The sequence below is a fragment of the Streptomyces californicus genome, from assembly GCF_000717645.1.
GTDB lineage: Bacteria > Actinomycetota > Actinomycetes > Streptomycetales > Streptomycetaceae > Streptomyces > Streptomyces californicus.
The window spans coordinates 1-57,671 of sequence record NZ_JNZZ01000032.1; the positions used below are offsets into that span (position 1 = coordinate 1).

41 protein-coding genes and 2 pseudogenes are annotated in these 57,671 nt (G+C 72.8%); 18 read left to right on the top strand and 25 right to left on the bottom strand.

All coding sequences use genetic code 11. The annotated features are described in order from the left end of the window. The 3 genes from IF19_RS0130270 to IF19_RS0130280 form a co-directional block, all read left to right on the top strand. Window positions 1-604: prepilin peptidase (locus IF19_RS0130270; protein WP_030290199.1), on the top strand; the 604-nt coding region annotated here is incomplete at its 5' end. Between the two features lie 123 nt (window positions 605-727). Further along, window positions 728-1,558, top strand: a complete 831-nt coding sequence (locus IF19_RS0130275) for a class I SAM-dependent methyltransferase (protein WP_030115292.1) — start codon at window positions 728-730, stop codon at window positions 1,556-1,558. Window positions 1,559-1,699: 141 nt separating this feature from the next. Then, window positions 1,700-2,161 carry a hypothetical protein gene (locus IF19_RS0130280; RefSeq protein ID WP_030115293.1) on the top strand — a complete coding sequence of 154 codons (462 nt, stop codon included), beginning with the start codon at window positions 1,700-1,702 and terminating at the stop codon, window positions 2,159-2,161. Window positions 2,162-2,951: 790 nt separating this feature from the next. Here IF19_RS0130280 and mgrA read toward each other — a convergent pair. After that, complete coding sequence (gene mgrA, locus IF19_RS0130285) at window positions 2,952-4,001, bottom strand: L-glyceraldehyde 3-phosphate reductase (RefSeq protein WP_030115294.1); 1,050 nt, start codon at window positions 3,999-4,001, stop codon at window positions 2,952-2,954. Window positions 4,002-4,265: 264 nt separating this feature from the next. On the opposite strand from mgrA, the gene IF19_RS0130290 reads away from it, so the two are divergent. From IF19_RS0130290 to IF19_RS0130305, 4 genes are all read left to right on the top strand, one after another. Continuing rightward, window positions 4,266-5,027, top strand: a complete 762-nt coding sequence (locus IF19_RS0130290) for an isoprenyl transferase (RefSeq protein WP_030115295.1) — start codon at window positions 4,266-4,268, stop codon at window positions 5,025-5,027. Between the two features lie 583 nt (window positions 5,028-5,610). Then, on the top strand, window positions 5,611-6,933 hold the full coding sequence (gene phoH2 / locus IF19_RS0130295) for an RNA 5'-3' helicase PhoH2 (RefSeq protein WP_030115296.1): 1,323 nt from the start codon (window positions 5,611-5,613) through the stop codon (window positions 6,931-6,933). A gap of 389 nt (window positions 6,934-7,322) precedes the next feature. Next, on the top strand, window positions 7,323-8,042 hold the full coding sequence (locus IF19_RS0130300) for an aggregation-promoting factor C-terminal-like domain-containing protein (protein ID WP_030115297.1): 720 nt from the start codon (window positions 7,323-7,325) through the stop codon (window positions 8,040-8,042). A gap of 178 nt (window positions 8,043-8,220) precedes the next feature. Next, complete coding sequence (locus IF19_RS0130305; protein WP_030115298.1) at window positions 8,221-9,639, top strand: AI-2E family transporter; 1,419 nt, start codon at window positions 8,221-8,223, stop codon at window positions 9,637-9,639. A gap of 104 nt (window positions 9,640-9,743) precedes the next feature. Here IF19_RS0130305 and IF19_RS0130310 read toward each other — a convergent pair whose 3' ends face one another. Both IF19_RS0130310 and IF19_RS0130315 read right to left on the bottom strand, forming a co-directional pair. After that, window positions 9,744-10,277 carry an alkyl hydroperoxide reductase gene (locus tag IF19_RS0130310; RefSeq protein ID WP_030115299.1) on the bottom strand — a complete coding sequence of 178 codons (534 nt, stop codon included), beginning with the start codon at window positions 10,275-10,277 and terminating at the stop codon, window positions 9,744-9,746. A gap of 12 nt (window positions 10,278-10,289) precedes the next feature. Continuing rightward, window positions 10,290-10,844: a peroxiredoxin gene (locus tag IF19_RS0130315; protein ID WP_003966619.1), complete on the bottom strand. Its 555-nt coding sequence runs from the start codon at window positions 10,842-10,844 to the stop codon at window positions 10,290-10,292. Between the two features lie 133 nt (window positions 10,845-10,977). On the opposite strand from IF19_RS0130315, the gene IF19_RS0130320 reads away from it, so the two are divergent. Continuing rightward, a complete protein-coding gene (locus IF19_RS0130320) occupies window positions 10,978-11,961 on the top strand; it encodes a hydrogen peroxide-inducible genes activator (protein WP_078580434.1) in 984 nt (327 codons plus the stop codon). A gap of 122 nt (window positions 11,962-12,083) precedes the next feature. Here IF19_RS0130320 and IF19_RS0130325 read toward each other — a convergent pair whose 3' ends face one another. The 5 genes and pseudogenes from IF19_RS0130325 to IF19_RS0130345 form a co-directional block, all read right to left on the bottom strand. Continuing rightward, on the bottom strand, window positions 12,084-14,480 hold the full coding sequence (locus IF19_RS0130325; protein WP_030277621.1) for an ABC transporter permease: 2,397 nt from the start codon (window positions 14,478-14,480) through the stop codon (window positions 12,084-12,086). Next, window positions 14,477-15,163 carry an ABC transporter ATP-binding protein gene (locus IF19_RS0130330; protein WP_030115304.1) on the bottom strand — a complete coding sequence of 229 codons (687 nt, stop codon included), beginning with the start codon at window positions 15,161-15,163 and terminating at the stop codon, window positions 14,477-14,479. The genes IF19_RS0130325 and IF19_RS0130330 overlap by 4 nt, the downstream gene beginning before the upstream one ends. Further along, window positions 15,160-15,684 carry a PadR family transcriptional regulator gene (locus tag IF19_RS0130335; protein ID WP_030115305.1) on the bottom strand — a complete coding sequence of 175 codons (525 nt, stop codon included), beginning with the start codon at window positions 15,682-15,684 and terminating at the stop codon, window positions 15,160-15,162. Before IF19_RS0130335 ends, IF19_RS0130330 begins: the two co-directional genes overlap by 4 nt. Before the next feature lie 371 nt (window positions 15,685-16,055). Further along, window positions 16,056-16,310, bottom strand: a pseudogene (locus IF19_RS1000000138970) (type II toxin-antitoxin system antitoxin); the annotation flags it as partial. Beyond that, window positions 16,307-17,278 carry an SPFH domain-containing protein gene (locus IF19_RS0130345; RefSeq protein ID WP_030115307.1) on the bottom strand — a complete coding sequence of 324 codons (972 nt, stop codon included), beginning with the start codon at window positions 17,276-17,278 and terminating at the stop codon, window positions 16,307-16,309. The gene IF19_RS0130345 and the pseudogene IF19_RS1000000138970, both read right to left, overlap by 4 nt. A gap of 240 nt (window positions 17,279-17,518) precedes the next feature. On the opposite strand from IF19_RS0130345, the gene IF19_RS0130350 reads away from it, so the two are divergent. Next, a complete protein-coding gene (locus IF19_RS0130350) occupies window positions 17,519-19,750 on the top strand; it encodes a transglycosylase domain-containing protein (RefSeq protein WP_030115308.1) in 2,232 nt (743 codons plus the stop codon). 96 nt (window positions 19,751-19,846) lie between these two features. Here IF19_RS0130350 and IF19_RS0130355 read toward each other — a convergent pair whose 3' ends face one another. The 3 genes from IF19_RS0130355 to IF19_RS0130365 form a co-directional block, all read right to left on the bottom strand. Beyond that, window positions 19,847-21,763, bottom strand: a complete 1,917-nt coding sequence (locus IF19_RS0130355; protein ID WP_030195231.1) for an ATP-binding SpoIIE family protein phosphatase — start codon at window positions 21,761-21,763, stop codon at window positions 19,847-19,849. Window positions 21,764-22,145: 382 nt separating this feature from the next. Continuing rightward, window positions 22,146-22,832 (bottom strand): cytidylyl-2-hydroxypropylphosphonate hydrolase, encoded by a 687-nt coding sequence (gene fomD / locus IF19_RS0130360; protein WP_030115311.1) that lies wholly within the window; start codon window positions 22,830-22,832, stop codon window positions 22,146-22,148. Window positions 22,833-23,026: 194 nt separating this feature from the next. After that, window positions 23,027-24,433, bottom strand: coding sequence for a class II fumarate hydratase (locus IF19_RS0130365; RefSeq protein WP_030115312.1), 1,407 nt, complete (start codon window positions 24,431-24,433; stop codon window positions 23,027-23,029). 139 nt (window positions 24,434-24,572) lie between these two features. Here IF19_RS0130365 and IF19_RS0130370 point away from each other — a divergent pair, with 139 nt between their 5' ends. After that, the gene (locus IF19_RS0130370) at window positions 24,573-26,126 is read left to right on the top strand and encodes a ricin-type beta-trefoil lectin domain protein (RefSeq protein WP_030277625.1); all 1,554 of its coding nucleotides are present in this window, start codon (window positions 24,573-24,575) and stop codon (window positions 26,124-26,126) included. A 165-nt stretch (window positions 26,127-26,291) separates the two neighbouring features. Here the strand turns inward: IF19_RS0130370 and IF19_RS0130375 are convergent, their stop codons facing one another. Genes IF19_RS0130375 through IF19_RS0130390 form a run of 4 tightly spaced genes read right to left on the bottom strand, consistent with a single transcriptional unit; the run spans window position 26,292 to window position 38,839 of the window. Beyond that, window positions 26,292-27,593: a M18 family aminopeptidase gene (locus IF19_RS0130375; RefSeq protein ID WP_030115314.1), complete on the bottom strand. Its 1,302-nt coding sequence runs from the start codon at window positions 27,591-27,593 to the stop codon at window positions 26,292-26,294. After that, a complete protein-coding gene (locus IF19_RS1000000138505; protein WP_234313258.1) occupies window positions 27,590-33,961 on the bottom strand; it encodes a MupA/Atu3671 family FMN-dependent luciferase-like monooxygenase in 6,372 nt (2,123 codons plus the stop codon). Before IF19_RS1000000138505 ends, IF19_RS0130375 begins: the two co-directional genes overlap by 4 nt. Further along, complete coding sequence (locus IF19_RS0130385; protein ID WP_030277628.1) at window positions 33,958-37,452, bottom strand: type I polyketide synthase; 3,495 nt, start codon at window positions 37,450-37,452, stop codon at window positions 33,958-33,960. Before IF19_RS0130385 ends, IF19_RS1000000138505 begins: the two co-directional genes overlap by 4 nt. Then, window positions 37,397-38,839: an MFS transporter gene (locus IF19_RS0130390; protein ID WP_030115320.1), complete on the bottom strand. Its 1,443-nt coding sequence runs from the start codon at window positions 38,837-38,839 to the stop codon at window positions 37,397-37,399. The genes IF19_RS0130385 and IF19_RS0130390 overlap by 56 nt, the downstream gene beginning before the upstream one ends. Before the next feature lie 82 nt (window positions 38,840-38,921). On the opposite strand from IF19_RS0130390, the gene IF19_RS1000000138750 reads away from it, so the two are divergent. Beyond that, a complete protein-coding gene (locus IF19_RS1000000138750; RefSeq protein ID WP_030195246.1) occupies window positions 38,922-39,923 on the top strand; it encodes a LuxR C-terminal-related transcriptional regulator in 1,002 nt (333 codons plus the stop codon). Between the two features lie 272 nt (window positions 39,924-40,195). On the opposite strand, the gene IF19_RS0130400 is transcribed toward IF19_RS1000000138750, so the two are convergent. Then, window positions 40,196-41,863: a fumarate hydratase gene (locus IF19_RS0130400; protein WP_030115323.1), complete on the bottom strand. Its 1,668-nt coding sequence runs from the start codon at window positions 41,861-41,863 to the stop codon at window positions 40,196-40,198. A gap of 231 nt (window positions 41,864-42,094) precedes the next feature. Between IF19_RS0130400 and IF19_RS0130405 the strand changes: the two genes are divergently transcribed. Further along, window positions 42,095-42,790, top strand: a complete 696-nt coding sequence (locus tag IF19_RS0130405; protein ID WP_030115324.1) for a DUF1707 SHOCT-like domain-containing protein — start codon at window positions 42,095-42,097, stop codon at window positions 42,788-42,790. Between the two features lie 165 nt (window positions 42,791-42,955). After that, complete coding sequence (locus IF19_RS0130410; RefSeq protein WP_030115325.1) at window positions 42,956-43,327, top strand: WhiB family transcriptional regulator; 372 nt, start codon at window positions 42,956-42,958, stop codon at window positions 43,325-43,327. 105 nt (window positions 43,328-43,432) lie between these two features. Here IF19_RS0130410 and glpX read toward each other — a convergent pair whose 3' ends face one another. After that, window positions 43,433-44,464 (bottom strand): class II fructose-bisphosphatase, encoded by a 1,032-nt coding sequence (gene glpX / locus IF19_RS0130415; RefSeq protein WP_030115326.1) that lies wholly within the window; start codon window positions 44,462-44,464, stop codon window positions 43,433-43,435. A gap of 248 nt (window positions 44,465-44,712) precedes the next feature. Between glpX and IF19_RS0130420 the strand changes: the two genes are divergently transcribed. Next, the gene (locus tag IF19_RS0130420; RefSeq protein ID WP_030115327.1) at window positions 44,713-45,216 is read left to right on the top strand and encodes a DUF4245 domain-containing protein; all 504 of its coding nucleotides are present in this window, start codon (window positions 44,713-44,715) and stop codon (window positions 45,214-45,216) included. Window positions 45,217-45,393: 177 nt separating this feature from the next. Here IF19_RS0130420 and IF19_RS0130425 read toward each other — a convergent pair whose 3' ends face one another. From IF19_RS0130425 to IF19_RS0130440, 4 genes are all read right to left on the bottom strand, one after another. Then, window positions 45,394-45,984 carry a malonic semialdehyde reductase gene (locus IF19_RS0130425; RefSeq protein WP_030115328.1) on the bottom strand — a complete coding sequence of 197 codons (591 nt, stop codon included), beginning with the start codon at window positions 45,982-45,984 and terminating at the stop codon, window positions 45,394-45,396. A 242-nt stretch (window positions 45,985-46,226) separates the two neighbouring features. Further along, complete coding sequence (locus IF19_RS0130430; RefSeq protein ID WP_030115329.1) at window positions 46,227-46,475, bottom strand: exodeoxyribonuclease VII small subunit; 249 nt, start codon at window positions 46,473-46,475, stop codon at window positions 46,227-46,229. An 81-nt stretch (window positions 46,476-46,556) separates the two neighbouring features. Beyond that, complete coding sequence (gene xseA, locus IF19_RS0130435; RefSeq protein WP_030115330.1) at window positions 46,557-47,768, bottom strand: exodeoxyribonuclease VII large subunit; 1,212 nt, start codon at window positions 47,766-47,768, stop codon at window positions 46,557-46,559. Window positions 47,769-47,933: 165 nt separating this feature from the next. Then, window positions 47,934-49,451, bottom strand: coding sequence for an APC family permease (locus IF19_RS0130440; RefSeq protein ID WP_234313259.1), 1,518 nt, complete (start codon window positions 49,449-49,451; stop codon window positions 47,934-47,936). A gap of 93 nt (window positions 49,452-49,544) precedes the next feature. On the opposite strand from IF19_RS0130440, the gene IF19_RS0130445 reads away from it, so the two are divergent. Further along, window positions 49,545-50,537, top strand: coding sequence for a 4-hydroxy-3-methylbut-2-enyl diphosphate reductase (locus IF19_RS0130445; RefSeq protein ID WP_170757409.1), 993 nt, complete (start codon window positions 49,545-49,547; stop codon window positions 50,535-50,537). Window positions 50,538-50,645: 108 nt separating this feature from the next. Further along, a complete protein-coding gene (gene ppgK, locus IF19_RS0130450; RefSeq protein ID WP_030115333.1) occupies window positions 50,646-51,395 on the top strand; it encodes a polyphosphate--glucose phosphotransferase in 750 nt (249 codons plus the stop codon). Between the two features lie 160 nt (window positions 51,396-51,555). On the opposite strand, the gene IF19_RS0130455 is transcribed toward ppgK, so the two are convergent. Then, window positions 51,556-52,188, bottom strand: coding sequence for a DUF6542 domain-containing protein (locus tag IF19_RS0130455; RefSeq protein ID WP_030277629.1), 633 nt, complete (start codon window positions 52,186-52,188; stop codon window positions 51,556-51,558). A 643-nt stretch (window positions 52,189-52,831) separates the two neighbouring features. Between IF19_RS0130455 and ychF the strand changes: the two genes are divergently transcribed. Further along, window positions 52,832-53,920, top strand: a complete 1,089-nt coding sequence (gene ychF, locus IF19_RS0130460; RefSeq protein WP_030115335.1) for a redox-regulated ATPase YchF — start codon at window positions 52,832-52,834, stop codon at window positions 53,918-53,920. Between the two features lie 122 nt (window positions 53,921-54,042). Here ychF and IF19_RS1000000138975 read toward each other — a convergent pair. Both IF19_RS1000000138975 and IF19_RS0130465 read right to left on the bottom strand, forming a co-directional pair. After that, window positions 54,043-54,162, bottom strand: a pseudogene (locus tag IF19_RS1000000138975) (type II toxin-antitoxin system RelE family toxin); the annotation flags it as partial. Between the two features lie 24 nt (window positions 54,163-54,186). Then, entirely contained in the window at window positions 54,187-54,675 is a 489-nt protein-coding gene (locus IF19_RS0130465; RefSeq protein ID WP_030115336.1) for a MarR family winged helix-turn-helix transcriptional regulator, read from the bottom strand. A gap of 122 nt (window positions 54,676-54,797) precedes the next feature. On the opposite strand from IF19_RS0130465, the gene IF19_RS0130470 reads away from it, so the two are divergent. Next, on the top strand, window positions 54,798-56,429 hold the full coding sequence (locus IF19_RS0130470) for a DHA2 family efflux MFS transporter permease subunit (protein ID WP_030115337.1): 1,632 nt from the start codon (window positions 54,798-54,800) through the stop codon (window positions 56,427-56,429). 46 nt (window positions 56,430-56,475) lie between these two features. On the opposite strand, the gene IF19_RS0130475 is transcribed toward IF19_RS0130470, so the two are convergent. Then, window positions 56,476-57,666 (bottom strand): MFS transporter, encoded by a 1,191-nt coding sequence (locus tag IF19_RS0130475; RefSeq protein WP_030115338.1) that lies wholly within the window; start codon window positions 57,664-57,666, stop codon window positions 56,476-56,478. Between the last annotated feature and the right edge of the window lie 5 nt (window positions 57,667-57,671).

Genomic DNA, 57,671 nt, shown 5'->3' on the forward strand with positions numbered 1-57,671 from the left:
CCCGGCCCCCCACCCCATCACCCCCACGCCTGCCGCGATCCCCACGCCTGCCACCGCCCCCGTCTACGCGCCCCGCCTGCTCGCCCCCGTCGTCACCGCGGTCGTCTGCGTCGCCCTCGCCGCCGCCACCGGGGCGCGGCCGGAGCTGGCCGCGTGGCTGGCGCTGACGCCTGTCGCGGTGCTCCTCGCCGTGGTCGACCGGCGGGTCCACCGGCTGCCCGACCCGCTGACGCTGCCCCTGGCGGCCGCGGCGGTCCTGCTGCTGGGCGGGGCGGCCCTGCTCCCCGGGGCCGCCGGGTCCTGGACCTCCGGCCTGCTGGGCGGTCTGGCACTCGGCGGCTTCTACTTCCTGCTCTTCCTGATCAACCCGAACGGCATGGGCTTCGGCGACGTCAAGCTCGCCCTCGCCCTGGGCGTGGCCCTCGGCTGGTACGGCTGGGCGGTGCTGTTCGTCGGCGGGTTCGCCGGGTTCCTGTTCGGTGCGGCGTACGGACTCGGCCTGGTGCTCCTGCGCGGGGCGGGGCGGAAGACGGGCATCCCCTTCGGCCCGTTCATGATCACCGGAGCGCTGGCCGGCCTGCTGCTGGGCGCCCTGGCCGCGTAAGCCCCGTACGACACTCAGCACAGCCCCGCACGTCACCCAGTACAGCCCTGTACGGCAGTCGATACAGCCCGTACGGCACGCAATCCATTCGCGCCCCCGTTCCCCGCCTGACACGATTCCCCCATGTCCGAACGACCCACCCCCACCCCCGACCCCGCCCCCGAAGAGCCCCCGGCCTTCGCCTCCGCGGCCTCCCGCGACCGGTTCGAAGCCCTCGTCGCCGAGGCCGACGCCGTGTCCGTGGACGGCTGGGACTTCTCCTGGCTCGACGGCCGGGCCACCGAGCAGCGCCCCTCCTGGGGGTACGCCCGCGCGATGGCCGACCGGCTCGGCCGGGCCCGCGCCGCGCTCGACCTCCAGACCGGGGGCGGCGAGGTGCTCGCCTCCGCGCCGAAGCTCCCGCCGGTCACCGTGGCCACCGAGGCGTGGCCGCCCAACGTCGCCCGAGCCACCGCCCTGCTGCACCCGCTCGGCGCGGCCGTCGTCGCCGACGAGGACGAGCCGCCGCTGCCCTTTGCCGACGCCGCCTTCGACCTCGTGGTCAGCCGCCATCCGGTTACCACGTGGTGGGAGGAGATCGCCCGCGTCCTCACCCCCGGCGGGACGTACTTCTCCCAGCAGGTCGGTCCGGCCAGCGTCTTCGAACTCGTCGAGTACTTCCTCGGCCCGCAGCCGGCCGAGATCCGCCGCGCCCGTCACCCCGACGACGCGCGGGCCGCCGCGACGGCGGCCGGGCTCGACGTGGTGGACCTGCGCTTCGAGGAGCTGCGCACCGAGTTCCACGACATCGGCGCGGTGGTCTACTTCCTCCGCAAGGTGATCTGGATGGTGCCCGGCTTCACCGTCGAGCAGTACCGGCCCCGACTGGCCGCACTGCACCGGCGGATCGAGGAGGAGGGGCCCTTCCTCGCGCACACCACCCGCTTCCTGATCGAGGCCCGCAAACCCGGGTGACCGGGGCCAGGCCGCGCCGATCCGCTCAACCCGCCCTCCCCGTACGCCAGTTCATCGGCGCCCACACGCAACGGGATCGACCGGAGAGCCGTCCTACCCATCGGAGCGACGCACACACGCAGAGCGAAGGAGAGGGCGGTCATGACCGTGGAGCCAGAGGAGTGCGCGGTGCCCGCCGGGCGGGCCCGGCGCGGCAAGGCCGACTGGCTCACGGGGGCCGGGATCACCGCCGTCCTCGGCGTGTACTACCGGCCCGAGGGGCCGGCGGGTGAGCCGGAGGCCGTCGAGTTCGTCCTCGCGGACGGCCAGTCCGTCCTGCTGACCTGCACCTCCGAGCGCACGCTGCGCGTCACCCCGGGCGCCTGGCCGCGGCTGCCCGACTGGTGCTTACCGGCGAGCCGTTGGCGGCACGCCCCGCCGGTCCAGCTCCCGCCGGTCCCGTACGGGGGAGTGTGGACGGTCGTCGGCACCCAGGAGCTGAGGGACGCCGACGGCGAGGTGCTCCAGGCCGTGATCCGCTGCGAGGAGGGGGACTTCGTGGTCGTCGCCGGCGACACGATGGCGATCCGCTTCGCCCCCGGGCCCCCGCCGAACGCTCCCTGACCCGCCCACGCCTCCCGGGCCCCCGCCGAACGCCCCCTGACCCGCCCCACGCATCCCGGGCCTCTTCGCGCGGCTCCCGAGCAGCGCCGCCGTACGGACGTCCGTGCGCGGCAGCCCGTGTCCGCGGCGGCCACCGGCGGCCGGGGCCCTGCAGCACCCGGGTGTGCGCGCCGGGCACCGCCGCCGCCTCCCGGGGCGCGAGCGGGGGCGTCAAGGCGGGGACGTCAGGCGGGGGCGTCAAGGCGGTGGCGTCCGGCGACCCCTCGATACGGAGGCCGATAACGCGGGCCGCCGACGAGGTCAGGGCTGGGTGCCGCCTGCTCGGAGCGCGGTCCGCCGATTCCGGAGAGTGAGGGCGGAGTGGCGTGGCACGCGGCAGGACTTACGAAGGGTTATGGTGGAAACCCCCCCTCGGGCCGGTCCGTATCCCCCCCACGGACCGGCCCGTTTTTTCATGGGCCGACCCGTGGCGCGCGTGAGCCCACCGCAACGGTCGCCGGCAGCGGGCCGCATGGGCTCCCGCAGCGGTCACCCACAGGGGGCCGCGAGGGCCCCGCAACGGTCCGCCCGCACACCTGCGAGCCCACCCCGACAGCCCTCCGCAGACCCGGAGCGTGCCCCCGCCGGGACGGTTCCACGCAGGCGGCACCTCAGCAGCCCCCGGTCGGCCCTCCGCAGGCCCGGAGCAGGCCCCGACGGCCCTCCGCAAGCCCGGAGCAGGCCCCCGCCGGGACGGTTCCACGCAGGCACCGCCTGGGCGGCCCCCCCCAGGCCGGCCCTCCTCAGCGCCTCAGCCGCGCCCCGCCCAGATGTTGGTGCCCGCCGTGTCCACCGCGAACGCGTCGATCTCCCGCAGCTCGTCGGCGGTCAGCGCCGGGGCCGCGAGGGCCGCCACGTTCTCCTCCAACTGCTTCACGCTCGACGCGCCGATCAGGGCCGACGTCATACGGCTGTCCCGCAGCACCCACGCGATCGCGAGCTGGGCGAGCGACTGGCCCCGGCCGCGCGCGATCCCGTCGAGCCCGTTGAGCCGGCGGACCACCTCGTCCGAGAGCAGCCCCGGGTCGAGCGACTTGCCCTGGGTGGCGCGCGAGCCCTCCGGGATGCCGTTCAGGTACTTGTTCGTGAGCAGGCCCTGGGCGAGCGGCACGAAGGAGATGCAGCCCATCCCGGCCGCCTCCAGCGTGTCCAGCAGTCCGTCGTCCTCGATCCAGCGGTTGATCATGGAGTAGGACGGCTGGTGGATCAGCGCCGGCACCCCCATCTCCCTGAGCAGCCGGGCGGCCTCGGCGGTCTGCTCCGCGGTGTACGAGGAGACGCCCGCGTACAGCGCCTTGCCCTGCCGGACGGCGGACGCCAGCGCGCCCATCGTCTCCTCCAGCGGGGTGTCCGGGTCGAAGCGGTGCGAGTAGAAGATGTCGACGTAGTCCACGCCCATCCGCTTCAGGGAGGCGTCGAGCGAGGACAGCAGGTACTTCCGCGAGCCCCACTCGCCGTACGGGCCGGGATGCATCAGATACCCGGCCTTGGTGGAGATGACCAGTTCATCCCGGTAGCGGGCGAAATCCTGGGCGAAGAGCTTGCCGAAGTTCAGCTCGGCCGAACCGGGCGGCGGGCCGTAGTTGTTGGCCAGGTCCAAATGGGTGACTCCGAGGTCGAAGGCGCGGCGCAGGATCGCCCGCTGGGATTCCAGGGTGCGGTCGTCGCCGAAGTTGTGCCACAGGCCCAGCGAGAGGGCGGGGAGCTTGAGGCCGCTGCGCCCGGTGCGGCGGTACTCCATGGCGTCGTAGCGCGTGTCGGCGGCGCGGTAGTACAGATCGGGGGAGAGGTAATCAGTCACGTTTCACTCCTTATCACGGAGTTGTGACACACCGGGTTGGGCCCCCGTGACCCGCTCGCAGTAATGTGGCGGCTTCGGGGAATGCCGATGTGCGGCGCGGCGCAGGCCCGCGCGGCCGTGTCCAGTGGTAAGGGGTGCGGACCGCTCAGGGCGCGTCCGTGCGGCGCAGGCCGTGCAGCGATCCCCCGCGGGGGACGGCCCCCGGACCCCCGGCGACGGGGAGGGCGGGCCACGGGCCCGTACGGAACCGAGAGGGTGAAAGCAGTGAACTTCCGCGACCTGGTGTACAGGCTCTACGCGCGCCGGGTGGAAGGCCGCCTGGACCACGATCAGGTGCCCAAGCACATCGGGGTCATCCTCGACGGCAACCGGCGGTGGGCCAAGGCGTCCGGAGGATCGGCCGTGCAGGGCCACCAGGCCGGCGCGGACAAGATCTCCGAGCTGCTCGGCTGGTGCGACGAGACCGATGTCGAGGTCGTCACCCTCTGGATGCTCTCCACGGACAACTTCGACCGCCCCGAGCACGAGCTGAAGCCGCTCCTCGGGATCATCGAGAACACCGTGCGCAACCTCGCGGCGGACGGCCGCTGGCGCGTCCACCACGTCGGCACGCTCGACCTGCTCCCGGCCGAGACGCAGACGGTTCTCAAGGAGGCCGAGGAGGCGACGTCGGGCATCGACGGGATAATCGTCAACGTCGCGGTCGGCTACGGCGGCCGCCAGGAGATCGCGGACGCGGTGCGTTCGCTGCTCCAGGAGCACTCGGCGAAGGGCACCACCTTCGAGGAGCTGGCCGAGATCGTCTCCACCGACCTGATCTCCGAGCACCTCTACACCCGGGGCCAGCCCGACCCCGACCTGGTGATCCGGACCAGCGGCGAGCAGCGCCTATCGGGCTTCATGCTCTGGCAGAGCGCCCATTCGGAGTACTACTTCTGCGAGGTCTTCTGGCCGGCCTTCCGCAAGGTCGACTTCCTGCGGGCGCTGCGCGACTACTCCGCCCGCCACCGCCGCTACGGAGCCTGACCGCCTCCGTACGTACGCCCGTCAGCCGCCGCCGCGGAGCCGGACGCCTCCGTACGCACACCCGCCACCGCCGCTACGGAGCCTGAGCGCTTCCGTACGCACGCCCGTCAGCCGCCGCCGCTACGGAGCCTGAGCGCCTTTGTACGCCCGCCCGCACTCCACCGCCGTAACGACGCCCGAGCGCCTCTGGCGCGACCGCCCGTCCGCCCGATCCCTTCGGCTCCCCCGGTACCCGCGCCGGGGGAGCCGAAGGGCGTCTGCCGACGGGTCATCGCGCGTCCACCGGGACTTCTCCACACCGTGTCATATGCGGCGGCATGGCTTCGGACCGAACAGGGAATACCCCTGTCAGGTCGACGTCCGGTCATCAACCAGGCGGATGTCGCGTCCAAGTGAGCGGCACCCAGCCCGCTCGCCCGGGAGGCCCTTTGCGCACGAAGGACCGTAGAGAGTCCGCGGCCGATGCGGTGGCCGTGGTCCGGTCCGCGCCCAGGCGCCCGATCCCGGTCCGTCCTCTCCTTTCGGGGAGTTCCGCGACCGTTCGTCGCACTCCCCGACCTCGTCCGAGGGGGTACGTCCTTCCGTGGTGACCAGCAGCAAGCGCCGCATGTCCGACCGGCGCACCTATGTTCTCGACACCAGCGTCCTGCTCGCCGATCCCGGGGCCATGTCCCGCTTCGACGAGCACGAAGTCGTGCTGCCGATCGTGGTGGTCACGGAACTGGAGGCCAAACGGCACCATCCCGAGCTCGGCTACTTCGCCCGGCAGGCCCTGCGCCTGCTGGACGACTTCCGGGTCCGGTACGGCCGCCTCGACGCCCCGATCCCGCTCGGCGAGCTGGGCGGCACGCTCCGCGTCGAACTGAACCACTCCGACCCGGGGGTCCTGCCCGCCGGCTACCGCCTGGGGGACAACGACTCACGCATCCTCGCGGTCGCGCGCAACCTCCAGGCCGAGGGGTACGACGTCACGGTCGTCTCCAAGGACCTGCCGCTCCGTATCAAGGCGTCCTCCGTCGGCCTCCTCGCCGAGGAGTACCGCGCGGAACTCGCCATCACGGACTCCGGCTGGACCGGCATGAGCGAACTGTCCCTCGCCGGGGAACAGATCGACCTGCTGTTCGCCGAGGAGACGCTGTACGTTCCCGAGGCCGCCGAGCTGCCCGTGCACACCGGTCTGGTCCTCCAGTCCGAACGGGGCAAGGCGCTCGGCCGGGTCACCGCCGAGGGCAACGTACGGCTGGTGCGCGGCGACCGGGAGGCGTTCGGCATCCACGGGCGCAGCGCGGAGCAGCGGATCGCGCTCGACCTCCTCCTCGACAGCGACGTCGGCATCGTGTCGCTGGGCGGCCGCGCGGGCACCGGCAAGTCTGCGCTGGCCCTCTGCGCCGGTCTGGAGGCCGTGCTGGAGCGCCGCCAGCACAAGAAGGTGATGGTCTTCCGCCCACTGTACGCGGTGGGCGGCCAGGAGCTCGGCTACCTCCCCGGCAGCGAGGCCGAGAAGATGAGCCCCTGGGCGCAGGCGGTCTTCGACACGCTCTCGGCGGTCGCCGGGCGCGAGGTCATCGAGGAGGTGCTGGGGCGCGGGATGCTGGAGGTCCTGCCGCTCACCCACATCCGGGGCCGCTCGCTGCACGACGCCTTCGTGATCGTCGACGAGGCCCAGTCGCTCGAACGGAACGTCCTGCTGACCGTGTTGTCCCGGATCGGGGCGAATTCGCGTGTCGTGCTCACCCACGACGTGGCCCAGCGGGACAACCTCCGGGTCGGCCGGTACGACGGAGTCGTCGCCGTCGTCGAGAAACTGAAGGGCCATCCGCTGTTCGCGCACGTCACGCTCACGCGGTCGGAGCGTTCGCAGATCGCCGCGCTGGTGACCGAAATGCTGGAGGAAGGCCAGATCTGACCCGCATGTCCCGTTGATGCCGCCCGGCGAGCCAAAGAGCTTAGCCGGGCGGCATGCTGCTGCGCCGTCATTTCCGTAAAACCGGGGGGCCAAACGGGATGTGACGTTTCCCACGCAACATGGAATTGCCTCCCTGCGTCCCCGTCCGGCAGAGTCTTGCTTCCGTCAGGCCCCGCATACGGCACTTGGGCACCTCCAGAGGCGCCACGCACCACACAACTCAAGACGAGACGCCCGTATGCCGCCCGCGAGCACCACGCGGCAACCTTCTCACCGAGGTTGCGCACCGGGCCCGTGCCTCCCGTGACCCATGCAGTAGGGAGGCCAGTGCCAGGGGCACGAACGCGCCCGCGAGGTCACCTAAGCGGGCGACGCTGGAAGGACACCATGTGAGCCGGATCTCGGTCCGGGGGTTCGCCGTGGCATCTGCCACCGCGGTCACCACCGTAGGCGCCGTCGTAGGCGTTGCTGCGGGCGGCGCTCCTGCCGCCGACGACAACAACTTCGAGGCAGCCGCAGCCGATACCACGCTGCTCGCAGACATCCCCGCGGGCCAGCAGGCCCAGGTCCAGACCGCTTCGCTGATGCAGCAGGCCGATGCCCAGGCATCCGCCGCCGACGCCGCAGCGAAGAAGTCGGCCGAGGAGTCCGCCCGTCTCCAGGCCGCCAAGGACGCCAAGTCCAAGAAGAAGGCGGCCGAGGACCGGCTGGAGGCCGAGCGCAAGGCGGAGAAGGAGGCGAAGGAGAAGAAGGCTGCCGAGCGCGCCAGCCGTTCCTCCGTCCGCGACGCGTCCTCGTTCGCCGCCCAGGGCTCGTACACCGTGGCCCAGGTCCAGGCGATGGCCCGTCAGATGGTCCCCGCCGACCAGTTCCAGTGCTTCAGCAACATCGTGAACCACGAGTCGACCTGGAACTACCGCGCCAGCAACCCGTCCTCCGGTGCGTACGGACTGGTGCAGGCGCTCCCCGGCTCCAAGATGTCGTCCGCCGGCGCCGACTGGCAGACCAACCCGGCCACCCAGATCAAGTGGGGCCTCAGCTACATGGACAGCCGCTACGGCTCCCCGTGCGGCGCCTGGTCCTTCTGGCAGGCCAACAACTGGTACTAGGGCGCGTCCCCGCACCCGCCTGCTCGACCTCCGAGGCCCCTCACCGTCCGTACGGTGAGGGGCCTCGCGCGTGTACCGTCGCATCCTGGCGCATCCGGGGTACGCGGAAGGCGCCGCGAGAAGCGCCGAGTCGTATCCCGGAGCGCTGAGCAGCGGAGATGGGGGAAGGAAAGCAGGCATGTCGAAACTACCGGGCTGGCTGGGCCGCTTCGGGGCCGAACTCACGGAGCTGGGCGAGCGGCTGGACGAACGCCGCGCGCGGGCCGCCGCCGATGACGAGCCCTTCACCGCGAAGGGGGCCGTCCCGGACGACGAGCTCGCCCAGGTGCCCGCGCCCCCCTCGTACGCCCCGTCGGTCGCCGCCAAGCCCGATCCGGTGGCCGCGCTCCCGTGGGGGATGCGGGTCGCCGCCGAGGCCGGCTGGCGCCTCCTCGTCCTCGCCGGGACGCTCTGGGTGCTGATGCGGGTGATCAGCGCGGTCCAGCTCGTCGTGCTGGCCTTCGCCGCCGCCCTGCTCGTCACCGCGATGCTCCAGCCGACCGTGGTGCGGCTCAAGCGGTTCGGGCTGCCGCACGGGCTCGCCACCGCCGTGACCGCCGTCCTCGGCTTCGTCATCATCGGGCTGGTCGGCTGGTTCGTGGTGTGGCAGGTGATGGACAACCTGGACACGCTCTCCGACCGGGTCCGCGACGGTATCGACGAGCTGAAGCGCTGGGCGCTCGACAGCCCGTTCCACGTCACCGAGTCGCAGATCAACGACATCGCCAAGAACCTCAGCGACACCATCGGCACCAACACCGAGGAGATCACCTCCGCCGGCCTCCAGGGCGTCACCGTGATGGTGGAGTTCCTGACCGGGCTGCTGCTGGCGATGTTCTCCACGCTGTTCCTGCTCTACGACGGCCGGCGCATCTGGGAGTGGTCGCTCAAGCTGGTGCCCGCCGCCGCCCGCCCCGGGGTCGCCGGAGCCGGTCCGCGCGCCTGGCGCACCCTGACCGCGTACGTGCGCGGCACCGTGCTCGTCGCCCTGATCGACGCCATCTTCATCGGCCTCGGCCTCTACGTCCTCAACGTGCCGCTCGCGGTGCCGCTGGCCGTCTTCATCTTCCTGTTCGCCTTCATCCCGCTGGTCGGCGCCGTGGTCTCCGGGGCGCTCGCCGTGGTGGTCGCGCTGGTCACCGAGGGCGTGTGGACCGCGCTGTGGGCGCTGGTGGTGGTCCTGGCGGTGCAGCAGATCGAGGGCCACATCCTCCAGCCGTTCATCCTCGGCCGGGCGGTGCGGGTCCACCCGCTCGCGGTGGTCCTGGCGGTCGCGACCGGCGGCCTGGTCGCGGGCATCGGCGGCGCGGTGGTCGCCGTCCCGCTGGTCGCCGTCACCAACACGGTGGTCGGCTATCTGCGCTCGTACGGGCAACCGGGCGAACGCGGCGGGCAGCACGGGGCCACCGCCCTGTCGATGAGCCCGGCGCACACCGGTCCCGCGCCCGGCTCACCGGGCGCTCCACCCGCTCCGCCCGCCCCGTCCGCTTCGGACGTGGGAGCCGAGGACGCCCCGGCGGACGGACGCCCGCCGGAGAACCGGCCGCCGCAGGAGTAGGGCGCGGCCGGTCGCACCGCGCGGAGGAGCCGGACAGCGAAGAGCCCCGGGGACGGTCGGTCGTCCCCGGGGCTCTTCCCCGTGTCAGGGGTGGTGCGGTGTCACTACTCGGCGAGTACGGCCTCGGCGTCGAGGGTCACACCGACCGCCTGGATCACCGAGGCGATCTTGACGGCTTCCTGGATGGTCTCGCGGTCCACGCCGGCCTTGCGGAGCACCTGCTCGTGGGAGTCCAGGCACTGGCCGCAGCCGTTGATCGCGGAGACGGCGAGCGACCACAGCTCGAAGTCGACCTTCTCCACGCCCGGGTTGCCGATGACGTTCATCCGCAGGCCCGCGCGGAGCGTGCCGTACTCCGGGTCCGACAGCAGGTGCCGGGTCCGGTAGAAGACGTTGTTCATCGCCATGATCGCGGCCGCCGACTTCGCCGCGGTGTACGCCTCGGCGGAGAGGTTGGCCTTGGCCTCGGGCTCCAGCTCGCGCAGCACCTTCGGCGAACGCGAGGCGATCGCGCAGGCCAGCACGGTGCCCCACAGCTGCTGCTGCGGAAGCTCGCTGTTGCCGATGACCGAACCGAGGTTCAGCTTCAGGTCCTTGGCGAAGTCCGGTATGGCGGACTTCAGTTCGTCGAGTGCCATGTCGGTATCAGCTCACTCGCCCGAGAGGAGCGCGACCGGGTCCAGGGTGTTCTCGCCCTTGGTCCAGTTGCACGGGCACAGCTCGTCGGTCTGCAGGGCGTCGAGGACCCGCAGGACCTCCTTGGGGTTACGGCCCACGGAACCGGCGGTCACCATCGTGAACTGGATCTCGTTGTTCTGGTCGACGATGAAGACGGCGCGCTGGGCGAAGCCGTCCTCGCCCTCGATGCCGAGGTCACGCATGAGCTCGTGCTTCGAGTCGGCCAGCATCGGGAAGGGCAGGTCGGTCAGGTCCGGGTGGTCCTTGCGCCAGGCGTGGTGCACGAACTCGGAGTCACCGGAGAAGCCGAGGATCTGCGCGTCGCGGTCGGCGAACTCCTCGTTCAGCTTGCCGAAGGCGGCGATCTCGGTGGGGCACACGAAGGTGAAGTCCTTCGGCCACGCGAAGACGATCTTCCACTTGCCCTCGTAGGTCTTGTGGTTGATCTGCTCGAACTCCTTGCCGCTCTCCAGCGAGACACAAGCAGTCAGGTCGAACTCGGGGAACTTGTCACCGACAGTGAGCACGCGCTCTCCTTGCAACGTCTGGAATTCCCTTTTTGAGGGCCTTCCTGAGGGTTGGACGCCTCCCACCTTGGCACAGAGTGCATTGATCACGGAAATAGCTACACTCGGTCGAGATGATCGGAGGTGCCTATCAGTGAGCCAGGCCAACCAGGGCATACGCCCCAAGCAGCACGGCAAGCAGCCCAGCCTGTCGCAGCTGCGCGCCTTCACCGCGGTGGCGGAACATCTGCACTTCCGGGACGCGGCGGCAGCAATCGGGATGAGTCAGCCCGCGCTCTCCGGGGCGGTGTCCACCCTGGAGGAGGCACTGGGTGTCCAGCTCATCGAGCGTACGACGCGCAAGGTGCTGCTCTCGCCCGCGGGGGAGCGGCTCGCGGTGCGGGCGGGGGCGGTGCTGGACGCCGTCGCCGCGCTGATGGAGGAGGCGGAGGCGGTCCGGGCCCCGTTCACCGGGGTCCTGCGGCTCGGCGTGATCCCGACCGTCGCCCCGTACCTGCTGCCCACCGTGCTGCGGCTCGTCCACGAGCGCTACCCGGACCTCGACCTCCAGGTCCACGAGGAGCAGACCTCCTCGCTGCTGGAGGGGCTCGCCGCCGGACGGCTCGACCTGCTGCTGCTCGCCGTCCCGCTCGGGGTGCCGGGCGTCACCGAGATCCCGCTGTTCGACGAGGACTTCGTGCTGGTCATGGAGCAGGAGCACTGGCTCGGCGGCCGGTCCGACATCCCGCGCGACGCCCTGCGCGAGCTGCCGCTGCTGCTCCTGGACGAAGGGCACTGCCTGCGTGACCAGGCACTCGACATCTGCCGGGAGGCCGGCCGCACCCAGGGCGCACCGGTCACCACGACGGCCGCCGGGCTCTCCACCCTGGTCCAGCTCGTCGCCGGCGGCCTCGGGGTGACGCTGCTGCCGCGCACTGCCGTGACCGTGGAGACCGGCCGCAACGAGGCCCTGGCCACCGGCTACTTCGCGGACCCGGCCCCCACCCGGCGGGTCGCCCTGGCGATGCGGACGGGGTCGGCGCGGGGCGGCGAGTTCGAGGAGCTGGCGGCCGCCCTGCGCGAGGCGATGAAGCCCCTGCCGGTGCGCCCGGTCGGCGCCCGGGACGCGGCTTCCTAGAAGGCGGTCCCGGTTACCGGGGCCGCGTACGCGTACGGCCGGGGTCCCGGCCACCGGGGCACGCACGCGTACGGCCGGGGTCCCGTTCCCGGGGCCCCGGCCGCATCCGGATCGGGCGGGTGCTACTCGGTGCGCAGGCCCTCCGGGCGCATCAGGCGCCACAGCGGGGGCAGCGACGCCAGGGTCACCACGGCGATCAGCCCGGCCCCGGCGCCGACCATCGGCCAGAACAGCCACCAGTCGACCACCGTCTTGTGGATCATCCAGGCCAGCGTCGCGCCGAGACCCAGACCGCCCGCGACCGCCACCGCGAGGCCGAGCGCCACCGGTACGGCGGTCTGCCACAGCACCGACCAGCCGAGTGTGGAGCGCCGAGTGCCGAAGGCCACCAGCACCGACAGCAGCCGCCTGCGCTCGCGCAACTGCTCCAGCTGGGAGACCAGCATCGAGGCGGCGATCAGCAGCAGCACCACGGTCGCCCCGACCTGGAGGCCGGTCCGCACGCTGTCGTACATGCGGTCGCGCGCCACGGGGTTCAGCTCGACGAAGCGCATCCCCGGGTCGATCCGGTACGCCGTGTTGCGTACATACTCCGCGATGTCCGGCACCCGATCGTCCACCCGGATCTGCGCGACGATCGTGGCGCCGGGCAGCTTGCTCGCGTCCAGCGCCCCGGTGGTCGCCATGATTCCGTGGTGGATCTCGCCCATCGGGTCCTTGCGCGCCGTGACGGTCGGCGTGTCGGCGGGCAGCGTCCACCGGAACGGCTCCCGGCCCATGCCCTCACCGATCAGGACGGTCTTCCCCTTGCGGGCGGTCCGGTCCACCCACTCCGCCTGCTCCTCGTCGCCCGGGGGGTGCACGACGAAGGCGTCGCCGTCCTCGCAGCGGTCGATCCGGGCCAGCTCGCGCAGGGTCGCGCAGGTGCCGATGGTCAGCGAGGTGGTGGGGGTGACGTCGTCCTCCGCGTACGTCCCGGGCTTGGTCGCGTACGCCTCCACCGAGCCGATCACCGTGTCGACGCCCTCGGTGGCGCGGAACCGCTCGATGGCCGAGGTCGCGGCGTCGCCGGTGACGTCCTCGGAGTAGGCGGCGAACTGGGCTCGCGAGGGGTCCTCGCCGGTGGCCCGGTGGAAGTCGGCGCTCATCGCGGCGAAGAGCATCTGGAGCGCGATCGCCCCCGCCACCGCGACCGTCACCCCGCTGACCGCGCGGGACGCGGCCCCGCTGCTCAACTGGAGCCGCCGGGTGGCGAGCTGCCAGGGCACCGGACCGCCGCGGAGCCGGTTCACGCACGCCTCGACCAGCCACGGCAGCAGCAGGGCGAGACCGACCAGCACCAGGACGGCCCCGGTCGCTATGGGGACCGGATCGACCGGATCGAACTCGCCGACCCGGCCCTTCATGACGAGTACCGACAGACCGGCCGCCGGCACCAGCAGCCGCCACCAGAGCCTGCGCCCGCGCTCGCGCCCCCGGCGGACGACGCCGAGCGGCTCGATCACCACGGACCGCATCGCCAGCAGGGTGACGAGGACGGCGGTCAGCGGCACCGCCACCACGATGAGCAGGCCCAGCCGGAGATCGGGGACGACGTCGGCGGGGAACGCGCTGACGTCCCACAGCTCCACCGAGCCGACGAACAACCGGCCCACCAGGAAGAACGCCAGCCCAAGCAGCAGCCCGAGCAGCGCACCGAACATCGCCTCCCCGGCGGCGATCCGCCGGGTCGTCCGGATGTCCGCGCCGACCAGGCGCAGCGCCGCGAGCCGGCGGTCGCGGCGGTCGCCGCCGAACCGGACGGCGGTGGCGATGAAGATCGCGACCGGCACCAGCAGCACCACGCAGACCATCACGATGAGCACGACGAGCAGCGGCGGCACCGGGTCGGTCTCGCCGGCGCCGCCGTACTCGGTGATCCGGTGGGCGCCCCGGGCGGTCGTCAGGGTGTCGCTGCCCGCGTAGTAGCGGAGTTCGCCCGGCGACCGCAGACCGTCGTCCCCGATCGTGCCGGTGATCCGGTACGCCAGCCGCTCGCGCAGCAGCCCGCTGCCCGGCGAGGCCAGCAGCTCCTTCAGGGCGGGAGAGACCACCATCGTGCCCGGTGCGGGGAAGCGGTCGATGCCCGGCGGTAGCACGGGGTCCGCGCCCTCCGCGCGCATCAGGAAGCCGCTGATCGTCTCGTCGCCGAAATCGGAGCCGGCGTCGACCCGCAGCACGGAGCGGTCCGTCCTCCCCGACTGCGACGCCGTGGAGGCCGGGGACTCCTTGCGCGCCTGGTCGCGGGCGCTCCGCGCGTCCAGCAGATGCGGTACGGAGGAGGCGAGCAGCAGCAGGGCGACGCCGAGGCCGACGCCGACGGCGGTCAGCAGCGTACGGATCCAGCCCTCGCGGCCGCCGCCGGCCGCGAACCGGATGCCGAGCCCGAGGTCGCGCAGGACCGCGGCCCCGCGCGAGGGCGGCGCCGGGCGCGGGGGCGCCGGGGCGCCGGTCGTGCCGGGCTTGTCGAGCAGGATCATGCGGAGTACTCCAGATTGTGGGCCCGGCCGTCGCGCACGGTGACATCACGGTCGGAGAAGGCCGCGACCCGGGCCTCGTGGGTCACCAGGACCACGGCGACGTGGGAGGAGCGGGCGGCCTCGGTGAGCAGCTCCATCACTCGTTCTCCGTTGAGGGAGTCCAGGGCGCCGGTCGGCTCGTCCGCGAAGATCACCTTCGGCGATCCGGCCAGGGCGCGGGCCACGGCGACCCGCTGCCCCTGTCCACCGGAGACCTCGCCGGGGCGCTTGCCTCCGAGGCCGTCGACCTCCAGGCGCTCCATCCACTCCAGCGCGGTGCGCTCGGCGGCCTTGCGCTTGACCCCGTTGAGCCGCAGCGGCAGGGCGACGTTCTCCACACAGGTCAGCTCCGGGACGAGCTGGCCGAACTGGAAGACGAAGCCGAAGTCGCTGCGCCGCAGGGCGCTGCGCTCGGCGTCGGACATCGCGGACAGCTCGCGGCCCGCGTAGGTGATGGTGCCGGAGTCGGGGTTGACGATCCCGGCCAGGCAGTGCAGCAGGGTCGACTTGCCGGAGCCGGAGGGGCCCATCACGGCGACGACCTCTCCGGGGTGCACGGAGAACGACGCGCCGTCCAGGGCGGGCGTCGAACCGTAGGTCTTGCGCAGGTCGTGCGCGGAGAGCAGGGAGCCTTCGGGGATCACGGGGTCACCACCTTGGCCAGCTGGTCGAGACGGGCGGCGGTCAGTTCCAGCCAGCGCAGATCGGCTTCGAGGTGGAACAGCGCGTGGTCGCAGATGAGCTGGTCGGCGAGGTCGCCCTTGCGCTTGCGGTCGGTGAGGATCCGCATCAGCCGAAGGTGCTCCGAGCGCTGGGTGTCCAGCAGGCCGGAGGCGCTGCGCCCGGTGAGGAGCGCGAGGACGACCTTGGTGTACAGGGTCGACTGGAGGTAGGGCTCCGGCTTCTCGGGCTGGTCCAGCCACTGCGAGACATCGGTGATCCCGGCGTCGGTGATGGCGTACCGCTTGCGCTCGGGGCCTCCCTCGCTCTCGACGCCGTCGACCTCGACGAGCCCGTTCTTCAGGAGCCGGGACATCGTCGAGTAGACCTGGCCGTAGTGCAGCGGGCGGTCCTGGCCGAACTTCTCGTCGAAGGTCCGCTTCAGGTCGTAGCCGTGTCGGGGGCCGGACTCCAGGAGCCCGAGGAGGGTGTGACCGATAGACATGCGGAGAACTGTACATGGGGTGTATACCTGCGATGTATACGCGTCCGAAAAGCGACCCCGGCCCATAAAACGGACCGGGGTCGGGGGGTGTTGTCCCGCGAGGGGGCGGTGAGCGCTGGGTTCACGGGCTGCGCCGGTCACCCGGAGACGGGCGGGCCTCCGGGGTGCATCGGTCACCCGGACCCGGGCGGGCCTCCGGGCGGCTCCGGGCTCCCCGGGGCCTCCGGGCTCTCCAGGGCCTCCGAAGCCTCGTGCGGCGGGATGGCCTCACCGGCCTCGGGGGGTACGTGAGGCGGGGCGCTCTCCCCGGGCTCCGGGCTCCCCGGGGCCTCCAAGGGCTCGTGCGGCCGGACGCTCCCCCCGGCCTCCGGGGTCTCCGGTCCCTCCGGCGCCTGCTTGGGCGGCCGCCCCCGCCGGGCGATCGGCCGTACGGACCCCGGCAGCCGGCCCGCCTCCGCGAGCGCCCGCCGCAGCAGGAACTCGATCTGCGCGTTGGTGCTGCGCAGTTCGTCGGAGGCCCACCGGGCGAGCGCGTCGTGCACCGCGGGGTCCAGCCGCAGCAGCGTCTGCTTGCGCTGCCGCGGCTGGGCCGCCGGCGCCCGCCGGGGAGGCGTCTGCTCGGTCACTGGTAGAGCGTGCCCGTGTTGAGGACCGGCTGGGCCGCGCGGTCACCGCACAGCACCACCATCAGGTTGCTGACCATGGCGGCCTTCCGCTCGGAGTCCAGCTCCACGATGTCCCGCTCGGCGATCCGGTCCAGGGCCATCTCGACCATGCCCACCGCGCCCTCGACGATCTGCTGGCGGGCCGCGACGACCGCGCCGGCCTGCTGGCGCTGGAGCATCGCGGAGGCGATCTCCGGGGCGTACGCGAGGTGGCTGAAGCGCGACTCGATGATCCGGACGCCCGCGGCCTTCACCCGGGCGGTCAGTTCGACGGCCAGCTTCTCGGTGATCTCCTCGGCGTTCCCGCGCAGCGAGAGGCCGTCCTCCTCGTGGGCGTCGTACGGGTACTCGATGGCGATGTGCCGGACGGCCGCCTCGGTCTGGGTGGCGACGAACTCCAGGAAGTCGTCCACCTCGAAGAGCGCCTGGGCGGTGTCCTCGACCTTCCACACGACGATCGCGGCCAGCTCGATCGGGTTGCCGTAGGCGTCGTTGACCTTGAGGACGGCGGTCTCGTGGTTGCGGACCCGGGTGGAGATCTTGCGGCTGGAGGTCAGCGGGTTGATCCAGCGCAGCCCGTCGGCGCGGATCGTTCCGACGTACCGGCCGAAGAGCTGGATCACCCGGGCCTCGCCCGGAGCGACCATCTTCACACCGCTCATGCAGAAGAACGAGGCGATCACCAGGAGGATGCCGAGGATGAGGAGCGGGACGCCGACCGCGTTGTTCCCGTCGGCCCCGACCACCCCGCCGACGACGGCGAGGCCGACCCCGGCGAAGACCCCGAGCACGGTCAGGAGCAGTCCGAGGCCGCCCGGGATGGAGTGCGCGGTGACCTCCCTGACCTGCGGCTCGGGCATGTCGGGGGCGTCGATCGAGAGGTCCGTCGCCGGGGCGTCCGGGCGGTGGTCGTCGTGCTGGGCGGTCATGGGGTCCCCCGTTCCGTGCGGTATCGCACCGCGTTAGCAATGTGATTACACATTATCTGATCTCGCAACCTTGTCCACCCCTGAGGAGTCGGTTCCAGGGAGAGCGGGTGCTGATTCTCACGTCCGCAAAAGGCGGGATCGCCCGTCGTTCGTCCCTTCCGTCGGTGTTAGCTGGCAGGTCGGAGCGGACCGACGAGGCCGAGCGAGCCGGTCGAGCAGAGAAGCGGGAGCCACACAGCAATGGGTCGAGCGGATGCGCGACGAGCCCAGGCGCAGGAGTCGCGCCGGGCCGGGAAGAGCGGCGGCATACGCAGACTCTTCACGTGGAAGAAACTGCTGGGCGCGTTCTTCGGGATCGTCCTGCTGGGCATGGGCGCCTTCGGCGCGCTCTACCTGTACGTCGACGTCCCCGCCGCCAACGCCATGGCGGAGCGGCAGAGCAACGTCTACAAGTACAGCGACGGCACCGTCCTCGCCCGGACCGGCAAGGTGAACCGCCAGATCATCGATCTGGCGGAGGTGCCGAAGGAGGTCCAGCACGCGTTCGTCGCCGCCGAGAACAAGTCCTTCTACAAGGACCAGGGCGTCGACCTGAAGGGCACCACCCGCGCCCTCTTCAACACCGTGAGCGGCAAGGGCAAGCAGGGTGGCTCGACCATCACCCAGCAGTACGTGAAGAACTACTACCTGACGCAGGACCCCACCGTGAGCCGCAAGCTCCAGGAGCTGGTGATCTCGCTCAAGGTGGACCAGAAGCAGTCCAAGGACGAGATCCTCGCCGGGTACATCAACACCGCCTACTACGGACGCGGCGCCAGCGGCATCCAGGCCGCCGCGCAGGCGTACTACGGCGTGGACGCCAAGGACCTGAACGTCTCCCAGGGCGCCTACCTCGCCTCCGTCCTCCAGGCCCCCAGCCAGTACGACTGGAACTCCGCGACCCCCACCGGCAAGAAGCTGGTCAAGGAGCGCTGGGCCTACACCCTGCGCAACATGGTCGAGATGAAGTGGCTGAGCCCGTCCGAGAAGGCCGGTCTGGAGTTCCCCGCCCCGCAGAAGCCCAAGCCCGCCCAGGGCCTGGAGGGCCAGCGGGGCTACCTCGTCGAGGCCGCCAACCGGGAGCTGGAGAAGCAGGGCGTCACCGAGCAGGACCGCGAGGCCGGCGGCTGGACCTTCACGCTCACCGTCGACAAGAAGCGCCAGAAGGCGCTGGAGAAGTCGGTGGACGAGCAGCTGGAGTCCAAGCTCGACCGCGAGGGCAGCAAGATCGACGCGGGCGTCCAGGCGGGGGCCACCTCCGTCGACCCGAAGACCGGCAAGGTCGTCGCGCTGTACGGCGGCGAGGACTACATCAAGCACTACATCAGCAACGCGACCCGCCAGGACTACCAGCCGGCCTCCACCTTCAAGCCGCTGGTGCTCGCCTCCGCCCTGGAGAACGAGTCCACCACCCAGAGCGGCAACCTCATCGGGCTCAACACCGTCTACGACGGGACCAGCAAGCGGCCCGTCGTCGGCAGCGACACCCCGTTCAACCCGCAGAACGAGGACGGCCGCAGCTACGGTCCGATCTCCGTCCAGAAGGCCATGAACAGCTCGGTCAACTCCGTCTTCGCCCAGATGATCGTGGACGTGACGCCGGCCAAGGCCAAGGAGACCGCGCTCGCCCTCGGCGTACCGGACAAGAACTTCCCCGAGCGCCCCGCCGTCAGCCTCGGCACCATGAACGCCTCGACCTGGGACATGGCCGGCGCGTACGCCACGCTCGACAACCACGGCCGCAAGGTCACCCCGCACATCGTCCAGTCCGCCGAGCACCGCGACCGCACGGTGACCCCGGAGAAGCCCAAGCGCGAGCAGGCCATCAGCCGCGCCTCCGCCGACACCGTGACCAAGGCGCTCACCGGAGTCGTCGACGCCGGCTCCGGCAGCGCGGCCAACACCTCCGCCTACGACGCGGCGGGCAAGACCGGCACCTCCGAGGACAACAAGTCCGCCTGGTTCGCCGGGTACACCCCGGAGCTGACCACGGTCGTCGCCCTCTTCGGCGAGGGCGACGGCGGCCGCAAGCAGGTCTCCCTGACCGGTACTGCCAACTCCGGCCGCGCCAACGGCGGCGGCTTCCCGGCCCGGATCTGGGCCGACTACACCCTCGGCGCCCTCGGCGGCGGCTCGGACAAGACGTTCGACCTCCAGGACGTGGAGCGCGGCGAGGTGCCGCCCCCGCCGACGCCGTCGGACACCCCGTCCGAGGAGCCCACCGAGTCCGAGGAGCCGACCCCGTCGGACACGCCGTCCGAGTCGCCGAGCGAGACGACGCCCAGCGAGACCCCGACCACGCCGGCCCCGCCGGCCACCACACCGCCGCCGACCACCACACCGCCCACCACGCCGGAGATCCCGCCCCTGCCCGGGGACGGCGACGGCCGGCCGGGCGAGCGGCCCGGCGGCAACGGAGCGCCCCCGCAGTGAGGCCGCGACGGCCGTGACGCGGCAACGGCAGGAGACGTGACAACGGCAGGAGGGGCGGACCCGACCGGGTCCGCCCCTCCTGCCGTACCGACGCCTCTACAGCGCGGCCGTTGGGCGCGCTCCCATCTCGAACCAGACGACCTTGCCCGTCGACAGCCGGGTCGCACCCCACCGCCGGGCCAGCCGGTTGACCAGGAACAGGCCGCGTCCGCCCTCGTCCGTCTCCCGGGCCTTGCGCTGGCGCGGCAGCTGCGGGGAGTCGTCGCCGACCTCGCAGCGCAGCACGTCCGTCCGCAGCAGCCGCAGCGTCACCGGCCGCTCCGCGTACCGCACGGCGTTGGTGACCACCTCGCTGACCAGCAGCTCCACCTCGTCGGCCAGATCGTCCAGGCCCCACCGGCTCAGCGCCCGGCGGGCCAGTCTGCGGGCCCGGCCCGGGGCGGCGTCCTCGGGCTCCAAGTACCAGTACGCCACATCGCTCGGCGCGATCCCGTCGAAGCGGGCGGCGAGCAGCGCGATGTCGTCGTCCCGGTCGCCGGGCCCGAGCATGTCCAGCACGTCGTCGCAGAGCGCTTCCAGCGGCGGCGAGTGGTCCGGCCCGGTGAGCTGCGCGGTCGCCGCGAGGCGCTCCCGCAACTGCTCGATGCCCGTCCACACGTCCCGCAGCCGCGACTCCACCAGCCCGTCCGTGTAGAGCAGCAGCGTCGCCCCGGCGGGCGCGTCCAGCTCGACCGCCTCGAAGTCGACGCCGCCCACCCCGATCGGGGCGCCCGCCGGCACCCGCAGCACCTCGGCCCGCCCGCCCAGGTGCAGCAGCACGGGCGGCGGATGCCCGGCGTTGGCGACGGTGATCCGGTGCGCGACCGGGTCGTACACCGCGTACAGGCAGGTCGCCATGCGGTCGCTGCCGAGCCGCTGCGCCTGCTCGTCCAGGTGGTGCAGCACCTCCTGCGGCGGCAGGTCGAGCTGCGCCAGCGTCTGCGCCGTCGTCCGCAGCTGGCCCATGATCGCCGCCGAGGTCATCGAATGGCCCATCACGTCGCCGACGACCAGCGCGACCCGGCTGCCGGGCAGCGGGATCGCGTCGTACCAGTCGCCGCCGACCCGGGCCGTCTCGGCCGCCGGGAGGTAGCGCGAGGCGAGCCGGACGCCGGTGGGCTGGGGGAGGGAGTCGGGCAGCATCGTGCGCTGCAGCTCGTCGGCGATGTACGCCTCGCGCCCGTACAGCACGGCCTTGTCGATGCCGAGCGCGGTGTGCGTCGCCAACTGGGCGGCGACCAGCAGATCACTGGCCTCGAACGCGGTCCGCTCGATGCCGCGTACGAAGACCGCCGCCCCGATGACCCGGCGCCGGCCGCGCAGCGGGGCGAGGATCGCCCGGTGCCCGGTGGGGACGGACCGGCCGGGGCCCAGCAGCTCGGGCAGGGCGGCCCGCGCGGCCGCCGAGTCGCCGAAGACCGGCCGCACGCCGCGCAGCACCTCGGCCAGCGCCCCGTCCGGCCGCACCTCGCACAGCTCGGCGGCAGGCATCAGATCGGCCTGCGGGTCGAGGATCAGCGGACGCAGCCGCTCCGTCTCGGAGCCGACCGCCTCCGCGCCCTCCTCGTCGCTGACGCGCAGCCGGTCGCTGCGGCGCAGCCGCAGCACGAACGGGCTCACCGGGCGCTCGTCGCCCACCGGGAGCGGATCGCGCAGGTAGACGAGGATCGCGTCCGAGAACGTCGGCACGCTGGCCCGGCACAGCCCGAGGACGATCTCGTCGAGATCGATGCCCCGGGCGATCCGTCTGGTCGCCGCGCCGACGAAGCGCAGCCGGTCGCCCTCGCGGCGGGTGGCCGCCTGCGCGTCGTTGACGGCGGCCGTCGCGGGGGCCGGGCCCGGCGCGGGGGCCGGAGCGGGCACCGCGGCGGCCGAGGCGGCGGCCGCGGCGTCCTGCTGCCGGGGCCGGGTGCGCTCCTGCGGCCGGGCAGCGAGCGGCTGCCGGCCTTCGTGGGAGGTGGGGTGCTCCGTCACGCGTGGGATTCCGTCCGTCCGGGCCGGTTGTATGAGGCAGTCACCTCGTGGGGCGCTACTGTGCCCCGGCAAGCGCGGGAAGAACAACGGCTGTCACCGGATGCCCCGGCGGAAGGGGCCGAAACCGAACGGTGCGGAGATGGCCGAGACGCAGCCCCTCCGGCGGAGGGCGCGGTGAGCGGGCAGCGGACAGCGTGCATGTCTCCACCCCCTCGTGGTGGTCCCGCGTCCGCGCGGAGCGCCCGGGCCGTGGCCCGTGGCTCCGTGCGACCGGCATGGTGACGTGTGGTCAGTTCCGGTGTGGCGGCCGCTGGTTGCGACTGTCGGCCCTCCGTGCGTCCGGGCCTGCCGACCGGACCGCCCGAAGGGTTCCTCCAGGGTCTCACGACGGCATGCGGGCAGGGGTCCGGTCCCAGTCATCCGGCAACGGCGGCACCCGCCACTCCGGGTCCGGCCGCCAGTGCTCCCAGCCGTCCCGGAACGGCGACCCCCAGCCGGTGATGACCTCGACCGCCGCCAGGCCGGCCTGCCGTACCCGCCGGGCGGTGCGGCGGTCCATCAGGCCGACCCGCTGCGCCTGGGCGAACTCGTCCTCGTCCAGCCATCTCCAGCTCCGGTCGGGGTTCACGGAGATGTCGAGAAAGTGATCCTCGGAATCCACCCCTCCGGACCACCGGCTGCGGGGCTCCTCCAGGTTCACGTACCAGTTGCGGAACAGCCAGCCGCGGTCCCAGAACAGCCACACCGACCACGGCTCACCGGGCCGGGCCAGCTTCAGCACCCCGGAGCCGAACCAGGTCGAACGGGCCGTCGTGCGCGGCGCGGTGTAGCGGGTGGCCAGCGGCTCGGCGTGCACCTGGGTGCCGTCCGCCAGCACCGGCCGTACGCACTCGGTGCCGGGCGCCATCCAGACGGCGAGCAGGTCGTCGGTGTCCTGGACGACGGTCACGGGACGGCAGATGTGCACGGGCCGGCCCCCGGCCGCCCCCTCGGCCCGGCCGTTGTCGCGGTAGCGCCAGAGGATCTGGTCCCCCGGCGCCCAGCGTGGGTGCTCTCCCGTACCTGTCATAAAGAGATCTTACGGAGCGCTCCCGCCGTCCCGCTGCGACTCAGGTCACCCGGGGGCACCGTCCGGCCGCTCCGGCGCGCGGCGGAGCGCACCCGGGCCCCGCCGCGCGCCCCGGCCGTGGGCACCCGGGCCCCCGCCTGCGCCCCGGCCGGCCGGGGCGGGGCGTGCGGGGCCCGGTCCGGCCGGGGCGGGGGTCACGGCCGCGTCATCCGCAACACGTCCAGCGCCTCGTCGAGCTGCTCCGTCGTCAGGTCGCCGCGCTCCACGTAACCCATGGCCAGGACCGTCTCGCGGATCGTCGTCCCGTCCTTCAGTGACGTCTTGGCGACCTTCGCCGCCTCCTCGTAGCCGATGTACTTGTTGAGCGGGGTCACCACGGACGGCGAGGACTCGGCGTAGGCGCGGGCCCGTTCCGCGTCGGCCGTGATGCCGTCGACCGTACGGTCCGCCAGCAGGCGGGAGGCGTTGGCGAGCAGCCGTACGGACTCCAGCAGGTTCTTCGCCATGACCGGGAGCATCACGTTCAGCTCGAAGTTCCCCGCCGCGCCCGCCGCGGCCACCGTCGCGTCGTTGCCGGTGACCTGGGCCGCGACCATCAGGACCGCTTCGGGGATCACCGGGTTGACCTTGCCCGGCATGATCGACGAACCGGGCTGGAGGTCGGGCAGCGCGATCTCCGCGAGGCCCGTGCGCGGCCCCGAGGCCATCCACCGCAGGTCGTTGCAGATCTTCGTCAGCGAGACGGCGATGGCCCTGAGCTGGCCGGACGTCTCCACCAGCCCGTCCCGCGCGCCCTGCGCCTCGAAGTGGTCGCGGGCCTCGGTGAGCGGCAGCCCGGTGACCTCCGCGACCCGTGCGATCACGGCGGCGGAGAAGCCGGGCGGGGTGTTGATGCCGGTGCCCACCGCCGTCCCGCCCAGCGGCAGTTCGGCCAGCCGGGGCAGGGAGGCGCGCAGCCGCTCCACCCCGTACGCGACCTGCGCCGCGTACCCGCCGAACTCCTGGCCGAGGGTGACCGGGGTGGCGTCCATCAGGTGCGTACGGCCGGACTTCACGACCTCCGCGAATTCGGCCGATTTCCGCCCCAGGGAATCGGCCAGATGATCGAGCGCCGGGATCAGGTCGGCGGTGACGGCGGCGGTGGCCGCGATGTGGATGGAGGACGGGAAGACGTCGTTGGACGACTGGGAGGCGTTCACGTGGTCGTTGGGATGGACCGGGCGCCCCAGGCGTTCGGTGGCGAGGGTGGCGATCACCTCGTTGGCGTTCATGTTCGAGGAGGTGCCCGAGCCGGTCTGGAACACGTCCACCGGGAAGTGGTCGTCCCAGCGGCCCGCCGCGACCTCCTCCGCCGCCTCCTGGATCGCGGTCGCGATGTCCGGATCCAGCACCTTCAGCTCGGCGTTCACCCGGGCCGCCGCGCCCTTGATCCGGGCCAGCGCCTCGATGTGCGCGCGTTCCAGGCGCTGTCCGGAGACCGGGAAGTTCTCCACGGCCCGCTGCGTCTGCGCCCGCCACTTGGCGTGCGCGGGGACCCGCACCTCACCCATCGAATCGTGCTCGATCCGGAATCCGTCGCCCTCGGACGCGGTACCCGGCATATCGGTTGAAGTGGGGACCGACCTGTCGACCATGGTGTTCAAACCTCCTGAAAAAGATGAGCACGTGTCTTGTTCTATGTATTCCCAAGCGGCCTACCGCCCAGTAAATACCGGGGGTAACCACTCACCGGGAGGCGCAATGAGGCGCACCAGCACCAGAGTTCGAGGGAAGCGAAGCCTGCGACGGCTCCGCTGTACGATCGCCGCCGCCGTCGCACTCGCGGCCGCCGTCGGCGGTATGGCCGCCGCCGGATCCGCGGGCGCGACGGAGTCGGGTACCAGCTCTATCGCATCCACCCCTCTCCCGCCCGCACTGGAAGCCGTCCGGGCGGCCGAGGCCACCCAGCTGTACGGGAGCCCCGCCGAGCGGCCGCTCGGCGACCGCAAGACCGGGCTGATCTCGCTCGGCGACAGCGAGATCTCCGGCGAGGGCGTCGGCACCTACGACCCCGGCACCAACGGGCCGGACAACTGGTGCCACCGCTCACCGGAGGCCGCCGTCCACCGCACGGGCATCGCGGCGGACGTCACGTACAACGTCTCCTGCTCCGGCGCCTATACCGGGAACATCAAAATCGGCGGAAACAAGCAGTACGCCGACGAGCTGGTGCAGAGCGACAGCCTCGCCATCAAGGCCCGCAACACCCGGATCAAGATGATCGTCCTGGTCGCCGGGGCCAACGACGACCTCCAGTTCGGCCCCGTCATGACCGACTGCGTGGTGCGCTACATCAGCCTCCAGGGCCCGTGCGAGCCCAAGTATGCGGGCGGCTGGCAGGCCCGCGTGGACGCGCTCGTCCCCAAGGTCGAGCAGACCGTCCGCGACCTGCGCACCGTCATGACGGACGCCGGGTACGCGAACAACGACTACAAGCTCGTCCTGATGGGCTACCCCAGCCCCATCGGCCCGGACTTCCGCGACAACCCCGACTTCCCCGGCAAGCTGATCTGCGGCGGACTCGGCTACGACTCCGACACCGTCTGGGGCCGCAACACCGCCGTACCCGCCTTCCAGGTCGGCATGCGCAAGGCCGCCGCCAGCACCGGGGCCACCTACCTCGACAACTCGCGGCTCTTCCACGGCCACGAGGTGTGCAGCGAGAGCCCGTGGGCGCGCGGCCTCTACATCGACCTGAGCAAGCCAGGACTGCCCGACGAGAACTCGGTCCGGCAGTCCTTCCACCCCAACGCGGCCGGCCACCGGGCCTTCGCCTCCTGCCTGACGCAGCTGTACGCCTCCGGGCTGCGCGAGGCGAGCTGCGCCGACCCGGCGAGCACGGGGACCCCGGTCCTGACCCGGGTGGCCTGGGACGACGTGTTCGTCCCGCTGAAGAACGAGGCGACCGGCACCTGCGTGGACGTGCCCGGCTCGGTCACCCGCAACGGCACGGCCATCGGCGGCTGGGACTGCCACGGCGGCCGCAACCAGAACTGGTGGTACGACAGCGGTACGCAGACCGCCCGCACCGCCCTCAGCCATGACCGCTGCCTCGACGTGCCCGGCGCGAAGTACACCGCCGGCGCCACGCTCGTCGTGTGGGACTGCTCGGGCGCGGCCAACCAGAAGTTCGTCCGGCAGGCGGGCACGATCCGCCCGGCCGCCGCGACGGGCCTGTGCCTGACACTGGCGGGGGCCAAGGACCCGCTCAGGCTCCAGACGTGCGACGGCACCGCGAAGCAGCGCTTCGCGTAACCGGGAGGGGCGCGGGGGCGGTCGCGACGCGCGGCCGCCCCCGCACCGCGTCCGCGGGTGCCTCCGCACCGCGTCCCCGGCCGCCCCCGCCCCCGAACCGCGTCCGCGGGCGCTTCTCCTCCTACGTCGCCGACGGGGCCGGGCCGGGTCCGACCCGGCCCGGGATCACTCCCCGACCATGATCGTGGTGAGGATCGCGGCGAGATGGCCCGGGTCGCGCACCCCGCACATCTCGCGCGCCGAGTGCATCGACAGCCCCGGCACCCCGACGTCCACCGTCGTCACGCCGAGCCGGGCCGCGGTCAGCGGGCCGATCGACGTGCCGCACGGCATCGCGTTGTTGGAGACGAACGGCTGCCAGGGGGCCCCGGCCCGCTCGGCCGCCGCCGTCAGCACCGCGATGCCGGTGGAGTCGGTGGCGTACCGCTGGTTGACGTTCACCTTGACGGTCGGCCCGCCGTTGGGGAGCGGACGGTGGTCGGGGTCGTGCCGCTCGGCGTAGTTGGGGTGCACCGCGTGCGCCATGTCGGCGGAGACGCAGAACGCGCCCGCCAGCGCCCGCGACCAGTCCTCCTCGCTGCCGCCGCGCGCCGCCAGGGACCGCGACAGCACGCGCTCCAGCAACGGGCTCTGGGCGCCCGTCTCGGAACCGCTCCCGACCTCCTCGTGGTCGAAGGCCGCCAGCACCGGTACGTAGGAGGGCCGCGTCTGCCCCGTCGCCGCGTCCACCAGCGCCGTCACCCCGGCGTGCACGGAGACCTGGTTGTCCAGCCGGGACGCCACCACGAACTCCCGGTCCACGCCCAGGTATCCGGGCGGCTGCACGTCGTGCAGCATCAGGTCCCAGGCCAGCACGTCCGACGGGTCCTCCCCGGCGGCCGACGCGACCCGGCGCAGCAGTTCGCCCTCGCGCGGCTCGCCCAGCGCCCAGATCGGCGCGATGTGCCGCTGCCGGTCCAGGGCCACGCCCTCGTTCACCGTGCGGTCCAGGTGGATGGCCAACTGGGGTACGCGCAGCAGGGGTTCGTCGATCTGGACCAGCCGGTTGCGCGGGACGCCGTCCGGGCCGCGCAGGGCGAGCCGGCCGGAGATGCCGAGGTCCCGGTCGAGCCAGGTGTTCAGCGGGACCCCGCCGTAGATCTCCACGCCGATCTGCCGCCAGCCCGCGGTCCCGGTGTCCGGCGCGGGTTTGACCCGGAGGTTCGGCGAGTCGGTGTGGGTGCCGACGATCCGGAACGGGGTGTGGGCGGGCGCGTCCTCGGGGACGTACCAGGCGATCAGCGCCCCGGCGCGGGCGACGAAGCAGCCGCCCGTCGCCCCCGTCCAGTCGTCCGTGCCGCGCAGTTCGCGGAACCCGGCCTTCTCCAGGCGCTGGGCCGCGCTCGCCACCACGTGGTACGGGGACGGGCTGGCGGCGATGAAGGCGAGCAGGTCGTCGGTGTGGCTGCGGTGGGGGGCCGGAGTCATACGGCATCCGCCTTTCCGGTGTTCGGCTGTGGCTGGGAGGGTGGGTCCGGCAGGGGCCGGGTGGGGATGTCCGGCAGTGGCCTCGTGGGGGAGGCCGGGAGCAGCGGTGTGCCGGGACGGCCGGGACTGCCGGTCCCGGCGTCGCCCGGGACGTCCTCGGCGCCGGGGGCCGAGGACCCCGCCGAGGGGTGTTCCCCGAGGAGTTCCCGCACCGGCCGGTCGGGCCGGGCGCAGAACTCCGCGAGCAGTTCGGTGTACGAGGCGAGCAGGGTGTGGGCGGTCGCGTGGTCCCACAGGTCGGTGGAGAATTCCAGGAACGTTCGATAACCCTTCGCCGGGTCCCGGCGCGGCGCAAGCCCGAAGCACAGCTCGCTGCGGGAAAGCGGCGGTGCCAGATCCGCCACCTCGACCCGGAGGCCGGGGATCTCGATGTCCGTGTCGACGGAGTTCTGGAAGGCCAGGACGTGCGGCACCCGGTCGGGGACGCTGACAGCGCCCGCCTCCCGCATCGCCCGCATGATGCGCGCGGTGGGCAGCACATGGGCCATGGCGCCGAGCGCACCCACGCCCGTTCGGGCCGCGAGCTCCGCGCAGCTCTCCTCAAGATTGGCTGAATCCAGTCGTACGCGGACCATCACCGCGGTGGACGTCATCGCCACGAGCGACTCGGTCGCGGTGCCCTCGCGGTTGGCGTACGGCACGCTCAGCAAGGTGTCCGGTTCCCCCGAGAGCCGGGTGAGGAAGACCCCGAGAGCCGCCGCCGCGACGGCGAACGGCGTGGTGCCCCGGGCCGCCGCCAACTCCTCCACCGCCGCCCGCAGCGCACCCGGCGCGACCCCGCGCACGGTGTCCCCGCGCCCGCTCAGCTTCGGCGGGCGCGGCCGGTCGGTGGGTACGGGGACGGCGGACGGCACCCCGTCCAGGTAGCGCGCGCAGAACGCGGCCCGCTCCGCCTCGGTGTCCGGGTCGTCGTGCTCGCGCTGCCACCGCGCGTACCCGGGGGCCTGCATCGCCGGAGCGGGCAGCCCGTGCGGCACGCCCGCGGCGGCGGCCGTGTACAGCGCCGCGATCTCCGCGAGCAGCAGCGACAGCGACCAGCCGTCCGCGCACACGTGGTGCAGGACGAACATCAGCTCCCAGCGGTCCTCCTCGACCCGCAGCAGCCGCAGGCGGGGCAGCAGGGGCCGGCCCAGTGCGAAGGGGGCTGCCGCGTCCGCCCGGCACAGGGCGTCCGCCCGGGGGCGGCGCTCGGCGGCCGGCAGCCCGGTCAGGTCCTCCACCGGCAGCGCCACCGGTCCGGCCGCCACCACCTCCTGCCACCAGGGTGCCTCCGGGGCGCCGGAACCGGTCGGCGCGCCCTGAGCGCTCTGACCGTCCTTGAGACCCTGACCGCCCGGCCCCTCCGCTGCGTCCTGACCGTTCGCCGCGCCCGGCCTGTCCGGGGTTCCCTGGACGTACCGGGTGCGCAGCGCGTCGTGGCGGGCGATCACCTCGGAGACGGCGGACCGCAACGCGGCCGGGTCCAGCGGGCCGGTGAACGTGATCCGCGTCGGTACGTTCCACACGGCCGGGTCCGGCATGGCGTGGTGCCCGGCGATCATCCGGGCCTGCTGGTCGCTGACCGGGGCGCGGTCGACGACGACCAGCGGGTCGGGGTCCGTCGGCCGGTCGGGCTCCGCCGGCGGGTCGGAGCCCGGCAGCGGTTCAAGGCCCGCCGCCGCCCCGGAATCCACCGCCGACTCCGAACCCACCGCCGACTCCAAACTCACCGCCGTCGCCACCGCATCCGTCGCGGACGCCGCGTCGCCCGCGAGCCGCGCGGTCATCGCCCGGAGGGTCGGCTCGGCGAAGAGGTCCCTCATCGGATACGCGACGCCGAGCGTGTCGCGCACCCGGTTCACCAGGCGGATCGCGGCGATCGAATTGCCGCCCAGATCGAAGAAGTCGGCGTCGTCGGGGAGGCCCCGCAGATCGAGGACGGACTCCCAGACCTCGCGGAGCAGGGCGGCGGTGTCCTCGCCGGTCGCGGACGCCGCCTCTGCCTCCGCATGAGTCTTCGTCTCCGCTTCCGCCGGTGAAGCCGTTCCCGTCGGGGAAGCCGTTCCCGCCGGGGAGGTCGTCCTCGTCGGCGCGGTCGTCTCCTCCGGTGCGGTCGTCTCCTCCGGTGGATCGGTCATCGTGTCCAACTGCCGTGCCAGATCGGCGAGGTAGCCGTCCGCCGTCCCCTGGTCGAACAGGTCCGCGTCGTAGCGCAGCCGCAGCCGCAGGCTGCCGTCCGGCGCCTGGGTGGCCATCAGCGCCAGCTCCAGGGGAGCCGACGCCGTCCCCGCCCAAACCGCCTCGGCACGCAGCCCCGGCAGTTCGATTCCGGCCAGCGCCGTGTGGTCCAGATCGACCGAAACGGTCATCAGCGGGCGCGGATTCCCCGGATCCGGGTGGACGGAGGCCAGCAGCGCGTCCAGGTCCACCCCGCTGTGCTCGTCCGCCGCGAACAGCGCCCGGCCCGTCGCCCGTACGGCGTCCGGCAGGGGCGTGGCATCGGTGGCGGACAGCGACAGCGGCAGCAGCGCCACGTGGAAGCCCACCGCGTCCGCCGTCTCCGGCCGCCGCCGCCCGAACGTCGTGCCGAGCAGGAACGCGTCCTGCCCCGACCGCCGCCGCAGCACCCACTGCCAGGCCGTGCACAGCGTGGCGAACAGGGTCACCCCGTGGAGCCCGCTCCACTCCCGCAGCCGGTCCGTCTCCGTCCGGCCCACGGTCCGGGCCACCGCCCCGCCGCGCCCCGCCACCCGACGGCCGCGCGGCCGGTCCGTGTGCAGGACCAGCACCGGCGGCTTCTCGCCCAGCAGCTCCCGCCACCAGGCCAGGTCGGCCGGGTCGGGGGAGGGCTCGGGGGCGCCGAAGGTCGTCCCGGCGGGACGCGCGAAGTACGGCGGGCGCCCGGCGCGGGCCGCCGCGTACAGCTCCTGGAGGTCGCCGGCGAGCAGCGCGGCCGAGTGCGCGTCCGTGATGATGTGGTGCAGGCCGAGGACCAGGACGTGGTCGTCGTCGGCCAGCCGCAGCAGCCGGGGCGTGAACAGCGGCCCCTCCGCCAGGTCGTAGGCCCGGTGGCTCTCCTCGGCGAGCAGCGCGGCGATCGCCCCGTCCGCGTCCTGCCCCCGGGCGTCGGACACCGCGAGCGCGCTGCGCGGCCCCTCCCGGACGACCTGGACGACACCGGCCCGCCCGTCGCCCCGGAACACGGTCCGGAGCCCCGCGTGGCGCTCGACCAGCCCCTCCACCGCCGTCCGCAGCGCTTCCACGTCCAGCGGTCCGCGCAGCCGTACCGCCTGCGTCTCGTTGTACGCCCCCGGGTTCTCCAGCACCTGCGCCGCCAGCCAGAGCCGGCGCTGGGCGGCGGTCGCGGGCGCCACCGCCTCCCGGGGCGGTGCGTCCGCCTCCCGGGTCGGTGCGTACGCCTCCCGGGGCTGTACGTCGGCCTCCCGGGTCGGGGCACACGCTTCCCGGGGCTGTACGTCAGCCTCCCGGGTAGGGGCAACCGCCTCCCGGGGCGACGCGACGGACGGCCGCGTCGGGTCGGTGCTTCGCGGCGGGTCGGTCCGCACCCGCTCCCGGACAGCCCCGGACCGTTCCTCGGCCCCCGCCCGCGCGTGCCGCTCCCGGGTCCCGCGGCGCAGGGCGTCCAGGTGCGTCAGCCCGGACCGCAGCCGCTGCTCGTCCATCCCGAAGTCGACCAGCGCGGCGATCTCGTCCACCCCGGCTCCGTGCAGCGCGTCGACGAACGGGGCGACGGTCGCGGGCGTCCCGATCAGGGCGCGCCGGTCGCAGTACCGGTCGTACGCCCGACGGAACAGGTAGTCCAGGTCCTCCCCGCTTGCCGCCGCGACGTCCTCGCGCCGCTGCCCGGCCGCCGTCGCCGCCGCCCGCATCAGCAGCGAGGACCGCAGATACCGCACCATCGGCTCCAGCGCCTCCGCCCGCGCGGTGGCGTGGTCGTCGGCGAGGTAGGTGTGCACCAGCACCGTCACCCGCCCGGCCGCCGGGTCGAGCCCGCACCGGGCCCGCGTACGCCGGTAGTGCGCGATGTTCGCGGCGAGTTCGTCCACGCTCTGGCCCATCAGGTTGGTGACGACGCCGAGCCCGCGCCGGGCCGCCTCCTCGTACGAGCCCCGCTGCCCGGAAGTGGCCAGGAAGAACGGCGGCTCCGCCTGCACCGGGCGCGGCCGGACGCGGATCTCCGCCTCCGCGCCCTCGCCCGTGCGCCGGCGTACCCCCTCGCCCCGCCACAGCCGCCGCACCTCGTCGAGATGGTCGAAGGCGATGCAACGCCGGTCCGCGAACCGGTCCGGGTGCAGGGCGAAGTCGCGGGCGTGCCAGCCGGTGGCGCAGCCGATGCCGACCCGCCCGCCGGAGAGGTTGTCGACCACCGACCACTCCTCCGCGATCCGCAGCGGATCGTGCAGCGGCAGGACGACCGAGCCCGCGTTGATCCGGATGCGGCCGGTCTCCCTCGCCACGGCGGCGGCGAGCACCGAGGGGTTCGGGAAGAGCCCGCCGAAGGAGTCGAAATGCCGCTCGGGCAGCCAGACGGAGGAGAAACCGTGCTCGTCCGCGAAGCGCGCGGTCGCGCAGACGGTCTCGTACGCCCGGACCGTCCCGCCGTCCTCCCGGCCGCCGTCCGTTCCGGCCCCGGCCTCCTCGCTCTGCGGGTAGTCGCCGAAGAAGTAGACGCCGAAGTCCGGTGCGGGACGCCGCGTTTCGGGCTCGCGGACGACGGGGGACGGTCGCGGCGGCCGGGGGAAGAACCCGCCGTCGCGCAGCTCGCGCAGCGACCCCTCGACCGCCTCGGCGACCCGGATCACGTCCTCCTCCGTGTGCGCGGTGGAGAGGTAGAAGCTCCGCCACTCCCAGACGTACACGCCGCGCAGTTGGAGGTGGTGGTACAGCAACTCCAGGTCGGCGCGGTGCTTGAAGCGAAACATCGACCCGAAGTGGACGAGTTCCAGCGGGAATTCCTCGTCGTGGAAGAAGGCGTTGAGCCGGTCCGCGAGCGCCTGCGTGCGGGCGTTGAGACCGCTCTGGAGCCCCGGCCCCCGCTCGGTGAGATGGGTGAGGACCGCGCGGGCCGCCGCCATCGACAGCGGGTGCTGCATGTACGTCCCGCCGATGAACGTGGTCTCGCGCGAGGGCCCGCCCGGCTCCCCGTACCGCCAGAACCCGCCGTCCACCCCGTCGAGCAGGTCCGCCCGGCCCGCCACCGCGCCGATCGGGAGCCCCGCCCCGAGCGCCTTCCCGTACGTGGCGAGATCCGGCACCACGCCGAAGTGGTCCTGTGCGCCGCGCGGGTGGGGCCGCAGCCCGGTCAGCATCTCGTCGAAGAGCAGCACGATGCCGCGCCGCGCGGTGAGTTCGCGCAGCGACCGCACGAACTCCACCGGCCGCAGGCCCGGGTTGCGGCACTGCACCGGCTCGACGAGCACGGCCGCGATCGTGTCGCCGAGGGCCTCGATCGTCTCCAGGGCCTCCGGCGCCCCGTACTCCAGCACGATCAGCTCCGCCACCGCACTGGCCGGGATGCCCCGCGAGACGGGCACGGCGTGCTGCCCCGGGCCGCCGGGGCGGCCGAGGACGGAGTCGATGTGGCCGTGGTACGAGCCCCGGAACATGACGACCTTGTCGCGCCCGGTCGCGGCCCGGGCCAGCCGGATCGCCGCCGAGTTCGCCTCCGTACCAGACGAGGCGAAGGCGACCCGCTCCGTACCGGTCAGCGAGGCGAGCAGGGCGGCGGCCTCCCCGGTGTCGGGGGAGCGGGGGCCGAAGCGCAGCCCGTCGGCGAGGTGGCGGCGCACCGCCTCGGTGACCGGCGCCGCCTCGTGGCCGAGGAGCAGCGCACCGAAGCCCATGGTGATGTCGGTGTAGTCGTTGCCGTCCACGTCGGTCAGGCGGGATCCGTGCGCCGAACGGGCGGCGATCGGGTAGAGCATCTCCTTCGTCGCGTCCCGGAACCCCACGACGGCCCGGCTGTCGGCGAGCGCCGAACGGTGGTGCTGGGCCAGCTCCTTGGAGGTGCGGGTGCGCTCGGTGAACCGCCGGACGAGCGAGGCGGTGTGGGCCCGCTGCGTGGCGTCGGCCCCCGCCCCGGCCATCCCGCCCGCCGCGTCCACGACGAGGCGTGGGCCGTGGGCGCTCGCCTCGGCAGCGGGGGCGGCCGGTTCCGTCGTGCGGGCCGCCGCCCCCACAGACGACGCGCGGCCCGCCGCCTCGCGCGCCGCCGCGAGCCGGTCGGTGAGCGCGCGCGACAACGCGGCGGCCCGCGCCACGGCGTCGGCGGCGGAACCGGCGGCGGACGCGGGAACCTCCGTGCTCATCGGGTCTCCGTCCCGGCGCGGGCGGTCAGCAGCGCGACGGCCTCGGAGAGCTGGGTGATCATCGCGGCCTGGATCTCCGCCAGTTGGCGTATCTGCTCGGACAGCGCGGCGACCTCGGCCCGGGTGGCGTACGCGGACGCGTCGGCGGCGGGCGAGTCCGCGCCGGTGGCGCTCCCTGCGACGGGCCCGGTGCCCATCGGCCCAGCGGCCGAAGGGACTTCAGGAGTCGGCGCCACAGCACTCATGCCCCCGAGGCCGACCGCCGGAGCCGCCAGAGCGCCGGCGTTCGTCGTCGCGGGGGCCGCCCGCCCCGCTATCAGCGCGGCCGTCAGACGCGGGGTGCCCGCCTCCTCCAGGACCTCCCGCATGCTGATCTCCGTGCCGAACTCCGCCTCCAACTGCCGCACCATCCCGATGAGCTGGAGCGAGTCCGCACCGAGCCCGACGAACGTGCGGTCCGCCGCGACCTCGTCGGGGCGGTGCCCGAGGTGGCGCGCGGTCAGCTCCAGCACCCTGTCCAGTACGGCCTGTTCGGTCATGCGGTCCTCCGGGGAGCGTGGCGATGGGCGAGCGGCATCGCAGCCGGCCGGGCGGGCCGGAGCGGGCGGTGCCGGGGGTGTGTCGGAAGCCGGGCGCGGCGTGCGCGGAGGGGGCGGCGGGGGCGTGTACGGGCCCGGCCCCCTCCAGTACGACCGGCGCTGGAAGGGGTACGTGGGCAGCCGGATACGCCGGCCCCCGCAGCCGTCGAGCAGCGCCGCCCAGTCCACCGGGGCCCCGGCGCAGTGCAGCGCGGCCACCGCCCGCTCCGCGTCCCGCGTCGGTACGCAGAGCGCGTCCGGCAACGTCCGGCGGACCATGCGCGTCAGCACGGCGGACGGCCCCAGCTCCACCAGCAGCGGAGCACCGGGACCCGGCAGCGGCCCCCCGGCCCCCGCACCCCCGCCCAGCCGGTCCAGCACGGCGGCGAAGTCGGCCGTACGGCGGGCCTGCGCGACCAGGTACGCGGCGTCGGCCCGCCACCCCGCCGGGCGTACGGTGCCGTCGATGCCGTCGACGAACTCCGTGTGCAGCGGGCGCAGTTCGGTCTTGTCGGCCAGCACCCGGAACTCCTCCAGCGCCCCGTCCAGCAGCGCGGTGTGGAACGCCCGGTCCACGGCCAGCACCTCGTACGCCTCGCCCCGCGCCGCCAGCAGCGCCCGCACCGCCTCCACGGCTTCCGGGGCCCCGCCCAGCACATGGTGCGCCGCCCCGTTCACCACGGCGAGCTCCAGCCCCGGCACGGCGGCCAGCAGCTCCCGTACCCGGTCCCGGGGGACGAACGCGGAGGCCATCGCGCCCGGGGCGGAACGTTCCTCCATCAGCCGTCCGCGCCCGCAGACCAGCCGCATCGCGTCCTCGGCGTCCAGCGCCCCGGCCACGCAGAGCGCCGCGTACGCCCCGACACTGTGCCCGGCGACCCGCGCCGGGACGATCCCGAGCCGCTCCCACAGGCGGGCCTGGGCGAGCTGGAGGGCGAACAGGGCGGGCTGGGCGAAGGCGGTGTCCCAGCGCGCGGGGCCCCGCCCGCCGACGATCCGGTCGAGGAAGTCGTGCCGGCCGGTCTCCTCGGCGTACACCCGGGCGCACTCCGCCAGCGTCCGGGCCACCACGGGGAAGCGCGCGGCGAGTTCGGCGCCCATGCCCGGGTGCCCGCCGCCCTGCCCGCTGAACAGGAACACCGGCTGCCGTACGCCGTCCGCGACCCCCGTCGCGTACGCCTCGCCCGCCGGGGCCCCGGACAGGAACGCGTCCAGCCCGGCGACCGGGTCCGCCGCCGTCACCACCAGCCGGTGCGGCAGCAGCCGCCGGCCGAGCGCCATGGTGGTCAGCAGATCGGCGGGGGCCGGGGGCGCCTCGTCCGCCAGCCGGTCCCGCAGCGCGCCGGCGTACGCCCGCAGCGCCTCCCCGTCAGCGGCCGAGACCGGCAGCAGGGCGGGCACGCGGGCCGACGGCGACGACAGCGCGGGCGCGCGGGCCGAAGGCGACAACAGCGCGGGAGCCGACATCGAGGGCGTCGATGGAGCGGCTGCGGCTGCGGCGGCTGCGACGGGCGCGGCCTCCGGCGCCTGTTCCAGGATCACGTGAGCGTTCGTACCGCCCATGCCGATCGCGTGCACACCGGCTCGCCGCACCCCCGGCAGCGGCCAGCTCCGCTCCCGTACCGGCAGCAGGAACGGACTGCTCTCCACCGCCAGCGCCGGGTTGGGGCGGGCGAAGTTCACCAGCGGCGGGACCACCCCGTGGCGCAGCACCTCCACGGCCTTGATCAGTCCGGCGAGCCCGGCCGCGCTGTCCAGATGGCCGATGGCCGGTTTCGTCGAGCCGAGCGCGCAGAACCCGGTCCGGTCGGTGTGCGCGCGGAACGCCTCCGTCAGGGCGGCGAACTCGATCGGGTCACCCTTCAGCGTGCCCGTGCCGTGCGCCTCCACATAGCCGATGGACGCCGCGTCCACGCCCGCCGCCCGCAACGCCCCGAGCACCGCGTCCCGCTGCCCGGCTGCCCCGGGGGCCGCGAACCCCCGTTTGTCCGCGCCGTCGTTGGTGACCGCCGAGCCCAGGATCACCGCGTGCACGGTGTCGCCGTCGGCCAGCGCCCGTGCCAGCGGCTTGAGGAGGACGGCGGCGGCCCCGTTGCCGCCCACCGTGCCGTCCGCCGCCGCGTCGAAGGCCCGGACGGCACCGGTGGGGGAGAGGGTGGAGCCCTTCACCGGCACGTGTCCGCTGACCTGCGGCAGATGCAGCGCCGCCGAGCCCACCAGCATCAGGTCCGCGTCCCCGGCGCGCAGCGCCTGGCAGGCCAGGTGCACCGCCACCAGAGAGCTGGAGCAGGCCGTCGACACGGTGAGCGCGGGGCCGGTCAGACCGAGCCGGAAGGCGGCCCGAGCGGCCACGAAGTCGGGGTAGGTGCCGACCTGGACCTGCTTGGCGGTCATCCAGTCGCCCGACCCGGCCTCCGCAGCCAGGTTCTCGGCGAGATAGCTGTGCAGCGAGTACAGGCGGTAGCCCACGCTGCCGTACACCCCGATCCGCACGGAATCGTGCGCACCGCCGCCCGCGCGCCCCTGCCGTACGGAGCCGCCGCCCCCCTCCGCGAGGCCGTCCCCGTCCCCGGCGTGGCCGCTGCCGTCCCCCGCGTATCCGCCGTCCTCCAGCGCGTGGAAGCAGCATTCCAGGAACAACCGCTGCTGCGGATCGGTGAGTTCGGCCTCGCGCCCGCTCATCCCGAAGAAGCCGGCGTCGAAGCCGTCCACCCCCGCCAGCGGCGCGCTCGCCCCGGCGAACCCCGGCTGCCGGTACCGCTCCGCCGGTATCCCCGCCGCCGCGAACTCGGCCCGGGTGAAGCGGCGTACGTGGCCGGCCCCCGCCCGGATGTCGCGCCAGTACGCCTCGGGGGTGTCAGCCCCCGGAAACCTCAGCGCCGTCCCGATCACCGCGATCCGGTCGTCCCTCAACGGCCTGTTCCTTTCGCAGCCCCGCACGCCCCGCGCGCGCCGAACGCCCGGCGCGCTCTCCCCGCCCCGTACGCTCCTCCGCCCGCCGCAGCCCCGCCACCCGCAGCAGGAACACGACGGCCACGACGATGGCGGCCCCGTGGGACCAGCCCACCACGGCCAGCGGGGTGAACCGGTCCAGGGCCGCCGCCACGAGGATCATGCCGACGCCGAAACCGAGATTCTCAAATGTGGCCGACAGACCGAAGGCGTGGCCGCGCAAGGTGGCCGGAAGTGTCTGCAGGTGCGAGGTGTACGAGACCTCCGTGAGGCCGTCCGCAGCGCCCGCGACCAGCGCGATCACCGCTGTCACCGCCAGCGGGAACCCGGCGAACGCCGCGATGAAGGCGGCCGACATCACCACCGTGCCGTAGCCGAAACCGAGCGCTCCCACCGTGTGCCCGGTGCGCTGTGCGTACCGCTGGATCACCTGCTGGGCCCCGATGTTGCCGAGCGCCCAGACGCACCAGAACGCGCTCACGAACACGGCCGGGTTCGCGTCGTCCAGCGAGGCCGAGTAGATCGGCAGGGCCGCGTTGTGGGACGAGGAGCCGAACGCGTCGACCCCGCGCAGCGCCACCATCAGCCCGAGGCCGGGCGCGGCGGCGAGCGCCAGGAAGGCCGTCGGGCGCCACCGGCTCCCGGACCCCTTCGAGGACGCCTCCGCCTCGGACTTGCCCTCGTCCTCCTTCTCCCCGGCCGCGGTGCCGCCGGCTCCCTTCCCGCCCGCGATCGGCAGCAGCGCCACCGTCACCGCGCAGACCACGAAGGTCGCCATGTCGACGAGGAAGGCGGCCGTGTACCCGACGAGGGAGACCACGACGCCCGCCGAGGCGAACCCCGCCACCATGGCCAGCGAACGCCCGGTGATCGAAAGCGAGTTCGCCCAGGCCCGGCGGTCCTCGCCGACCATCTCCGGGATCGAGCTGCGCAACGCCACCATGAAGAGCGTCCCGCACGCCCCGATCACCACCGAGACGGCCATCAGCGCGCCGGTCAGCAGACCGTCCGGCGCCAGGATGAGCAGGAGCATCACGGCGCCCTGCCCGATATTTGCCCACAGCATCACGCTTTTCGCGCTGAATCGGGCGAGGAGATTGCCCACGACCAGTCCGGCGACGAATCCGGAGGCCAGCCGCACCGCCATGAACAACCCCATGGCCAGCGCCCGCCCCGTCGTCTCGTAGACGAAGAGATTGAGCGCCACCATATTCAGGAATGTGCCGTAGGAGGACACCGCGTATCCGCCGACGAGGAATCGGAAACGGCGCTCGGAGACCGCGGTGTCCCGGTCCTTCCCGGCGTCGCCGTCCGGGTCGTTCGCCGTCGGCCTGTCCGTACCGTCCATTCCAGATGTCACCCGGACATACTCGTCGCACGACGCCGCCGAGAAGACGTCCGCCGATTGCACAAAGGTAATCTGCACCCTTGTGAAGGCCGATCATTCCCCCTCACCGGTATGTGATTGCCGTGAATCACGCATGGACCGGTCGATTCCGGAACAACCCTGCGAGGCGGCGCTCGCGGCCTATCGCCGCGCGCTGACGGAGGGCGGGCTTCCGGCGGAGGCCGCCCCGCCCTGCCTGCGCTCCCTGCACCTGATGGTGGCCGACCAGGAGGTACCGGGGCGCCTCGTCCCCGTACCGCCGGAGACCGCGTCGTTCGCCGCCCTCGCCCCGATCGAGGAGGCCATCGCCGAGCAGCGCCGCACCCTGCGCTCCGCCCGCGCCACCCTCGCCGCCTTCGAGGGCCTCTACGCCGAGACGTACCCGCCCGAACGCCCCGCCCTCACCCGGCTCGCCGGGGCCGCCGTCATCAGCAAGGCGCTGGAGGCCGGGGTGAGCGGCTGCCGCGCCGAGGTCCGGACCGCCCACCCCGGCGGCGGACGCCCCGCCCACATCCTGGAGCAGTCCCTCCCGCGCGACCTCGGCAACCTGCGGCGCGGCATCCGCCAGCGCACGCTCTACCAGCACGCCGTCCGCTCCGACCGCACCACGCTCGCCTACATCGAGCAGGTGACCGCCGAGGGGGCCGAGATCCGGACGCTCCCGGAGGTCATCGACCGGTTCATCGTCTTCGACCGGGACCTCGCCTTCATCCCGTTCTCCGACGATCCGCACACGGCGCTGCGCGTCCGCCACCCGTCCCTGGTGCGGTTCCTGGTCCGCCACTTCGACGAGGCGTGGTCGCGCGCGGCCCCCGTACGCCCCGAACGCGCGCCGCTGCGCACGCCCTTGGTCACCTCCGACCTCCAACGGGCCATCCTCCAGGCGGTGGTGAACGGCGAGACCGACGCCGCCATCGCCCGCCGCATCGGCATGAGCCGCCGCAGCGTGGCCGAGCACGTGCGCAAGGTGTCCGAGCAGCTGGGCAGCAACAGCCGGGCCCAACTCGGCTACCTGGTCGCGACATCGGGCCTGCTGGACGACTGAGGAACGGCCGACCGGAGGCCGAGGAGCGGGTATCCGGGGCGACCGGCCGGGACCGGCCGACCAGGACCGGGCCGACCGGCCGGGACCGGCCGACCGGACCCCCGAGGGCCCGAGAGGCACCGGACCCCCGAGGGCCCGAGAGGCGCCGCACGCCCGAGGCGCCGCACGCCCCAGGGCCCGACCGCCCCAGGCGCACCGCACGCCGCAGGGGCCCACCCGGACGGGCGGGCCCCTGCGTACGCGTACGGGACGACGGGTTACGGGACGACGGGTCAGGCCAGACCCGGCCCCCGCACCGGAATGCTGGTGAAGGTCGGCGCCGGGGCGGGCTCGGTGAAGAAGTCGTTGCCCTTGTCGTCGACGACGATGAACGCGGGGAAGTCCTCGACCTCGATCTTCCAGACCGCTTCCATGCCGAGCTCCTCGTACTCGACGACCTCGACCTTCTTGATGCAGTCCTGGGCGAGCCGGGCCGCCGGGCCGCCGATCGAACCGAGGTAGAAGCCGCCGTGCGCGTCGCAGGCGTCGGTGACCTGTTTGCTGCGGTTGCCCTTCGCGAGCATCACCTTCGAGCCGCCCGCCGCCTGGAACTGCTCCACGTAACTGTCCATGCGGCCGGCCGTCGTCGGGCCGAACGAGCCGGAGGCGTACCCCTCGGGCGTCTTCGCCGGGCCCGCGTAGTACACCGGGTGGTCCTTGAGGTACTGCGGCATCTCCTCGCCCGCGTCCAGCCGCTCCTTGATCTTGGCGTGGGCGATGTCGCGGGCCACGACCAGCGGGCCGGTCAGCGAGAGGCGCGTCTTGACCGGGTACTTGGTCAGTTCGGCCAGCACCTCGTCCATCGGCCGGTTGAGGTCGATCTTCACGACGTCCCCGGACTCGTCCAGGTGCTCGTCGGTGGTGTCCGGGAGGAAGCGGGCCGGGTCCTTCTCCAGCTGCTCCAGGAAGACGCCCTCGGCGGTGATCTTCGCGGTGGCCTGGCGGTCCGCCGAGCAGGACACGGCGATGGCGACGGGCAGCGAGGCGCCGTGCCGGGGCAGGCGCACCACGCGCACGTCGTGGCAGAAGTACTTGCCGCCGAACTGCGCCCCGATCCCGATCCTCTGCGTCAGCTCGAAGACCTTCTCCTCCAGCTCCTTGTCCCGGAAGCCGTGCCCGGTGGGGGAGCCCTCGGCGGGCAGCTCGTCCAGGTAGTGCGCGGAGGCGTACTTGGCGGTCTTCAGCGCGAACTCCGCCGAGGTGCCGCCGACCACGATCGCCAGGTGGTACGGCGGGCAGGCCGCGGTGCCCAGCGAACGGATCTTCTCCTCCAGGAACTTCATCATGGAGGTCTCGTTCAGAACGGCCTTCGTCTCCTGGTAGAGGAACGACTTGTTGGCCGAGCCGCCGCCCTTCGCCATGAAGAGGAACTTGTACGCGCCGCCGTCGGTGGCGTACAGCTCGATCTGGGCCGGGAGGTTGGAGCCGGTGTTCTTCTCGTCCCACATGGTCAGCGGGGCCATCTGCGAGTAGCGCAGGTTGAGCTTGGTGTACGCGTCGTAGATCCCGTGCGACAGGGCCTCCTCGTCACCGCCCTCGGTCAGCACGTTCTGCCCGCGCTTGCCCATGACGATCGCCGTGCCGGTGTCCTGGCACATCGGGAGCACGCCCGCGGCGGCGATGTTGGCGTTCTTCAGAAGGTCCAGCGCCACGAACTTGTCGTTGGAGGACGCCTCCGGGTCGTCGACGATCCGCCGCAGCTGCGCCAGGTGGGCCGGGCGCAGGTAGTGCGAGATGTCGTGCATCGCCTCGGCGGCGAGCGTGCGCAGGGCCTCCGGCTCGACCTTGAGGAACGTCCGGCCGTCGGCCTCGAAGGTGGAGACGCCCTCGGCGGTCACCAGACGGTACGGCGTGGTGTCCTCTCCCAGGGGGAGCAGATCGGAGTACGCAAACTCTGCCATGACGGCCATTCCTCACTCGGCGACAGCGGCTGACCTCCCTCGGGCAGCGCGTCAACCAGGGTAGAACGCCGCCTACGGGAACATCCTGTGAGGTAAGGCTCACCTGGACCGGGGCCCGGGGCTTCCGGGCCGCGGGCCGGTGTCCGGGGGCGCCGCACGGCCCGCCGCCGGCCGCCGGGCGCGCCGGTCGAGGGGTAGTCGCGATCTATCGCGTTTGGGTACCCTGGGCCGGTGGACCTAGAGAAGCAGCCCCAGCAGCCGCTCGCCCCGGCCGCCCCGCCGCACGCCGAACCCCTGGCGGCCGACGACCTCCGCGCCTCCGACGCCGACCGCGACCGGATCGCGGACATCCTGCGCGAGGCGATGGCCGAGGGTCGTCTGACGGCCGACGAGCACGCCGAGCGGGTCGACCTGGTCTACCGGGCCAAGACCGTCGGCGAACTCCAGCCGCTGGTCAGGGATCTGCCCGCCTCGCACGGTTCCACCGCCCGGACGAGCGCCCAGCAGCCGTACGCCTACGGCCCCGAGGGCCCCGACGGGCCCGCAGAGAACTTGGTCGCGGTCTTCAGCGGCGCCTCCCGCAAGGGCCGTTGGCGGGTCGGCGGCCGGACGAACGCCTTCGCGCTGTTCGGCAGCGTGGAGATCGATCTGACCGAAGCGCTTTTCGGCCAACGACTGACCGTCATCAACGCGACGTCCATCTTCGGCAGCGTCGATGTGCGGGTGCCGGAGAACATTTCCCTGCGCGGCAACGGCACCGGGGTTTTCGGCACGTTCGACGTACGGACGCTCGAATCGGTGGACCCGGAGGCGCCGGTTGTCGTGGTGAACGGCTATTCCGTGTTCGGGACCGTCGAGGCGCGGCCGAAGCGCGGCAAGTTCGTCGCGGACCTCCAGCGCCGGCTGCGCAAACACCTCGGCCACTGAATAGGAGGCGGCGGAAGCCCTTCGGTATTCAGCCAGAATGCCGCGCGGGCGCATTGCTGTGCGTCGCGCGCCGGTGTCTCTCAGTGCATAGGCGTACGCGCAGCGGGTAGGGAGTGCTGCATCGACTCTCGTTCGCGAAGCCGTAGCCGTCGTCAGGAGTAGACCGTGCTGCAACCGCCGCATCAGCCCCTGCAGGTCGCCGCCGTTCCGGCCCAGCGCACCCCCGCCCGGGAGGACGATGCGGGCCCCTGGCACTCCGACGCGGCCTGCCGCAGCGACGAGGCCGGCCTGTTCTTCGCCCCCTCCAAGGAGCCGACCGCCGCCCGGCTGGCCCGCGAGGAGGCCGCCAAGCGGGTCTGCGCCCGGTGTCCGGTCATGGTGGAGTGCCGGGAGCACGCGCTGATGCAGCCCGAGCCGTACGGGGTGTGGGGCGGGCTCACCGCCGCGGAGCGCCGGGTCGCGCTGGCCCGGCGGAGGCGGCGGGACATCGAGCTGACGACCGCGGCGACGGCCGGCCGCATAGCCGCCGCGGGCTGACCGCGTACGCGTACGAGGAGGGGGCGCCGGGAAGCGGATCAGCTTCCCGGCACCCCCTCCTCGCGCACACGTCACGGGCTTCCGGCCGCCTCGGCGGCCTCCGGCCTACTTCGCGCGGTCGAAGTCGATGGCGCTGTACGCGCGCAGCTTCGACAGCCGGTGGGTCGAGGAGATCGACCGGATCGTGCCCGACTTGGACCGCATCACGATCGACTCGGTGGTCGCCGTCTCCGCGCGGTACCGCACACCGCGCATCAGCTCACCGTCCGTGATCCCCGTCGCCACGAAGAACACGTTGTCGCCGCTGACCAGGTCGTCGGTGGACAGCACCCGGTCCAGATCGTGGCCCGCGTCCAGCGCCTTCTGCCGCTCCGCCTCGTCCTTCGGCCACAGCTTGCCCTGGATGACGCCGCCGAGGCACTTTATGGCGCACGCCGAGATGATGCCCTCGGGCGTCCCGCCGATGCCCATCAGCAGGTCGACGCCGGTGCCCTCGCGGGCCGCCATGATCGAGCCCGCGACGTCGCCGTCGGAGATGAACTTGATCCGCGCGCCGGTCTCCCGGATCTCCTTGACGATGCCCTCGTGCCGAGGCCGGTCGAGGATGACGACGGTGACGTCCTCGGGCGTGGAGTTCTTCGCCCGGGCCACGCGGCGGATGTTGACGGCCACGGGCGCGTTGATGTCGACGAAGTCCGCCGCCTCGGGCCCGGTGACCAGCTTGTCCATGTAGAAGACCGCCGACGGGTCGAACATCGCGCCGCGGTCGGCGGCCGCCAGCACGGCGATGGCGTTCGGCATGCCCTTGGCGTTGAGCGTGGTTCCGTCGATCGGGTCGACGGCGATGTCGACCTCGGCGCCGGTGCCGTCACCGACCCGCTCGCCGTTGAACAGCATCGGGGCCTCGTCCTTCTCGCCCTCCCCGATGACGACGACGCCGTTCATCGAGACGGTCGAGACGAGGGTGCGCATGGCCTTCACGGCGGCGCCGTCGGCGCCGATCTTGTCGCCGCGGCCCACCCAGCGCCCGGCCGCCATGGCGGCGGCCTCGGTGACCCGGACCAGCTCCAGGGCCAGGTTGCGGTCGGGGGCCTCGGGGGAGACCTCCAGTTGGGACGGCAGATGATGCTCGGACATCGGAGCGCACCTTTCTGTACGGCGACGACCGGATATGAGGGTGCTGTGACTCTATCGGTAGGTCGATAAAATGAGCAGGGCGGGTCACGCATGAGCGCCGCCGCGCCGCCCGCTTCGGCCGATATCCGCCGCGTCCCGTGGCCGGCGTCCGCCGCGCCCCGCGACCGGCACCCTGCGGCCGGGCGTGTCAGGCCGCGTGCCACCATGGACCCGTGGCAAGCAAGCGAGGCAAGCAGACAGTCCGGGACATGTTCCTGTCGACGTTGGTGATCGCCGCCTGCGCGGGGGTCATCTACCTCTTCATCCCGAAGGACGAGCACGCGGACCCGGTCAAGGCGGTCGACTTCACCGTGGAGCTGGCGACGGTGCGGACCGCCGCGCCCTACCCGGTGGCCGCGCCGGAGGGCCTGCCGGAGAAGTGGAAGGCGACCTCCGTCCGGTACGACGAGGCCGCCGACAAGGCGTGGCACCTCGGCTTCCTCGACGCGGACCGCAAGTACGTCGCGGTCGAGCAGTCCACCGCCGCCGCGCGTACGTACGTCCCCGAGGTCAGCCAGAAGGCGAAGGACACCGGGCGCACCGAGACCGTGGCCGGCGAGGAGTGGCAGGTCTGGGAGGGCGACAAGTACGACGCCCTCGTCCTGCCCGGGAAGGGCCACACCACCGTGGTGACCGGTTCGGCCCCCAAGGAGAGCCTGGTCGCGATGGCCGAGGCGCTGAAGACGACGCCGCCGGCCGCCCCGGCCCCCTGATACGCGGCTCACGCCGGACCGTCGCGGACGAAGCGCCGGACCGTCGCGACGAAGGCCCCGGACCGTCGCGGACGAAGCGCCGGACCGTCGCGACGAAGGCCCCGGACCGTTGCGGACGAAGGCCCCGGACCGCCAGGTACGCCTGGTGGTCCGGGGCCTTCGCGCGGGCGAGGTGCCTCAGACGGTCTTGACGACCTCGTCGTAGGAGAGGCGCGGGCTGCGCGGGAACCAGGCGTCCTCGCCCGGCTTGCCGATGTTGACGACCATCAGCGGGGTGTGGTCGCCGTCCAGGAACTCCTTCTGGATGCCCGCGGCGTCGTACCCGGTCATCGGGCCGGCGGCCAGACCGGCGGCGCGGACGCCGATGATGAAGTAGGCGGCCTGCAGCGCGGCGTTGAGGCCGGCGGCGGACTCGCGGACCGGGCGCTCCGAGAAGAAGACGTCCTTGGCCTGCGGGAAGTGGGGGAGCAGGGCCGGGAGCTCCTCGTGGAACTCGTTGTCGGCGGCCAGGATCGCGACCAGCGGGGCCGTCGCGGTCTTCGGGCGGTTGCCCTCGGCCATGTGCTGCACCAGACGCTCGCGACCCTCGGCGGACCGGACCAGGACGACGCGCAGCGGCGACTGGTTGAAGGCGGTGGGGCCGAACTTGACCAGGTCGTAGATGGCCTGGACCTGCTCGTCGGTCACCGGCTCGTCGGTGAACGTGTTGGCGGTACGGGCCTCGCGGAAGAGGAGGTCCTGGGCGGCGGCGTCGAGAACGAGGGACATGTGGTGCTGACCTTCCGAAGTACACAGTGGGGGAAGAAGGTCCGAGCGTACGCCTGGATTAGGTTAACTTTCAACTAAAGCTGGCGCCGGGTGATCCATTGCACAGGGCACCCATCCGGTCCGCGCGACACCTGGACCGGTCCGTCCCCGCGTCCGGGATCGCGGGCCGCCCCGGCTCCGACCTCGGTCGCAGGGCCGGCTCCGGGCCGCAGAGAGGGCTCCGGCCGCAGGGCCGCCCCGGCTCAGCCCTCCTCGGCGTCCCGGTCCTCCGGGCGGGCGAGGGCCGCGTCCAGCCGGGCGCGCGCACCCTCCAGCCAGCGGCGGCAGACCTTCGCCAGCTCCTCGCCCCGCTCCCACAGGGCCAGCGACTCCTCCAGCGTCGTGCCGCCCGCCTCCAGCCGGCGCACCACCTCGATGAGCTCGTCGCGCGCCTGCTCGTAGCCGAGCGTGCCCGTGGCGGCGGCAGTCGCCTCCGTACCGTCGTCCGTCATGTGATCCACCCTAAATGTGAGCTGTCATGTCCAAGGAGGCCCCGGGCCCCGGTACGTCACGGCGGGCGCGGGCCCGCCGGTTCACCCGTCCACCCGTACGGTGAACTCGCCCTCCGACACCCGCGCCCGCAGCGGTTCACCGGGCGCCCCGGCCTCGTCGGGGGAGCGCACCACGTGCCCGTCGGGCCGCTGGAGCACCGCGTACCCGCGCTCCAGCGTGGCGGCGGGGGAGAGCGAGACGACCCGGGCGAGCGTGTGCGCCAGCTCCGAATCGGCGCGGTCCAGCAGATGGCCCAGCACCCGGCGGCTACGCCCGACGAGCGCGTCGACCTCGGCCTCGCGCTCGTCCACCAGCCGCTGCGGCCGCTCCATCGCGGGCCGGCCCAGCGCGTGCGCGAGCCCCCGCTCCTCCCGGTCCAGCAGCCCCCGTACGGTCCGCAGCGCCCGGTCCCGCAACTGCTGCACCCGGTCCAGCTCCTCGCCCACGTCGGGGACGACCTTTTTGGCCGCGTCCGTCGGCGTGGAGGCCCGCAGGTCGGCCACCAGGTCCAGCAGCGGCGAGTCGGGCTCGTGGCCGATCGCGGAGACCACCGGCGTACGGCACGCGGCCACCGTCCTCACCAACTGCTCGTCGGAGAACGGCAGCAGGTCCTCGACGCTGCCGCCGCCCCGGGCGACCACGATCACGTCGACCTCGGGCAGCGCGTCCAGCTCCTCGACCGCCTGCACGACCTGGGCGACCGCGTTCACCCCCTGGACGGCGGTGTTGCGGACCTCGAAGCGGACGGCGGGCCAGCGGCGGCGGGCGTTCTCCAGGACGTCGCGCTCGGCGGCGGACGCCCGCCCGCAGACCAGGCCGATGAGCTGCGGCAGGAAGGGGAGCGGCTTCTTCCGGTCCAGCGCGAAGAGCCCCTCCGAGGCGAGCGACTTCTTCAACTGCTCCAGCCGCACCAGCAGCTCGCCGATGCCGACCGGCCGTATGTCGGTGGCCCGCAGCGAGAGCTGCCCCCGGGGCGCGTACCACTCGGGCTTGGCGAGCACGACGACCCGCGCGCCCTCGCTCACCACGTCGGCGATCCGGTCGAAGACCTGCCGGAAACAGGTCACGCTCACCGAGATGTCGTGCGAGGGGTCCCGCAGCGTCAGGAAGACGACACCGGCCCCCGGCCGCCGCGAGAGCTGGGTGATCTGCCCCTCCACCCAGACAGCGCCGAGCCGGTCGATCCACCCCCCGATCAGCCGGGAGACCTCACCGACGGGCAGCGGCGCTTCCGCGGACGTGTTGAGAGCCATACGGGCGAGCGTATCGGCACCTACCGACACCCAGCCCGTACGCGCGCACATCCCGTACGCCGGTCCCGTATGCGCGCCGCCTTGTGCCGCACCCCGTACGCGCGCCCATCCCGTACGCGCGCCCCGGTAGGTCCCCCGGGCGTCCGCCCTCACCTCACCGCGCCCTCACCCCACCGTGCCGCGCGGGCTCCCCGGGTCACCAGGTGCGCCCGGTCCGCCCGGCCCCTCCGCGCCGCTCTGCCGTCCCGTCCCCTGCACCGCCAGCACCACGAGCCCCACGCCGAGCCAGCAGAGGCCCACCACCTGGGACGTCGTCGTCGCCTCGACGATGACCGCGACGAGGATGCCCGCGCCGACCACCGGCACGAGGACGTGCCGCCACCACACGGGCGGCCCCGCCATGCGGCGTACGGCGAACCAGCCGACCACCGACGCGTGCAGCAGGATGAACGCCGTCAGCGCGCCGATGTCCACCACCGAGACCAGGTGGTCGAGACCGTCGTCGCGCCGGGCCGCCCACACGGCGGCCACCAGCGTCACGACGGCCGCGCCCAGGATCGCCAAGCGCGGCACCCCGGACGTCGGGCTGACCTTCGCGAGGACCGACGGCAGCCGCCGCTCGCGCGCCATCGCGAAGACGAGCCGGCCGGCGGCGGCCTGCCCCGCCAGCGCGGCGAAGGCGGCGCCGATCGCCTTGCTGACCGCCACCAGATCGTGCAGCCAGGTTCCCACCGAGGCGTCCACCGCGTCGTAGAACGCCGACCCCTGCGCCGCCGGGTCCGCCGCCAGCTCGGCCGAGCTGACCGGTTCCAGCAGGGCCGCCAGATACGACTGCGCCACGAAGAGCGTGCCGGCCAGCACCAGGCAGAACAGCACCGCCCGCGCCACCTTCCGCGAACCGCCCGTCACCTCCTCGGCGAACGAGGCGATGGCGTCGAAACCGAGGTACGACAGCACCGCGATCGACACCGCCCCCAGCACGGCCGCCGCGGAGAACCCGGTGTCCCCGGTCAGCGGCGACAGCCAGCCGCGCTGCGCCCCGTCCCGTACGAGGACGACGACGGCCGCGACCACGAAGACCAGCAGCACGATGATCTCCATGGCCAGCACCGCGAAGCCGACGCGGGCGGCGGCCCGTACGCCCCACAGGTTGAGCAGGGTCGTCACGAGCACCGCGAGGGCGGTCCACACCCACCGCGAGACCTCCGGGACCAGCGCGTTCATCGCGATCCCGGAGAAGAGGTAGGCGACGGCCGGGATGAGGAGGTAGTCGAGCATCGCCATCCACCCGGCGATGAACCCCGGCCCTTCCCCGAGCCCCTTGCGGGCGTACGTGAAGACCGAACCCGCGAAGGGGGCCACCCGCACCATCTGGGCGTAGCTGAAGGCGGTGAACCCCATGACGACCGTGGCGACCACGTAGACGAGGGCGACCGCGCCGCCGGACTTCGCGTCGAGGGTGCCGAACACGCCGACGGGGGCCATCGGGGCGATGAAGAGGAGCCCGTAGACGACCAGGTCCCGGAACCCCAGGGTCCGCCGCAGCCCGCCGCCCTCGGCACTGCTCCCGGACCCGCCCCCGCCGCCGGCAGGGCTCCCCGGTGTCCCGCCCCCGTCCCTCGTACCGGCACCGCCTCCTCCGCTCGTACCGCTTCCCGATCCGCTCCCGGGCACCGACGCCATGACCCCTCCATCACCATCCGCGAACCACTGCACACGCACCGCGACCAGTGTCCCGATCCGGCCGTCCGCGCGCCTGTTCGCCACGGCCTTACGATGGGACGCATGACTGCAACGCCTGCCCGCCGTGTCCTGCTCGCCGCTCCCCGTGGCTACTGCGCGGGCGTGGACCGTGCCGTGATCGCCGTCGAGAAGGCCCTGGAGCAGTACGGGGCCCCGATCTACGTCCGCCACGAGATCGTGCACAACAAGTACGTCGTGCAGACCCTGGAGAAGAAGGGCGCGATCTTCGTGGACGTCACCGCGGAGGTGCCCGAGGGCTCCATCGTGATGTTCTCCGCGCACGGAGTCGCGCCCACCGTCCACGCGGAGGCCGCCGAGCGCAAGCTCGCCACCATCGACGCGACCTGCCCGCTGGTCACCAAGGTCCACAAGGAAGCCGTCCGGTACGCCAAGGAGGACTACGACATCCTCCTGATCGGCCACGAGGGCCACGAGGAGGTCATCGGCACCTCCGGCGAGGCCCCCGACCACATCCAGCTCGTCGACGGCCCCGAGGACGTGGCGAACGTCGAGGTCCGCGACGAGTCGAAGGTCGTCTGGCTCTCCCAGACCACCCTGTCCGTCGACGAGACGATGGAGACGGTCGACGCCCTCAAGTCGAAGTTCCCGAACCTCCTCTCGCCCCCGAGCGACGACATCTGCTACGCCACGCAGAACCGCCAGATCGCGGTGAAGAAGCTGGCCGAGGACGCCGAGCTGGTCATCGTGGTCGGCTCCAAGAACTCCTCGAACTCCATCCGGATGGTCGAGGTCGCCCTGGACGCCGGCGCCCCCGCCGCCCACCTGGTGGACTTCGCGAGCGAGATCGACGAGGCGTGGCTGGAGGGCGTGACGACGGTCGGCCTGACCTCCGGGGCCTCGGTGCCGGACGTCCTGGTCGACGGCGTCCTGGAGTGGCTCGCGGAGCGGGGTTACGCGGACGTGGAAACGGTGAAGACGGCCGACGAGTCGATCACCTTCTCCCTCCCCAAGGAGCTCCGCCGCGACCTGCGCGCCGAGGCCGCCGCCCTGTCCTCCGCCGAGTAGCGCCCGCCTCTCCGCGCAGAAGCGGGCGCTCTGTCCTTGGAGTGTGGGGCCCGTCCTTTCCGCCGAGTAGCCGCGCACCGGGCGCGGCCTGCCCGTACGGTGGATGCCATGGAGATCTTCGGCGTGGACATCGGCGGATCCGGGATCAAGGGTGCTCCCGTGGACCTGGACCGCGGGGACCTGGCGCAGGAGCGCCACAAAGTGCTGACACCGCAACCGGCCACGCCCAAGGGCGTGGCCGACTGCGTGGCGGAGGTCGTCGGCCACTTCGACTGGTCGGGCCCGGTCGGCGTCACGTTCCCCGGAGTCGTCACCGACGGGGTCACCCGCACCGCGGCCAATGTCGACAAGGGCTGGATCGACACCGACGCCCGGGCCCTGCTGGGCGAGCGGATCGGTCAGCCGGTCACCATCCTGAACGACGCGGACGCGGCCGGGGTCGCCGAGATGACGTTCGGCGCGGGCAAGGGCCGTACGGGCACGGTCATCCTGCTGACGTTCGGCACGGGCATCGGCAGCGCGGTCTTCACCGACGGCGAGCTGGTCCCCAACACCGAGCTGGGCCACCTGGAGCTGCACGGCCACGAGGCGGAGAAGCACGCCTCCACGAAGGCCAAGGACGACGGGGACCTCAGCTGGCAGCACTGGGCGCACCGGGTCCAGAAGTACCTGCTCCACGTGGAGATGCTGTTCTCGCCGGAGCTGTTCATCATCGGCGGTGGAGTGAGCCGCAAGGCGGACAAGTTCCTGCCGCTGATCGAGAAGGTCCGCGCCGAGATCGTCCCGGCCCAGTTGCAGAACAACGCGGGCATCGTGGGCGCGGCGATGGCGGCCCGCGCGGCACAGGCGAAGGGCTGAGCGGAGCAGTCGGTACGGGGCGGGGCACGTAGCTTCCCGGGGCGGGGCCGCGCAGCCTCGCGGGGGCGGGTGCGGCGCGCGGCGCGCGAGGCCGAACCATGCGGCGCGCGGCCGGGGGCGGGCGCGGGCGGCGCTCACGGCGCGGGGCGGGGCGCGTACTTCAGGGCCGCTGAGTCCGACGGGCGGCGGGCGCTCCGGCTCCGGCCCGTACGGCCTTGGCGGCAGCGGCGGAGGCCGGGGACACGGCGCGGGACTGCGGGGCGGAGCCGGCGGGCCGACCGGCGGCAGCGGCGCGCGGCGAGCGCCCCGGTCCTCCGGCGCCCCGCTGCTCCCGGGCCGCGGGGTTCCGCTCCTGGGCGAGCACGTACTGCCGCCGGGCCCGCATCAGCCGCACCTTGCGTACGGAGGCGATGAGTCCGGCGATCAGCGTGCCGCCGTACAGCCAGCCGGCGTGTACGGCGAGAGCGGTGACCAGGCCCATGAGCTGCCCGCCGAAGCCTTCGGTCCCCCCGGAGATCGGGAACACGCCGACGGCGAAGGCGATGGGCACGCTGATCGGCGCGGTGACCAGGTCGGCGGGCCGGACCCAGACGGCGGTGAGCGCGCTGACGGGGAGGAAGAGCAGCCCGTAGACGAGCTCGGAACTGTCGAACAGCAGCCGGTCGAGACAGGCGAGCACGAACATGGTCAGGCAGGCGAACAGCCCGGCCCCGATCCCGGTCAGCCGAGGGTTGGGGAACCGCCGCAGCGCCAGCACCACGGGCGGCATGCTGCGCACCCGTACCCGGTACACGGCGGAACTCTCACCGGGAGGAACATCCGGCGCGGGCGGTACGGGCGCGGGCTGCGGGGTCTGCCTGCGCTGCGGGGGACGTGTCCTGGGCTGCTCCACCCGACCAACGTAGGTCGCCGGGGGCGGGGAAGCGGGCGTTGGACACGCGCTTTGGCGGAGCTTGGGGTTGCGTTCGATGTCACACGGCCGAAAGCAGCCCGTCCACGGCCGGAAGTGGAGGGCACCCGGATCGCACACCCGTGCGACCTGCGGATTCGCCACGATCCCGACCGACGGCGGAAGCGCTGCGAAGCCGGCCGACCGCCGGGGCGCCACGACCCACGGACCGCGCAGGGGAGCACCACGAACCCGGTCGGCACGGGAGAGCGCCACGCCCCACGCACGGAAGCACCACGACCCACGACCCACGGGCCGCGCACGGCGACAGAGGGTCCCCACCCGCCGGTCGGGCACTCCTGCGGCCGATTCGGGATCGACGCGGAGTGACGTCTCGCCCGCCCCCGAGAACCGCCCTGTCCCGGCCCACTGGGGCGGCCCGTAAACTGGAGAATCGGTCCACTCCGGGACCTGGCCGGCCCAGCCGGAACGGCCGCGCCGGACCCGGACGCCCCTGACCCCCTCCTCACTCCAGGAAGTCGCCAAAGTGTCGCTCACGATCGGAATCGTCGGTCTGCCGAATGTCGGCAAGTCGACCCTGTTCAACGCCCTGACCAAGAACGACGTGCTGGCGGCCAACTACCCGTTCGCCACGATCGAGCCGAACGTCGGTGTGGTCGGCGTCCCGGACCCGCGCCTGAACAAGCTCGCGGAGATCTTCAACTCGCAGCGGCTCCTTCCCGCGACGGTGGACTTCGTCGACATCGCCGGCATCGTCCGCGGTGCGTCGGAGGGCGAGGGCCTGGGCAACAAGTTCCTGGCGAACATTCGCGAGTCCGACGCGATCTGCCAGGTCATCCGCGCCTTCAAGGACGAGAACGTCGTGCACGTCGACGGCAAGGTCTCGCCGAAGGATGACATCGAGACGATCAACACCGAGCTGATCCTCGCCGACCTCCAGTCCGTCGAGAAGGCCGTCCCCCGCCTGACGAAGGAGTCCCGCCTCCAGAAGGAGAAGGTCGCGGTGCTCGCCGCGGTCGAGGAGGCGCAGAAGATCCTGGAGTCCGGCCAGACGCTCTTCGCGGCGGGCATCACGGCGGGCACCGAGAAGGGCAAGCTCCTGCACGAGCTGCACCTGCTCACCACCAAGCCCTTCCTGTACGTGTTCAACGTCGACGAGGACGAGCTGGTCGACGAGGACTTCAAGAACGAGCAGCGCGCCCTGGTCGCCCCCGCCGAGGCGATCTTCCTGAACGCCAAGATCGAGTCCGAGCTGATCGAACTGGACGACGAGGAAGCCCTCGAACTGCTCCAGTCGATGGGCCAGGAAGAGCCCGGCCTCGCCACCCTCGGCCGCGTCGGCTTCGAGACCCTGGGCCTCCAGACCTACCTGACCGCCGGCCCGAAGGAAGCCCGCGCCTGGACCATCAAGAAGGGCGCGACGGCCCCCGAGGCGGCCGGTGTGATCCACACCGACTTCCAGAAGGGCTTCATCAAGGCCGAGATCATCTCCTTCGACGACCTGGTCGAAACCGGCTCGGTCGCCGAGGCCCGCGCCAAGGGCAAGGCCCGCATGGAGGGCAAGGAGTACATCATGCAGGACGGCGACGTGGTGGAGTTCCGCTTCAACGTTTAGTCATACGCGTGCTTCGCGCTGGACGATGAGCGCGGCGTGTGCGTCAGAAGGGCCGAGCTCTGTCGAGTCCGGCCCTTCTGTAGTTACTGCGCTGGATGAGTACTGGGTGTTCTGAGGTGTGATCAGAGGTTGTCGGGCGCCGTGACGGTGGGCCGGCGTCCCGCGTGAGCGGCCCGTACCTCCGACTCCCCGTTGTCGATCGTGTGGACGACGCGGTAGTTGCCGACTCGCAGGCGTCTGCGGACGGCCCGTGTGTCTCGCGGCCCTCACCCGTCCTGGTTCACCCGTGCCAGGTGGCTGTCCATGGCGGTGCCCATCTCCGCCAGCAGGGCCCTGAACCGGTCGAGGTCCTCGGGCGGGTAGCGGCCGACGATGGCGTCCATCGGTGCCGCGAGGGGGCGGAAGAACTCGTCGGCGCGCTCCTGGATGTGCGGGCTGCTGCGCAGGGTGACGACGCGGCGGTCGCTGTGCTCCCGGCTGCGGACGATGTGCCCGGCGCGTTCGAGCCGGTTGAGCAGCGAGGTCGTCGCCCCCGAGGAGAGCAGGATGCGCTTGCCGAGGCGGGCGGGGGAGATCGGGGCTCCCCGCTCCTCGGCCGCGATGATCTCCAACAGTGCGGTCGCGTCGGTCGCGTACAGGCCGAGATGGGCGGCGAAGCTGCGGCTGAGCTCGGCGTAGCGCCCGCCGTAGACCCTCAGGGCCTCCACCAGCAGCTCGCGCCGCTCCGCCGCCCCCTCCAGCGCCGATTCCTCCATCACCCGTGGCCGTCCTTCCCCTGCGTGAACACCGTCGGACCCGCACCCGCAGATCGCCTTTGACAATCTACCGAGGTCAATTTACCTTCATTGTAGAATTACTTCACCATGGAGGTATTGAGATGCGGGATGCGACAGCCACCCGGCGGTGGCTCGGACTGATCGCCATCGCCCTGGGCGTGGCGCTGATCGTCGTGGACACGACGATCGTCAACGTGATCACGCCATCGGTCGTCGAGGACCTGGGTGTCAACTCCTCGCAGGCGCAGTGGATCCAGGAGTCGTACGCGATCGTCTTCGCCGCGCTCCTGCTGCTCACGGGCCGGCTGTCCGACATGCTCGGCGCACGCCGGGTCTTCACCTGGGGAGTCGTCGTCTTCGGTGCCACCAGCGTGCTCGCCGGGCTGGCACCGAACGGCGGACTGCTGATCCTGGCCCGATTCCTGCAGGGCGTGGGCGCGGCGATGATCCTGCCGACCTCGCTGGCGCTGCTGAAGGCCAACTTCACCGGCAAGGCCCGCGGTCAGGCGTTCGCGGTCTGGGGTTCGACCATCGGAGCGGCCGCCGCGCTCGGACCGCTGCTCGGCGGATGGCTGTCCGAGCACGTCTCGTGGCGCTGGGCGTTCGGCATCAACGTCCCGCTGTCCGTGCTGGTCGCGTTCGGCGTGGTGCGCTACCTGGCCCGCTCGCCCCGCACCCGGGGCAGCATCGACACGACCGGCGCCGTACTGTCCGTCGTCGGGCTCGGACTGCTCGCCTTCGGGCTCGTGGAGGGCCGTATCTACGGCTGGCTGGCCACCGTCCACCCGCTCGAACTCTTCGGCTTCACCTGGGACAGCGGGCCCTCGCCCGTCCTGGTCGCGCTGGTCCTCGCCGCTCTCGCGCTGGGCCTGTTCGTACGCCGTCAGTCGCGGCTGACGCGGGGCGGCGACGCGTCCAGGGCGATGATGGACGTGCGGCTGTTCTCCATCAGCTCGTTCCGCAACGGCAACATCGCCACCCTGATCATCGGTGTCGGGGAGTTCGGCATCGTTGCCGTCCTCCCGCTGTGGCTGCAGTTCACCCTCGGCTACAGCGCGCTGCAGGCCGGGCTCGCCCTGGTGCCGGTGGCCATCGGCAGCTTCGTCGCCAGCGGGGCCAGCTTCGGCATGGCGGCCAAGGTCTCACCGCTGATCCAACTGCGCATCGGCCTCGCGCTCGAAGTCGTCGGCCTGGCCGGCGTCGCCCTGGTCGCCGCCCCGGACACCTCGTGGTGGGCGGTCTCCGCGATGCTCTTCCTGTACGGCATCGGCGTCGGCTTCGCCACCGCCCAGGTCACCAACGTCGTCCTCGCCGACATCCCGGACGACAGCAGCGGACAGGGCTCCGGCATCCAGAGCGCGTTCCGCCAGCTCGGCTCCGCCCTCGGCATCGCCGCGCTCACCACGGTGTTCTTCACGACCCTGAGTTCCCGGCTGCACGACACCCTGGTCTCCTCCGGACTGTCCGGCGCCGCCGCCGACAAGTTCAGCCACACGGTCACCGACAGCGCGGGGGCCGCGATCGGCCCGCTGGCCGGGAACCCTCAGACGGCCTCGGTCGCCGACGCCGCCCGCGCGGCGATGTCCGACGGCGTCGCCATCGGCGGCTGTGTCGCCGCGGGGTTCGTCGTACTGGGCCTGCTCGCCTCCCTGCTCATCCCCGCCATGCCGCCCCAGGCGCAGACCGAGACGGAGGACGCCGAAACGGAGGACGCGCCCGCCCTGCGCGGCTGACCGCTGTCCGTCGTCGGCCGGGGATCGTGGGCCCGGGGGCCGGTGGTCACGTCGCGGAACGCCGCGCCCTGCGCACCACCGGCCACGCCAGGGCGGTCAGGGCGGCGCCGGTCCACAGGACGCTCGTCGTGCCCAGGCTGTCGACCGTGAGGCCGCCGACGAGGGCGCCGACGGCGATGGACAGGTTGAAGGCGGAGACGTACAGGGAAGAGGCCGCCTCGGTGGCGTTCGGGGCGGCGTCGAGGATCCAGCTCTGGAGGGTGACCGGCACCGCGCCGTAGCCCAGGCCCCACAGGACCAGGACGGCCCCCGCCGAGAAGGCCCCCGTGCCGGCGACGGCGAGGGCGGCCATGGCGGCCGTGAGGATCACCGCGATGCCCAGGACGTTCTGCCGGAGGTACCGGGTGACCAGCGCCCCGGCGATGAAGTTGCCGCAGACGCCGGCGGCCCCGAACACCAGCAGGAGCACGCTGATCGAGCCGGCGCCGACCCCGCCGCCCTGCAGGACCGGACGGACGAACGTGTACGCCAGGAAATGGCCGGTGACCACCAGGAAGGTGAGCGCGATGCCCGCGCGGACACCGGCGTTGCCCCGGAGGACGGCCGGCAGGGCGGAGAACGTGACGGTCTGTTCGGCGGGGAGCCTCGGCATGAGGAAGAGCATGCAGGTCAGGGAGAGCAGGCCGAGCACGCCCACGGCGGTGAACGCGGTACGCCATCCGTCGAGGTCGCCCAGGAACGTTCCCGTCGGCACGCCCAGGACGGACGCCGTTTCCACGCCGCCGAAGATGACGGCCGTGGCCCGGCCCACGTGCCGTGCCGGTACCAGGCGCAGGGCGATTCCCCCGGCGATGGACCAGAAGCCCCCGACGCTGACCCCGATCAGGAACCGGGCGACCAGGACCACCGCGAAGCCGGGAGCGAGGGCCGAGGCCAGGTTCGCCGCGCCCATCAGCCCGATCAGCGCCACCAGGATGACGCGGCGGTCGACGCGTCCCGTGGCCACGGTGACCAGCGGCGCCGAAACGGCGGCGACCAGCCCCGGCACCGTCACCATCAGGGCGGCCGTGCCCTCGGAGACGTCCAGCTCGGCACCGATCGGGGTGAGCAGGCCCACGGGCAGCAGCTCGGAGGTCATCAGCGAGAAGATGCCCAGGGTCACCGCCAGGACGGCGAGCCAGCCCCTGACGGAGGAGCGGCCGGTGGCGGAAGGCGCCCCGGACTCGACGGTGGTCACGGCGT

Coding starts and splice junctions, on each gene's coding strand:
- IF19_RS0130275 (WP_030115292.1), top strand. CDS start 728: ATGTCCGAACGACCCACCCCCACCCCCGACCCCGCCCCCGAAGAGCCC.
- IF19_RS0130280 (WP_030115293.1), top strand. CDS start 1,700: ATGACCGTGGAGCCAGAGGAGTGCGCGGTGCCCGCCGGGCGGGCCCGG.
- IF19_RS0130305 (WP_030115298.1), top strand. CDS start 8,221: ATGTCGAAACTACCGGGCTGGCTGGGCCGCTTCGGGGCCGAACTCACG.
- IF19_RS0130310 (WP_030115299.1), bottom strand. CDS start 10,277: ATGGCACTCGACGAACTGAAGTCCGCCATACCGGACTTCGCCAAGGAC.
- IF19_RS0130325 (WP_030277621.1), bottom strand. CDS start 14,480: ATGATCCTGCTCGACAAGCCCGGCACGACCGGCGCCCCGGCGCCCCCG.
- IF19_RS0130335 (WP_030115305.1), bottom strand. CDS start 15,684: ATGTCTATCGGTCACACCCTCCTCGGGCTCCTGGAGTCCGGCCCCCGA.
- IF19_RS0130345 (WP_030115307.1), bottom strand. CDS start 17,278: ATGACCGCCCAGCACGACGACCACCGCCCGGACGCCCCGGCGACGGAC.
- IF19_RS0130350 (WP_030115308.1), top strand. CDS start 17,519: ATGGGTCGAGCGGATGCGCGACGAGCCCAGGCGCAGGAGTCGCGCCGG.
- fomD (WP_030115311.1), bottom strand. CDS start 22,832: ATGACAGGTACGGGAGAGCACCCACGCTGGGCGCCGGGGGACCAGATC.
- IF19_RS0130365 (WP_030115312.1), bottom strand. CDS start 24,433: ATGCCGGGTACCGCGTCCGAGGGCGACGGATTCCGGATCGAGCACGAT.
- IF19_RS0130370 (WP_030277625.1), top strand. CDS start 24,573: ATGAGGCGCACCAGCACCAGAGTTCGAGGGAAGCGAAGCCTGCGACGG.
- IF19_RS0130375 (WP_030115314.1), bottom strand. CDS start 27,593: ATGACTCCGGCCCCCCACCGCAGCCACACCGACGACCTGCTCGCCTTC.
- IF19_RS1000000138505 (WP_234313258.1), bottom strand. CDS start 33,961: ATGAGCACGGAGGTTCCCGCGTCCGCCGCCGGTTCCGCCGCCGACGCC.
- IF19_RS0130390 (WP_030115320.1), bottom strand. CDS start 38,839: ATGGACGGTACGGACAGGCCGACGGCGAACGACCCGGACGGCGACGCC.
- IF19_RS0130400 (WP_030115323.1), bottom strand. CDS start 41,863: ATGGCAGAGTTTGCGTACTCCGATCTGCTCCCCCTGGGAGAGGACACC.
- glpX (WP_030115326.1), bottom strand. CDS start 44,464: ATGTCCGAGCATCATCTGCCGTCCCAACTGGAGGTCTCCCCCGAGGCC.
- IF19_RS0130420 (WP_030115327.1), top strand. CDS start 44,713: ATGTTCCTGTCGACGTTGGTGATCGCCGCCTGCGCGGGGGTCATCTAC.
- IF19_RS0130425 (WP_030115328.1), bottom strand. CDS start 45,984: ATGTCCCTCGTTCTCGACGCCGCCGCCCAGGACCTCCTCTTCCGCGAG.
- IF19_RS0130430 (WP_030115329.1), bottom strand. CDS start 46,475: ATGACGGACGACGGTACGGAGGCGACTGCCGCCGCCACGGGCACGCTC.
- xseA (WP_030115330.1), bottom strand. CDS start 47,768: ATGGCTCTCAACACGTCCGCGGAAGCGCCGCTGCCCGTCGGTGAGGTC.
- IF19_RS0130440 (WP_234313259.1), bottom strand. CDS start 49,451: ATGGCGTCGGTGCCCGGGAGCGGATCGGGAAGCGGTACGAGCGGAGGA.
- IF19_RS0130445 (WP_170757409.1), top strand. CDS start 49,545: ATGGGACGCATGACTGCAACGCCTGCCCGCCGTGTCCTGCTCGCCGCT.
- ppgK (WP_030115333.1), top strand. CDS start 50,646: ATGGAGATCTTCGGCGTGGACATCGGCGGATCCGGGATCAAGGGTGCT.
- IF19_RS0130465 (WP_030115336.1), bottom strand. CDS start 54,675: ATGGAGGAATCGGCGCTGGAGGGGGCGGCGGAGCGGCGCGAGCTGCTG.
- IF19_RS0130470 (WP_030115337.1), top strand. CDS start 54,798: ATGCGGGATGCGACAGCCACCCGGCGGTGGCTCGGACTGATCGCCATC.